This window comes from Amycolatopsis alba DSM 44262 (assembly GCF_000384215.1).
GTDB classification, from domain to species: domain Bacteria; phylum Actinomycetota; class Actinomycetes; order Mycobacteriales; family Pseudonocardiaceae; genus Amycolatopsis; species Amycolatopsis alba.
Genome location: NZ_KB913032.1, coordinates 802,697 through 860,367, shown reverse-complemented (window position 1 = coordinate 860,367; position 57,671 = coordinate 802,697). Strand labels below are relative to the sequence as shown.

Below are 57,671 nucleotides of genomic sequence, written 5' to 3'. Positions count from 1 at the left end.
CCGGTGGCGGAAGCGCGCCACCAGCGCCCGGCCGTTCACCACGGTGGCACCGTTGGCCGCGTACACCATGTCCGGCAGGCCCGGCACCGGATCGAGCAGGTCCACCCGGTGGCCCAGTTCGACGTAAAGATCACGAAGCCATTCCCACTGGGTGATCGCTAGCTTCGTGTCGGTGGGTTTTCCGGGATCCATCCACGGGTTGATCGAATACTCGACGGCGAAGTACGCCGGGCTGACCATGAGATAGTGCCGCATCTGTCTTCCCCCGAGTGATCAGGCCGTCTGCAAGGATTTTTGGTTGCCCACCAGCCGTTTCACCAGCTGGTCGCGAATGCGGGGCGGGATGTCCGGGGCGAACCGCCGGAGGTAGCTCTCGGCGTGCACCGCGTCGTCCATCAGGAACGGCAGGTCGAAGACGACCAGTTTGCGGACGGCCAGCAACGGTACCGGCGCGCGCAGCGCCTTGAACTTCTCGTTCCACAGGCCGGGCTGGTCGCAGACCGGATGGAACTGCCCGATCATCAGGCCGTCGTTGACGAACTTGTCCTTCGCCTCACGCTGCAGGTCGTCCAGCCCGGTCGAGTCGTGATGGTCAAGGTGCGGCAGCACGAGCAGGATCGTCAGCAGTTCCCGGTCCGCGGGCGGGATCCTGGCCGACAGCCGCTCGTACCACGAGCGCAGGCTCTCGATCGCGTCGCGGACGTCGGTCTCGCCGTTCGTGGCCGTCAGGGCCGCAAGATGGAACAGTCCTTTGTGGAGCGATGGCTGGGTGTAGGGGCACACCGGGCCGTTCCGGCCGAGTTCCGGATGCGGCGAGACGAGATAGCGTCCAGCCCAGGCCAGAATTTCCCTGGTATACGGTAGATGTTCCGTCGGCACGGCGCCGTTCTCGACCTCTGCCACCGTCCAGATGAGAACCTTGTCGTCGCCGATCATGATCCGATGCTTTGCGCGAAGGTGAAGACGCCGTCTGAGCCGACCCGATCCTTGATCTCCTTCAGGCGCGGGTGGCAGGCGGTGCGCCAGTCCGCGCCGGATGGGCTGGGGGACACTAGCTCACCTCGTCGAGGTAGGAGACGCCAGTGGCGGCGTGCGGGCCGTAGCGCTCCCACACCTCACGCAGCCGGAGGTGACCGTCCTCGGTCACCTCCGGGGTGTTCACCGTGTGCCCGCAGATCACCTCGCCGGTGGCGAGCACCATGGTGTACCCCAGATGCAGGGCGCCGTTCTCCCGCTGGGCGCCGGTGATCGACCCCCGTCGCACCTCGCCGCCGGCGAATTCGGCCCAGACGACGTCGCCTTCTTGCCGGTACACGGCTATCGCGTCGCCGCCCGCTTTGCGGAATTTCCGCCCGTCGAAATCAATCATGGGAGTCGGCCCGGTCGGATTCGGCGGCGACGAACTCGTCCGACATCGCACGGTCCCACCAGATCGCGTAGTAGGAGAAGTCCTCGTCCCGGTCGTTGACGAGGTGGTGTTCTATTCCCGGCTTCAGGAACACGAGATCCCCGGCCATGAACTCGTGCCGCCGCTCCCCGGCGACCACCGCGGCGGTACCGGCCATTCCGATGAAGATCTCGTGCTCGTGATGAGCGTGGGACACCGATACGTCGCCGGGGCGCAGCACACACCAAGCCCCTCGAAACGGTGCCGTCAAACCGTTCCACGGATAAAGCAGCTTCATGTCCAATCCGTAGGCCCGAGTCAGGTTCTCGTGCTCGAGCCTGCGGATGTCCACGGCGGCAAGGTCTTGGTCAGTCACATCCCACTCCGATCAGCGTGCTTTTCTCCGGTGCTGATCGAGGCTATGTTCGGCCGGTTTCCCGGCGACAGGGGAACTATTCCCGATTATCGGTCAATCAGCCGCGGCCGAGACCCGCGTCGCGCGCCAAAACTATCGCCTGTGCGCGATCGGCTACCCCGAGTTTGCCGAAGACGGCGGAAACGCGGTTGCTGATGGTCTTCTGCGCGAGGGCGAGATCGCGGGCGATGGCCGCGTTCGACTTGCCCGCGGCGATGCGGTCGAGCACTTCCCGTTCCCTGGAAGTCAACTGGGGAAAGGGATACGGTTCCGGGCCGAGTGCCGACCGCAGCAAAGCGCTGAACCGGCCGGCGATCGCTTTGCCGACGATCGCTTCACCCGCGGCCACGACCTGGACGCCGCGGACGACCTGATCCAGGTCGGCGCCTTTGATCAGATAGCCGCGCGCGCCTGCCTGGATCGCCGATCTGATGGCGGTGTCGTCATCGACCGCGCTCAGGACCAGGACCCTGGTTTCCGGTGCGACACGGGAAACCCGGCTTATCACGTCGACGGTCACGGTCTCGCCGAGCTGCGGGTCGATGATCAGCACGTCCGGCCGATGTCGGAAGGTTTCCGCGATCGTCGAGTTCGCCGTTGCCGCTTCCCCGATGACGGCGATGCCGCTGACGTTCTCGAGTGCGGAGCGGACCCGGTAACGGATCGACGGCTGGCTGTCGGCGAGCAGGACGGTGACCCAGCCGGGGTCGGCGTTTTCTTCCGCCCTGCGGTGGTCGGGCAGCAGGCTCGCGGTGCGCCGTTGATCGCGGCGTTCGGACGGCCAGATACGGGCAGTGTTGCCGATACTTGCGTGATTGTTCATCTTTCCCCCTGTGCCTGCCGCTACTGAGCCTTCCTGATCGGCTCCGTTCGGTGAAGTGCGACGAAGTGCTCTTTTCGGCCATGGCGGGGATGGGACTGGCCGGCCGCGAGAGCAGTCTATGTAGTAGTCGTCGGACGGAGCCATATGACCGCTGTGAACAATTGATTGCAATCAATTTTTCCTGCGGGAGGAAGCGTCCGATCAAGGGGGGAGACCAGGTCCGACAGTGCGGCGGAGGGTGGTGACATCACTGTACAGCACCGTATCGGTGCGGAATGCAGTGAACGCGGCATTCGGGGTAGTACTCAAGAGTGAGGTACCAAGGGGTAGCGGGACAGGCCCGTTCGGCCGCCTGGGTGGCCGGTCCCGGATCTTCCCGCGAAAGGGGAGATTCCCCGGCCATCGGGAAACTTGTCCCTATCGCCGGGGAAATGCCGGTACCTAGGGTCGGCACTCTATTCTGGACGAACGGGGTGTATCTGTGACTGAAATACAGGTGGGTTTGCTGGCGATCGGCGCCGGTCCGGCGAACCTGGCGCTCGCGGTGGCCATCGAGGAGTCCGGGAATCCGGAGCTGGCCGGGCAGACGCTGCTGCTGGAACAGAGTCCGGACATCAAGTGGCAACGGGATCTGCTGATGCCGTGGGCGCGCAGCCAGGTCTCCTTCCTCAAGGACCTGGTGACGCTGCGCAATCCGCGCAGCAAGTTCTCGTTCCTCAACTTCCTGTACGAGGAGAACCGGCTCGACGAGTTCGTCAACCTCGGCACGTTCCACCCGTTCCGCTGGGAGTTCTCCGACTACCTGCAGTGGGTCGCGCGATCACTGGACAAGGTCCGCATCCGTTACGACGCCAGGGTGCAGCGCATCGAGCCCGCCCGCGACGCCGACGGGTCGATCGCCGGCTGGACGGCCACCCTCGACGGCGGGGACACGATCCGCTGCCGCGACCTGGTCGTGGGCGGCGGCCGGGACGCGAACGTGCCGGACGTCTTCGCCGAGCTGCCTGCCGACCGGATCATCCACAGCGCCCAGTACCGGCGCAGGATCGCGCGGCTGCGGCCGGACGCCCCGCTGCGCGCGGTCGTGGTGGGCGGGGCGCAGAGCGCGGCCGAGATGTTCATGGCACTGCACGACAATCTGCCCAACAGCACGCGGACCATGATCGTGCGCTCGGTGGGCCCGCAGAACTACCAGACGAGCAAATTCGTCAACGAACTGTTCTTCCCGTCGTTCGTCGACCGCTTCTACGACAGCCCGGCCGAGGTCCGGGAACAGATGCTGGACGAGATGCGCCTGACCAACTACGCCGGGGCGGCCCCGCCGTTCCTCGATCACCTGTACACCACGCTTTACCAGCAGCGCGGCCTCGGCGGTCAGCGTTCGCAGGTGCGGACGCTGACCGAAGTGGTCGGCGCCAGGATCGAAGACGACGAGGTCGTCCTCGATCTGCGCGACCGGACCAGCGGCAAGGTCGAACCGCTGCGGTGCGATCTGGTGCTCCTCGGCACCGGTTTCGACCAGCGGATGCCCGCGATGGTGCGCGACCTCGCCGAACGCGTCGGGTTGTCGGAGATCTCGGTCAGCCGCTGCTACCGGGTCGAACTCGGTGATTCCGCCTGGGGCGCGGTGTATCTGCAGGGCGTGAACGAGGCGACGCACGGTATCGCCGACTCGTTGATCAGCGTGCTGGCTCATCGTTCCCGTGACATCGTCAGCGATCTGCTCGCCCGCCGCGGCGCCGGCGAGTCGAGGACCGCCTGATGAACCGGCTGGTGGTGATCTCGCCTGCCCCGACGGCGAACGGCGACCTGCACCTCGGCCATCTCGCCGGTCCGTTCCTCGCCGCCGACGTCTGTGCCCGGTACGCCCGCGCGACCGGCAGGGAAGCCTTTTACGGCACCGGCATGCACTTCACCCAGAACTACGTCGTCACGGCGGCCGCGCGACTCGGCGTGGCTCCGGAAGACCTGCGGGAACGCTCCTCGGCTCAGGTTCAGGAGACGCTGGCCGCGATGGGCATCGACGTCGACGGTTTCGGCTGTATCGGTGACCGGTTCACCAAACTGGTCATGGACTTCTACGACCGGCTGCACAGCATGGGCAGGCTGGAGCTGAAGACCGTGCGTTTCCCTTGGCTGCCGAGCACCGGCGAGTACCTGATGGACGCCTACGTCACCGGCGGCTGCCCGTTCTGCCTCGCCGACGGGTACGCCGGGGTCTGCGAGAGCTGCGGGCTGCCGGTCGCTCCCGGCGACCTGATCGCCCCGCGCTCGACGCTGCGCCCGGACGAGCCGCTGGAGTACCGCGACGCGGACATCCTCGTCTTCCCGGTCGAGCGATACCGCGCGGAACTGGAGGCGTATTTCGCCCGGATCCCGATGCGGCCCGGCATGGCCCGGCTCGTCGAGTCCGCGCTGGCGGGGCCGCTGCCGGACTTCCCGATCACCCAGCCGACGTCGTGGGGCATCCCGGCGCTGTTCCCCGAGGTGCCGGGGCAGGTGATCTATCCGCATATGGAGGGCATGCCGTGGAGCATGTTCACCACCGCGCTGGCCGCGGAGAAACGCGGCGCGGTCCTGACCGCCGACGACGAGCTGTGGCAGGCGGGCTCCGGTTCGACCGTGGTGTACTTCCTCGGCCTGGACGCGACGTACCCGTTCGCGATCGTGGGCACGGCGATGCTCACCGCGCTCGGCGGGCACGTGCTCCCGGCGCAGTACGTCACGAACGAGTTCTACGAGCTGGCCAACGAGAAGTTCTCCACCAGCCGCGGGCATGTCGTTTCCGGCCGCGAGCTGGCCGCCGAGGTGCCGCGCGATCTCATCCGCTTCCACCTCTGCGCCACCAGCCCCGAGTACCAGCGCACGGACTTCACCCGCGAAGCCCTGCTCCGGGTCAGCGAGACCCGGCTGACCGGACCGTGGAACCGGGTCGCGGCGGCGATCGACCGCTGGGTGGACCGCGGTCCGCTGCCGGTTTCCGAAGCCGCCAGGAGGACGGCGCTGCGGATGGCCGAACGGTTCGCCGACGGCTACGGGCTCCGGCGGTTCAGCTTGACGGCCGTGGCGTCGACGCTCGCCGAACAGCTGGCGCGGCTCGATCGGCTGGCCGCCGCGACGACCGCCGGGACCGCGGGGGATCTCTGTCACCAGGTGGACGTGTTCCTGCGCTGCGCCGCGCCGATCCTGATCGATCTCGCCGCGGCCGCGCTGCCCGACACGACGCTGCCCGGACAGGTGGACGCGGACGCGGTCATCCCGAAGAAGCTGCCGCGGCTGGCCGTCTGATGGCGGCTGTCGCCGTCGTCGGCGCCGGGGTGACCGGGTTGGTGACCGCGATCGGGTGCGCGCGGGCGGGTCACCGTGTCACCGTGTTCGATCGTGGTCCCATCCCGAATCCAGCCTCGGCTTCGTCCGACCAGCACCGGGCATTGCGGGTGCTGCGTCCGGGCGACGCCGACGGCACACGGCGGATGGCCGAGGCCCGCCGTCGTTGGCTGGAGCTGGAATCGTTGCTGCGGAAAGAGATCTTCCGGCCGGTCGGCGTGGTCACCGCGGGCACCCTCGGCGAAATCGAGCAGGCGCTCGACACCGCGGGTGAGGCCGGGCTCCCCGCTGTCGTCGTGTCGCCGGAAGCCCTGCCGCCCGTGGTGTTCCCCGCCGGTACGGGCGGTGTGCTCGATCGCGACGCCGGGGTGCTGCTGGCCGAACGGTTTCTTCGCGCGGCGGCGGACTGGCTCACCGCGCATCCTTTGACGGAACTGAAGCCGCACCGCGCCGTCGACGGCGTCGGCGATCACCGGGTGACCCTGGCCGACGGTACGACGGCGGAGGCGGACCTCGTGCTGGTCGCGGCGGGACCGGGGAGCACCGAACTGGCCGGGCAGCCTGTCACGCTGTACCGCCAGACCATGATCTACCTGCGCCCGCCGGGGAACCTGGCGGGCTGGTGGGAGTCGGCGCCCGGTGTCGGCCGGATCGGCGGCGGCCGCACCGCCTGGCTGCTGCCCCCTGGCTGCGGCACCTTGCTCAAGATCAGTTCGGACGCGGTCTGCCGGGAGGTCGAGTCCACAAGGGACCTGGACGGCGAACCGTGGGCCGATCGGCTGCTCGCCGAACCGATTCTCGCCGGCGCCGCAGATTACGCCGTCGTCGCCGTGCGGGACTGCCACTACGCGGCCGATCCCGTCGACGGGGGTCCGGTGCTCACCCGGATTCACCCGTCGGTGTGGTCTCGCCCCGCCTGTGGCGGGTCCGGATTCGGTACCGCACCGCTCGTCGCCGAGGAGATCCTCGGCGCGGTCAGGAAGGTCCGTGCGTGAACAAGGGGAGTGCATAGTGGAGTTCACGATCGTGGGTGCCGGTATGGCGGGCGCGTTCCTGGCGCTTTCGCTGGGCAGGCAAGGGCATGTGGTGACGGTGTACGACCGCAGGCCGGATCCTCGCGGGTCCGTCAACGCGGTGACATCCATGAATCTCGGGCTGTCCCGTCGTGGCCTGTCGGCGCTGGATCGCCTGGGGCTCTCCGAGGAGGTGCGGCGGCTCGTGGTGCCGATGCGCGGGCGGATGCTGCACAACCCGGACGGCGGGCTGCGGTTTTCGGCGTACGGCGAGGGCGGCATCTTGGCCATCCAGCGCCAGGACCTGAGCGCGCTGCTGGTGGACGCGGCGAGCCGGGAACCCCGCGTGCGCTTCGTGTTCGGCACGCGATGCACGGGCATGGACCGCGACCTGCCATCGGTGTCCTTTGTGGACCCGGATGGCCGGGCGTTCGTGGTGAAGCCGGATGTGGTGGTGGGCGCGGACGGCGCGTTCTCGGCCGTTCGCCGGGCCATGCACCACGAACAGCGCGCGGAGTTCTCGCAGAGTTATCTCGAGTGGGGCTGGCGTGAACTCCACATCCCGGCGGCCGCCGACGGTGCGCATCGCATGGCCGACGACGTCTTCCACCTCTGGCCTCGCGGCGACATCATGATGTTCGCCCACCCCAACCGCGACGGCTCCTTCACCTGCTCCTGCGTCCTTCCGTTCCATGGCGAGCACGGATTCGACTCGCTGAGGACGGCGGCGGACGTCGAGTCCTTGTTCCGCACCCATTTCCCCGACGTCCTCGCGCTGGTGCCCGATCTCGGTGAGGAGTTCCTGCGGCGGCCGACCTTCAACCTCGTCACCGTCAGCACCGCGCCGTGGACCCACGAGGGCAAGGTGGCGCTGATCGGCGACGCCTGCCACGCCGTCTATCCGTTCCTGGCCCAGGGCATGAACTCGGCCTTCGAGGACGCGCTGGAACTGACGGACAGCCTCGCCCGCCACCCCGGCGACACGGCGGCGGCGCTGGCGAGGTACTACACCCGCCGGAAACCGAACACCGACGCGCTCGCCACCATGTCCCACCGCAACTTCGCCGAACTCCGCGACACCGTGCGTTCCCCGGCCGTCCGGCTGGAACGGGCCTGCGACTCCGTCCTGGAGAAGCTTCTCTGGCACCGTTGGATGCCACTGCACGCGATGGTCACCAACACCACCGTCCCGTACGCCAAGGCCCTTCAGCGGGCGACGCGCCAGCACCGGATCCTGAAGTATTCGGGCGCCGCGGTCGTCGCGGCCGCGGTGGCCGGCCTGCTTCGTCGCCAGGGGTAAGTCCGTGAAGGCCTCCTTCCCTACTCTGAAGGTAGGGAAGGAGGCCTTCACGGACATTGGCGAAGCGTGGGTCAAGGCTCCGGGAGGACCTCGATCCGGACCAGGCTCGCGCCCTTCTCGGCGCGCTGCAGGGCCTCGGCGGGGCTGTCCGCGACGGCCATCACCAGGCCCGTCCGGTCCCACGAGCTGCGCAGCCCGGTGAACCGGTGGCCGGGTTTGACCAGGATGTCCACCAGGACCACGCCTTCCGCCTGCCGGGCCTGTTCGAGCCCCAGGACGGCGTCGATCACCCCCGGCTCCATCGGGACGAACCGGACGGCCGCCCCGCCGGTGGCGCGGCGAGGCAGCTCCGGCAGCGGTTCACCGCGCATCATCGTGACGTAGGAGCGCAACAGCTTCATCGAGTAGGCGTGGTCGATGATCTCCATGATCCCGTCACCGGCGACCCGGCCGGCGCATTCCACCAGATACGGGACACCGTCGGAGACGATCCATTCGCAGTGCAGGATGCCGTCGGCGAAACCGACGGCCGCGACGACCTGACGGGTCACGCCTGTCAGCTTCTCCGTGAGGTCGGCGGGGATGTCGGCGGGCACGACGTGGGCCAGCTCCACCGGTCTGGGGCCGGGGTAGAGCTGTTTGCCGGTGACGTTGGCGAACAGCTGCCGCCCACCGCGGACGAGCATCTCCACGCTGTACTCGGGTCCGGGCACGTACCGCTCGGCCAGCATGGACAGCGCCATCGGCCGGTCGGGGACGAAGATGCCCTCGTCCTGCTCGACGCAGCTCTCCCAAGCCCGGTCGACCTCGGCCGGGTCACGGATGATCTGCGTGCCGACGGCGGCCTGCCGGTTCGCCGGTTTGAGCACCACCGGTCCGGGATGGGCGCCCATGAACGCCAGTACGTCCGCCGGGCAGGTCACCGTGGCGCTCTCCGGGTTGGCCAGCCCGGCGGCCGCGCTGACCCTGCGCAGCAAGGCCTTGTCCCGCAGGATCTGCGCGGCGCCCAGACTCGCTCCCGGCAGGCCGTAGCGTTCGGCGAGCCGGGCGGCGAACGGGGTGGCGTACTCGGTCAGCGGGATCACCGCGACCGGGTCCAGATCGGGGTGCGCGGCGAAGAACTCGTCGGCCGAGCCGGGCCGGGCGTGCTCCCACCCGATCATCTCGCGGACCAGGGACGACCCGGCCAGCTTCGTGAGCAGCTCCCGCTTGCGGATCACGTCCGGCTCTTCGACGAGGACGACCGAACCGTCGGGTTCGGCGCCGGTCAGTGCCATCAGCACCGGCGTCACGAACCCGACGATCAAGATGGGCCGCTCACTCATCGGAGTCGGTCTTGGGCTTGTCCACGATGCCGAGCATGAACCGCATGGAGGGCTTGGCACCGACCAGATGCGCGCCGACCGTCTGGGTGACGCGATCCCGCGCGGTCGGGTGCATCGCCATGGTCATCGCGTCCCGGAGCCACCGGTTCATCGGGTCGCCCGACCGGATGGCCGCGGTGCCGAGCAGATCGCAGAGCCGCTGCACGACCCGTTTGGCCATGTTGAACGCCTGCCAGCCGGTCAGCGCGGAGGCGACCCGCTCGTCCGGCGTGAGATCGTCCAGCGTGCCGATCCCGTCGGCGGTGACCTCCCACTGCCGCTCCAGCGCCCGGTACACACCGGCGCGGGTCGTGCTGTAGTCGGCCTCGCATTCGGCGAGGGTGATCTGGATGTGCTCGTTGTCCTTCCAGGCGACACCGCTCATCCGCCACGGCGAACCCTTCAGCATGTCGACCCGTTCCAGGGTGAGCTCGCGGACGTAGTCCAGCGCGGCCCTCGTCAAACCGAGCGGGACACCGCACATGCTGCGCTGGATCACGTCCGGCTGCACCAGTGGACCGTTGGGGACTTTCGGGTTGTCGAAGGTCAGCGAGTGGTTCTCCGGCACGAACACGTCGGTGATCGTGTAATCGCTGCTGCCGGAGCCGCACAGGCCGAGGGTGTACCAGTTGTCGACGGATTCGATCTGGTCGCCGGGCACCATGAACAGGCGCGACTCGTGCGGGTTGCTGCCGTCCGGGCTGGCGTAGGGCTCACCGTTCTCGAACACCATGGCGCCGGAGGCCACCCAGTCCGCGTGGGTGGAGCCGCTGCCGAACCCCCATCGGCCGTTGAGCAGGTAACCGCCGGGGACGCGGTCCGCGCGCCCCGTCACCGGGAGCACCCCCGCGGAATGCATGTCGAGGCTGGTGAACATCCGGCGGGCTTCGTCCTGGTCGAGGAAGTTGGCGTGCAAGCCGATGTCCGAGCCGAGTTTCGCGCACCAGCCGGTGGACGCGTCGCCGTAGGAAAGGGCCTCGATCACTTCGGTCTGCTCCATCGAGGTCATATGGGGGCCGCCCCAGTCCCGGCTGAAGCCGATCCGGAAGACACCGGCGTCGCGCAGCATCTGCACCACGTCCGGGGGCAGGCTCCGGTTCTCCTCGATCTCCGCCGCCCGCTCGCGCAGGATCGGCGCGAGCGCCTTCGCGTTCGCGAGGATCTGCGCGCCGGTCAGCGGCACATCGGTGCGGACGGATTCGGTCATGGTCATGCGGAAACTCCCTCGTGTTCGTCGACGTCGAGCAGCCCGGCAGGCATCTCGAACGCGGTACCGGGTTCTGGCGGGTCCACCGGATCGGCGTCGATCCGCACCAGGGCGGCGGCGGCGTCCAGCCGCAGGCCACAGGTCTCACGGTCACCGGCCTCGCACACCACGAACGAGTGGCGGGCCAGGTAGCCGCCGGGTGGCAGGCGCAGGGTGGTCCCCGGATCGATCATCGGCGACGCGAGGACCAGGCCCGGCGCGTCTTCGGGGACCTCGACCGCGTGGACCAGGCAGTCGTGGTCCGGATAGCCGAACCGGATCCCGGCGACCGCGTGCCGGGACGGCGTGACGACCGGCCGGTGGCCGGTCGCGACGGAGAACAGGATCTCGCCGGGGTCGAGACCGGTGGCCGTCCTGCCGAGGAACGGGATCAGGTCGCCGCCGAGGCGGCCGTTGATCTCGATGATCAGCGGGCCGCGGTCGGTCAGCCGGACCTCGGAATGGGTGATGCCGTCCGCCACGCCGAGCGCGCGGTGCGCCCGCGCCAGGACGTCCATCAGCGCGGGGTCGTGCAGCAGCGGATCGCCGGCGTCGACGACGTGCCCGACCTCCTCGAAGTACGGCTGGTCGCCGGTCTCCTTGCGGGCCACGAACATCGGCAGGTACTCGCCCTTGTGCACGGCGGCGTCGATGCTGATCTCGGGCCCGGAAACGTAACCCTCCACGATCGCGCCGCCGCCGTAACGGCTCTGGTCGACGGTGGCCGCGCCCATGGCGACCCCGAACGCGGCGTCCACTTCGGACTCGTCGGCGGCGAACACCACCCCGATGCTCGCCCCCATGGCCCTCGGCTTGAGCACCACCGGATAGCCGATCCGGGCGGCCGCGGCGCGTGCCTCGCCGAGACCGGTGGTCAAGGCGTAGCCCGGCTGCAGCAGCCCTTCGGCGGTCAGGACGGTGCGGGTGCGGTTCTTGTCGCGGCAACCGCGGACGCCGTCCACGCTCAGACCGGGGACCCCGAGTTCGGCGGCGAGTTCACCCGCGGCGAGCACGACCGGTTCGTCCCAGCACATCAGGCCGGCGATCCGGCGACGTCCGGCGACTTCCCTTGCGGAGGCGAGCATTTCGTCCGCGTCGAACACGTCGGTGTGGATGATCTCGTCGAAATAGGCTTGCTGCCAGGTGGGTTTGAGATTGTTCAGCAGCACCAGGCCGATTCCGGCCGCGCGGGCACAGCGGTGGATCGACGAGACCAGGTATTCGCGGTACAGCTTCAGCCCGCTGCCGATGATCAGCAGGACAGGTTCGGATTCGCTCATGGTCGCTCTCCCACGACTTCCGGCTCGGGCACTGGTTTCGCCACGGGGGGCTGTTTGAGGCCGTAGATGTGCATCGATCCGGCGATGGCGGACAGCACCGCGCAGAACCCCCAGAACCCCGGACCGCCGAACGTGGTCCAGAGGTACAGGCCGAGCATCGGGCCGATCGTCGCGGCCACGCCAGCCACCGTTTCCTTCGTCGCGATGTACCGGCTTCTCAGCTGGGCGGGGAAAGTGGCCGGATGGGAAGCGGTGCTCGGCCCGTGGATCATCAGCCCGGACACGGCCAGCAAGGCGCCGGCGATCACGAAGAACGGATGCTGCGCCATCAGCCCGTAGAACGCGAATCCCAGCGCGCAGACCAGATTGCCGAACAGACCGGCGAGATATTTCGGGATCCGCACGATGTACGTGGTGATCTTCAGTTCGCACGTGATCAGCACGACCGAAGAGAGCACCAGCACCGCGCTGTACAGGCTCACCGGATACCCGGCGTCGACGATGTTCAGCGGCAGCACCGCGACCCATCCGGCGTAGATCACCATGCCGAACAGGCCCGCCAGCAGATAGCAGAGGAAACGGGTGTCCCGGATCAGCGTCCCGTACACCTCGCGCGCGCTCAGGGCGGGCACGGGCTCGCCGTCGGGCTCGCCTTCGTGTGCGGTCGCGTTCCGCTTCGGCAGCAACACGAACGCCAGCAACGCCCACAGCGCCGCGGTCGCCCCGTCCAGCCAGAACAGCAGATCCCAGTTCACCTGGATGACCAAGGCAGCGATCAGCGGCGCCACCGCGGCCCCGATGTTCAGCGCGATGCGCATCATCGAGAAGCCCATGACCTTGTGCTCGTCCGGCATGAACCCGGCCAGCAGCACCGCCGCCGCCGGCCGGTACGCCTGGATCGCCATCCCGGACAGCGCGACCACCGCGAGCAGCGCCGACGGTGTCGCCCGGACCAGCGGGATCGACGCGACGAGCGGCGCCGCGCACGTCATCACCGCCACGATCGTCGCCCGGCCACCGAATCGGTGGGTCAGTTCGCCGCCGAGCATGGCGCCGAAGAGCGCCCCCACGCTGTACGCGGCGAGGCAGACCCCGGCGAAACCGACCGACGTGCCCCGAAATGTCAGGTACAGGATCAGGAACGTCTGGACGAAAGCGCCCAGCTGGTTGATCAGCACGCCACCGAGCAGATACCTGACGGGGGCAGGGGTCGACCGCAGTACCGCGAAAACCCCGGTCCTCGTGGCGCCGGTCATGCCGCCACGCCCGTCGTCGCCAGGGTTTCCGGTCCTGTGCTGTCGCTCTCTCGCTCGGTCACACGTCCTCCATGGTCGGATACCCGCGGTGGTCACGAGAAGTACCGGCGCGAGCCCAGTCCCTGGGGAGGCAACGAGTGTCGCCGACATGGCCGACCGGTGCCGCCAAGGCTAGGTCCGGATCTTTCCCGGCGAGTAGGGGAAGCGTTCCCGTCGGCCGGGGAATTCGGGTCCGCCGAACTCGCGTGATCAGAGCCGGATCTCGCGTGCTTGGAGACGTGACTCAGGGGACAAGGGAGAGAAGATCCTGGGAACACCGGTCCCGCCCATGCTGTTGGACCGATCATGACGACCCGCACCGTGGACCCGACCCAGGAGCTGGCCGCGTTCCTGCGGACCCGGCGTGAACGCCTGGACCCGGACGATTTCGGCCTGCCGTCCCGCCGCCGGTCCCGGCGGACGCCGGGGCTGCGCCGTGAGGAGGTCGCCGAACTGGCGGGGGTCAGCATCGATTACATCGTCCGGCTGGAACAGGCCCGAGGGCTGCGGCCGTCGGCGGACGTGGTGGAGGCGCTGGCGAGGGCGTTGCGCCTGGCTCCCGACGAACGCGCCTACCTTTTCGACCTGGCCCGGCAGCGTCCCCGCGACGACGGCAAACTCGCGACGACCGCGGCGCCGCCACTGGCCCGGCTGGTGGCCGATCTGTCGCCGCTGCCCGTGATGCTGATGAACCACCGCTACGACATTCTGGCCTGGAACGACGAAATGGCGGCGCTGCTGGTGGATTTCGGCACTTTGCCGCCGTCGCAGCGCAATTCGATGTGGTTATGCCTCAAGCATCCGGAAATCCGTGATTTCGCCGTGGACCGTGAACGCGTCGTGCGGGAAGGGATCGCTCATCTGCGTGCCGCGTGGGCGGCGCACCCCGACGACCGGGCCTTGGCCGAGCTCATCGCCGAATTCACCACCGACGAGGAATTCGCGCGTATGTGGGCCGAACGTGACGTCAAGGTCAAGGGCCGCGGGAGCAAGACGATCCGGCATCCCGCGGCCGGCCTGCTCGAACTGCATTTCGAGGTGCTCACCCCGCTTCAGGATCAGGATCAGCGGCTGGTGATCTACCGTGCCATGGACGAGGAAAGCCAGGCGGCGCTCGACCGGTTGTCCGGCTCGGCCGGACGAGCCGGACGCTGACGTCGAGGGCGGCCGACCGGTAAGGCATTTTCGTTGCCTTTCCCCGATCGTCGGGAAATCGCGTACCGCCCCGGCTTCGGGTGGTGCCGCGACGGCCGATCCGGCGACCTGGTGCGTACACGGAAAGTGTTTGAGCCGATCGCGTGATACCGCTGCCGTGTCCCGGATACGCATAGGTGATGACTAACGTCGGTGGTACGTTCCATCGCGGTTGATAAAACCATCGAGTGATCATTTGTCCCGTACCGGCTTCACTGAATCGAGTTCACGCGGAGTGGTCCTGAGATGTGACTGTCGTGCCGTTTCGAAGATTGTTTCGGACCGAGCCGTCAGAGTGCTGTTCATCGTGGAATCTCCTGATGAGGCCTCTGAAACAGGAAGTAAGAGTAGTGGATTTCGATGCACTGATCGCCGAACTGCGGACCCTGCGGGACAACGTCGCCGGAGTGACCGACACGGTGATAGCCGCGGTCGACGGAATACCGATCGTCGCCGACGCGGCGAAGAGTATCGACCCCGCGGAGGTTTCCGCTCTCGCCGCCGCGAATCTCGGGATCGCGCGTCAGGCGGCCGAGGTGACTGGCAAGGGCACCCTCCGGCAGACCGTGGTGTTCAGCAGTGACGGTTACATGGCCGTGTACGCCATCGACCGGATGGCACTCATGGTCATCATGGGAGACCGGCAACTGAACGTCGGCCGCCTTCTTTTCGAATGCCGCCCTGTCATCGATCGGATCAGCTCGATCCTGGCTGCTTAGCCGTCAATCGGAACGAAGAAGTGGAGTTCGATGAACATCGAAAACGCCCTGAAGGAATCCATGTCGATCGCCGGGGCCATGGGCGTCGCGCTGGTCGACTACGAGAGCGGGATGTCGCTCGGCACCAGCGGAGGCGGTGATTGGCTCAACCTGGAGGTCGCGGCGGCGGGTAACACCGATGTCGTCAGATCGAAACTCCGCGTCATGTCCGCGCTCGCGCTCAACGACAGCATCGAGGACATTCTCATCACGCTGCATCGCCAGTACCACCTGATCCGCCTGCTGGATTCCGTGAGCGCCAGGAGTTCCTTGTTCCTGTATCTGGTGCTGGACCGGGATCAGTCGAATCTCGCGCTGGCGCGGCACTATCTCAAGCGCATCGAGTCGGAGTTGCAGGTCTGAAGACAGGCGTGGGTGCGGCGGCGACCACCCGGACAGGAGGGAGCCGGCGATGACCGGAGGCGCGTCCAGCCACAACGCACTCGTCGTCGGCTCGGCGCTCATGGGTGGTCTCGGGTCGCTGTTCCCGGCCGGACTGAAGCTCACCGGCGATCGTCTCGAGTTCGTGTTCGTCCTGCCGGACGGCCGGAACGGTCGGCACGCGGGCGATCCTGAACCGTCGGACCACCCGTTCGTCGCGGTCAAGGAGCGGATCCGGCTCGGCGCCGAGACCTCGGTGCCGCTGCCGCGGTTCTTTCTCGACACGGACAGCCGATGGACGCGGCTGCACGTGGAACTCACCGGCACCGCGGTCCGGGCGGTGATCGTACTGCCGGACGAACTCACCGCCCAGTCGGTGAACGCGCCGTTCCTCGGCTGGTGGCAGGACCAGGTCCCCGGTTCCGTGCGGCTGGCGGTGGACGAGATCGCGCGGATCCTCGCGCGGTGCCGTCACCGGGCAGGCGGACCGGAGCCGCTGATCGATCTGGAACTGAACTACGTGCCGGACCGGAACTTCGAAACCGTGTTCGCCCGCGCACACGAACCGGTCAGGCCGTTCATCGCGCCGGTGCGCCCGGCGTTCAAGATGCGCTGGCACGCGGTGACACCGGCGCAGCGCAAGGCGTTCACCGACGACCTGATCGACGTCACGACGGCGGGCTGGTGGCCCCGCCGCAGGCCGACCGCGACGATCATGGGGCTCGAGGTGGAGCTGCCGCCAGGGCTCTTGCTGCGGCCCCGCGCACTCCCCGGCGCGGCGAGATGAGCGGGGAGCGGGCAGGCGGCTAGGGCCGAACAGCCTCGATCGAGGAGCCACGGTCCAGGTTGTCCATGATCAGGCCGAGGGTGAAGTCGAATCGGTCGTGCCCGGTGCCCGAGGTCAGCTCGGCGGCATGGCGCCGGGTCCGCGGAAACTCGTCGGCGGGCAGCGCGGCGAACCGGTGCAGCAGGTCCTCGCGGCTGACGACCCATTCCTGGTCCTGGTTCTTCCGCCGCTGCTGGACCAGCGACTGCTCCAGGGCGTAGGCGCTGACGTATAGGGACAGGGCGTCGAGCGCCCAGGCGGCGGTCTGCGGTTCGATGCCGCCGTCGAGCAGGATCGCCAGAAGCCCTTCGCGCACCTTCAGGGTGTGGAGGTTCGTGGGGACCGTCCCGAGCGCGGCGCGGGAGATCCCCGGATATTTCAGGTACTGGTCGCGGATCTGGGTGTAGACGTCCCGGATCTGCCTCCGCCACCCGGCCGGATCCGGTGCGGGGAGGACGATCTCGGAGTAGAGCCTGCCGACGAGCAGGTCGTCGATGTCGTCCTTGTTGACGATGTGCGCGTACAGCGACGACGGCCCCGCGCCCAGCACCGCGGCGACCCGGCGGATGGTCAGGGCGTCGTATCCCTCGGTGGCCACCACCTGCAGGGCGGCGTCGGTGATGCGGTCGACCGTGATGGGCTTCTTCCGTGGTGGTGACGCTGCCGGGGCCTCGGCGGGCTGGGCGTGCCGGGCTGCCCGGCGCTGGCGGGGATCGGAGGGCATGCCGATCACTCTAGCTTGACACGAACTTAGTTCGCCAAGTAGAACTAAGTTCGTTAGCGACGAACTTAGTTCGTTGAACAGTGTTCGGGAGGTATGTGATGCGAGTTTCGATCGCCGGAGCCGGTCTGGGAGGCCTCGCCTTGGCGCAGGGGCTGCGCGGGGCCGGGATCGAGGCCGACGTGTACGAGCGGGATCCCGCGATCACCGCCCGGTTCCAGGGCTACCGGCTCGTGCTGAACCAGGCGGGTTTCGAAGCCGTGCGCGGCTGCCTGCCGCCACGCTGGCACCCGCTGCTGGACGCGATCGTCGGCGACGCCTACGGCGAACGGCTGATCCTGGACCCGCGGCTGAACACGATCGGCGAACTCGGCCCCGGCCGGACCGGGACCGTGGTCGACCGGCACGTGCTCCGGCATCTGCTGCTCACCGGACTCACCGTGCGCACCGGCGCCGCGCTGACCGGTTACGAGGTCCTCGCCGACGGCAAGGTCGACGCCCGGTTCTCGCACGGCGAGCCGGTCACCGCCGACTTGCTCGTCGGGGCGGACGGGGTCGCTTCCGCCGTTCGCGCGACGCTGTCGCCGCGGACGGTCCCGACCGACACGGGTGTCCGGTTCGTCATCGGCCGGACGACGCTGACCGAGCGTTTCGCCGGACTGTCCAAGGCTTTCGGGTCCAAGATCGCCGGGGACGGGGTGAGCCTGCTGCTCGGGGCGATGCGTTTCCGCACCCCGCCGAAGGAGGCGGCCGAGGAACTGGCGCCCGAGGTGAGCCTGCCCGACGTCCGTGACTACGTGCGCTGGGCGATGATCCTGCCGTCGGACGGTTCGCTCGGCGCTTCGAGCCCGCAGGAGGCCGCACTGTCCAGAATGGATGGCTGGCACCCGGACCTTCGCGCGCTCATCGAGCAGTCCGATCCGGACAACAGCACGCTCCTGTCCATCCGGGTGGTCGAGCCCCGCGAACGCTGGGCGCCCGGCCCGGTCACGCTGCTCGGCGACGCGGTCCACGCCACCTCACCGACCGGCGGCAACGGCGCGAACACCGCGCTTCGCGACGCGGATCTTTTGCGGCGCAGCCTGATCGAGGCCGCCGAGGGCCGCAGGAACCTCCTTGACGCTGTCGGTGATTACGAGCGGCAGATGTTCGCATACGGTGCCGAAGCCGTACGTCACAGCCTCGACGCACTACCCGCTTATGTGCCGAAAAGCTGAATCCGTTCCGTGAAGGCCTCCTTCCCTGCCCTGAGAGCAGGGAAGGAGGCCTTCACGGACCCTTGGTGAACAACTGTCCATTGTGGATCAGTAACGGGGGTTCTGGAGCCCGGAGCCGACGTACGTGTCGTTGGGCCCGCCGATTCCCGTTTCCGCGCGCAATTGCGCTCCCGGACCGGCGACAGTGAGCAGACCCCCGCCTGCCAGTCCCGCCAAAACCACCGCGAACGCCCCTGCCCAGCGCCCGCGTCGCCGTTCACCATTCCTGTGCGACAACTAGATCCCGCCCTTCTTGTGCGTTGGTGACTCCCCTTGCTGCTTTTGATCATGCAGGAGTCCGATGGGCGGTGCCACAACCCTTGCACGAGCAGGCAAGGTTCCTTGTCTGAACAGTCGCGACGAAAGCGACGGCAATTCCGTTCGCGCGGGAAGTTCCGTCAGTTCTCGCCGAGCAGCGCCAGAACGTCGTCCGCGTCGGGCAGGCCGAGGCGGACGAAAAGCGCGTGGGCCCGCCGCAGCCGGGCCGACGCTTCGCCGGAGAACCCGCGCGCCTCCAAGGTGCGGCCCAGCACGGTCAACGCGTGAGCGAGGTCGCGTTCGATGCCGAGTTCCTCGCAGCGGGCGACGGCTTCGGCCGCGTAGGTCTCGGCCTCGTCGTACCGTCCCATCGCCCGCAGAGTCTCGGCCAGCCGGTACAGGGATTGCGACGCCCTGTCGGACATACCGGAGGCCTGACTGATCTCCGAGCACGCCGTGAAATGCGTGACGGCCTCGTCGAAGCGCTCGAGCTCGTGCAGCGCGAGACCGAGAACGTAGTGCGCGGAAGCCTTGCCGGGGCGGTCGCCGAGGCTGACGGCGAGCGCCAGCGTCGATTCGCATGCCGCGACCGCCTCGGCGGCGCGTCCGCTGCGGATCCTCGCCAGGCCGGCGTTCAGCGTGGTAGCCGCCTCGGCGGAACGGTGCCCCAGCTCGCGAGCCAGGCCGATGGACTCCTCGTAACAGGCCAGCGCCTCGTCGAAATGGCGAAGGTACTGCTGGGCCACGCCGAGGTCGTTGAGCGCCTGCCGGAGGATGTTCCGCTCGCCCGTCTCGCGGGAGATCGCGACGGCGGATCCGGCGTGCTGCGCGGCCTCGGCGGGCCGGGAGGTGCGCAGGGCGGCGATGGCGAGGATCAGCAGCGCGCGTGCCCTGCTCGGGGCGTCGCCGGACCGTTCCGCGGCGTCGCGCACCAAACCCGCGGTCGCCGCGAGCCGCGGGTATCGCGAGTCGTGGCTGAGCGGGCTCGTGCACAGCAGCAGATCCGCGGCCAGGCGTAGCCACGTCGTGTCCCCTTGGCCCGAATGGGTTACCGCGCGGCGCGCGGCCACCGTGACGGTCTCGAACTCGTCTTTCGCCCAGCGCCTGGCTTCCTGGGTGTCGGCGAACTTCCCCATCGGGACGGGCAGGGGACCCGCGATATCCGCGACCGGGTCACCGGGGACGACGTGGGCGAGCGCCGCGCACGAGGTCGCCAGCAGGTATTCGAGCAGGCCGCGCAAGGCCTCGTCGGATTCCCCGTGATGTTCCGCGGCGCGCTGCGCGGCGTAGACCCGCACCAGGTCGTGGTAGCGGTAGCGGCCCGGTTCCAGTGCTTCGAGCAGCGCCGCGTCGACGAGGGACTCCAGCAGGGCCTCGGCCGTGGTTTCCGGCACCGCGAGCAGCGCGGCCGCGGACGCCAGGGAGACGGTGGTGGAGCCAGGGACGGCGAGAAGGCGGAACGTGCGCGCTTGCGCGGGCGTCAGCTGCTGGTGCCTCGTCTCGAAGACGGCCTCGATGGCGAGGTCGCCCACGCGCAGTTCGGCGAGACGGCGGCGCTCGTCGTCCACCCGGTCGGCGAGCGCCCCCAGGGTCCAGCCGGAGCGGGCAGCCAGCCGGTTCGCCACGATGCGGATGGCCAGCGGCAGCAGGCCGCACGCGTGCACCAGCCGCAGTGCCGCGTCCTGTTCGGCCGCGACGCGTCCGGCGCCGACCACGGCCCTCAGCAGGCCAAGGCCTTCTTCGGGGGTGAAGGTGTCCACCGCGAGGTGCGCGGTGAGCGGCAGCCCGGCGGGAACCGCGCGGGTCGTGAGGATGACCGCGCATTCCGCCGAACTGGGGATCAGATCCCTGACCTGGGCCGCGTCGCGGACGTTGTCGAGGACGAGGAGCACCCGGCAGCCGTCCAGCACGGACCGCAGGAGCGCGCGCCGGTCTTCGAGCCTGTCCGGTACCGCTTCGGCGGCGATGCCCAGTGAGGTCAGGAATCCGGCCAGCACGGTGCCCGGCTGCGCCGGATCCTCGCCCTCCCCGCCCAGATCGGCGTGCAGCTGCCCGTCGGGATAAGTGTCCCGGACCCGGTGCGCCGCGCACATCGCCAAGGAGGTCTTGCCGACTCCGCCCATCCCGACGATCGCCGCGACGGCCGGGGTGTCGCGGCCGGCTTCCCGCAGATGCGCTGTCAGCGAGTCGAGGAACGCGGTGCGGCCGACGAAGTCCGGGAGCGTCGGCGGCAGCTGATGCGGTACCGGCGGCCGGGACCGCGGCGGCTGCCCGGCGGTCACGGCGGGGCGGGGCACCTGCTCGGCGTTCCCCGGTTCCGGTGCGTCCGCCCCGGCCAGGAGACCGGCGTGCAGAGCGGCCAGCTCGGGACCGGGCTCCACGCCGAGTTCGTCGATGAAGCGGCGGCGCAACCGGGCGTAGACCTCGAACGCCTCCGCCTGACGGCCCGCCAGGTGCAACGCGCGCATCAGCAGGCCGTGCGGGCGTTCGCGCAGCGGATGCGCGGCGGCGAGTTCGGTCAAGGCGGGGAGCGGCGGCCGCTCGCCGTCGAGCCGCAGCTGGAGGTCGATCAGATCCTCCAGGGTGGCCACGCGCAGTTCGCTGAGCCGATCGCGCTGGATCTCGGCGAACGGCCCCGGCACCCCGGCCAACGGGCAGCCGCGCCACAGGTCCAGTGCCCCGGCGAGCAGGGCGCATGCCTGCCGCACCGAACCGGTGGCTCGCGCTTGCGCGGCCTGGCGGATCGCGGCTTCCGCACGCTGCAGGTCCAGGGCGTCCGGCGGCAGGACGATCCGGTAGCCGTCACCGGAGGAGACCAGCAGACGTGGCCGGGCGGGGTCGGGTTCCAGCAGACGGCGCAGTCGCCAGGCGTAGGTGCGCAGGGTGCGGATCCCGCCGCCCGCCGGCGGGAACTCCCAGACGGCGTCCACCAGCGCGCGCGCCGACGCCGTGCGACCGGCGCGAAGGAGGAGATACGCGAGCATCGCCTGCTGCTGCGGCGGGCCCAAGACGATCTCTTCGCCACCGCGGTGGGCGTGCATCGCCCCCAGCACGCCGAACCGCGGCGTTTCCCCGTCCGGCTGGTCGGGCACTCCCACTGGCTCCCTTTCCCGCTCGGGGCCCGGTAAACGAAGGCGTGGACCCCGAATAGATCCTACGTGGAACACGGCTCGGCAAGCTGGGACAGCTGATCCAACCACACCGGGGCGGCGCGCAGCGGAACCGAGAGAGGGAGATCCCCACATGGTTCTTTTCGCGGAACTTCTGAAGGACTATCGGGGCAGGTCCGGATTGACCCAGCAGCAACTGGCGGATTTCGCCACGTTGAGCGTCCGGGCGATCCGGGATCTGGAGAGCGGCCGGGTGCGAAGGCCCCGGCGGGAAAGCGTCGGGCTGCTGGCCGACGCGTTGCGGCTGGGCGATCCGGAACGCCTGCGGCTGCTCGCCGCCGCGGGAAGACCGGCGGACCGGCGGTTTTCGCTGTTCGTGCCGCCCGCTCCACCCGCGCCGCACGGGGCGTTGATCGGCCGGGACACGGAGCTGCGGGTCTTGCTCGATCAGGTGACCGTGCATGGTCACCGCCGGGTGAGCGTGGTGGGGATCAGCGGCATCGGCAAGACCCGTCTGGTGCTCGAGGCGGCGCAGGTGCTGCGGGCCGAGGGCTGGCGGATCGGGTGGTACGGGACCGAACACCCGGCCCATGACTGCTGCGGCGCGATCCCCGCTGCCAGAACGGGTTCGGACGAACCGGCCACGAGGCTGACCGACGATCTCGCCGGGGCGTTCGGCGAGCGGGACGCGCTGCTGGTCATCGACGGCGACGACGATCCGGCCCTCGGCCGGGTGGACGTGGGCGAACTGCTCCGCCGCTGTCCCGGTCTGCGGGTCGTGGTGACCGGGCTGGCTCCGCGATACCTGCCGGGGGAATGTGTCCTGCCACTCACCGCGATGGCGGTACCGGACGACACGGCGGATCATGATCCCACTCGATTGGGTGAAATCGCTTCCGTGGCCTTGTTCCTGTCCCATATCCGTCGCTCACGGCCGGGATTCCAGCTCCGGGAGGACAACGCGCGTGCCGTCGCGCGGTTGTGCCGCTGGCTCGACGGGGTACCGAGGGCACTCGAATACGCGGCCGGCTGGTGCCTGGTGCATCCTCCCGAATCGCTGCTGGCCCACGCGGGTCACGACTCCTATCTCCTGTCCCCGCCGGTCGGCTGCGGCTGCCAGGACCTGCTCCGGTCCCTGGCACGGAGCGTCGACGTCGTGGCCGAACGCCATCGCCGCGCGCTGGCCGAAGTGGCGGACCTGCCGCACTGGACCGTCGCCGACATCGACCACGTCGTCCCGGATCCAGCCGCCGCGCTGCACGCGCTCCTGGTCCACGGGCTCGTCCGGCCCGCGGGCGCGCATCTGCCGGAACGGTTCACGGCACTGCAACTGGTGCGGCTCCTGTACGTGAAGGACCGAAGCCCGCAGACGGCCGGACAGGCCCGGTGAGACTGCCGCTGGTTCTGCCTACCGGAACCCGGATCGGCCCTTACGTTCATTTCGTCTCTGTGGCGATCGAGGAAAGGACCTGGGAATGGTCACCTGCCCGGAATGCGAAAGCTCGGTGGTTCCGGCCGGAACGCCGGTGATCGGTGAAATCGTCGAATGCGGTGATTGCGCCACTGAACTGGAAATCATCACGCTGGATCCGATCAGGGCCGCGCTCGCGCCGGAGATCGAAGAGGACTGGGGAGAGTGACTTTCGCGGTACTCGCTTCCCGTGTGCGGTCCAGCGAGAAAAGAATCTTCGAAGCCTTCGACCGCAGAGGGCTTTCCTATCGGCACGTCGACAGCCGTGAGTGGTGGCATCAGCTCGGCGACCGCGTCCCGCATCCGGTGGTGCTGAACCGGGAGATCGGGCTCGCACGGGCGACTTACGGCGCTCACGCGCTGGAGGCCGCGGGCGCGACGGTGGTCAACTCGGCCCGTGCGACCGAACTGTGCGGCGACAAGTGGCGGACGTCCGCGGCGCTCACCGAGGCCGGGATCCCGACGCCGCGCACCGCGCTCGGGCTGACCCCCGAAGCCGCGCTGACGGCTTTGGAAACCCTCGGCTACCCGGCCGTGGTGAAGCCGTTGAACGGTTCGTGGGGACGGCTGGTGTCCGCGTTGCCGGATCGGCGGACCGCGGAAACCGTGTTGGAGTACGTCGCCGCCCTGCCCTCACCGCAGGCGCGGATCGTCTACGTCCAGGAATGGATCGCCAAACCGGGGCGGGACATCCGCGCCATCGTCGTGGGCGGCGAAGCGGTGGCCGCGAGCTACCGGCGCAGCGAGCAGTGGCGGACCAATGTGGCGAGAGGCGCCGTCAGCGAACTGTGCCCGCTGACCCCGGAGCTCGCCAAGCTCGCGGTCATGGCGGCGCAGGCCGTGGAGGCCGAAATCGCCGGGGTCGACCTCATCGAGGACGAGACGGGAGCGGTCCACGTCCTGGAGGTCAACCACGGTGTCGAGTTCTCCGGACTGCAGGAAGCCCTCGGTGACAAGGTTTCCGTCGCCGACCGGATCGTCGGCCACCTGCTGGAGAAGTCGCGGTCATGCTCCGGGTAGCGGTCGCCGGGGCGTCCGGCTACATCGGCGGCGAGCTGCTTCGCCTGCTGCACGGCCATCCGCGGGCCACGGTCGTGGCGGCCACGTCCGACCGCTTCACCGGACGCCGGGTCGACGGTCCCCATCCCAATCTTCGCGGTCACACGGATCTGTGCTTCGTCGGGCACGGCGACCTGACCGGTCTCGATCTCGACGTGCTCTTCCTGGCCACCCCGCATCGGGAGACGATGGCGCGGATGGCCGGGTTCCTGAAACTGGCCGGGACCGTCATCGATCTGTCCGGTGACTTCCGCTTGAGAGACCCGGAAACCTACGCCTCCTACTACGAAACCCCGCACACCGCGCCGGAGCTGATCCCTTCCTTCACACCGGGTCTGCCCGAATGGCATCGGGCCGAGCTCGCCACCGCCGACCGGATCTCGGTGCCGGGGTGCATGGCCACCGCGGGCATCCTCGCGGTCCGGCCCCTCGCCGAGGCGGGCCTGATCGAAGGCGAGGTCCGGGTGGACGCCAGGACCGGCTCCAGCGGGTCGGGGGCGTCGAGCGGATCCGCCGGTGCTCACGCCGAACGCAGCGGCGCGCTCAGGGTGTTCGCCCCCACCCGGCACCGGCACGAGGCCGAGATCGCGCAGGCCACCGGCCGGACCGTGCGGATGACGGCCACCGGCGTCGAGGCGGTCCGCGGCGTGCAGGTGCTGTGCCACACGACGTTGGCCGCCGGAGTGTCCGAAAAGGACGTCCGGTCCGCGTTCCGGGCGGCGTACCGGGACGAGCCCTTCGTCCGGATCGTCGCCCAGCGGCGTGGCCTGTATCGCTTGCCGGAGCCGAAGATCCTGTCCGGCTCCAACTTCTGCGACGTGGGGTTCGCGGTGTCCGGCGAAACCGGGACCGCGGTGCTGATCGGCGCCTTGGACAACCTGGTCAAGGGAGGCGCGGGCGGAGCGGTGCAGTGCCTGAACGCGCGCTTCGGCTGGCCGGAGCGGACAGGGCTCGAATTCCCCGGATTGCATCCGAACTGACCGAGACTGAGTGGGCGAATGCGGGACATACTTGTGGTCAAATGCGGCGGGACCGCCGCTGTCCGGTCGGCGGCGGTCTGCGCGGACGTCGCCGCGGCACGCCGGGACGGCAGGCCGGTGATCCTCGTCCACGGCGGTTCGGCGGACATCGACAGGCTCGCCGTCCGGCTCGGGGTGCCGTCCCGCCGTCTCGTTTCCCCGGACGGGGTGTCGACGCGGTACACCGACGTGGAGACCCTGGAAGTGGTGCAGCTGGCGCTCGCGGGCGCGGTCAAACCCCGGTTGCTGGCCGAACTCCGTGCCTGCGGGGTGAAGGCGGTGGGGTTGACCGGTCTGGACGCGGGACTTCTCGTGGCCACGCGAAAAATCGCGCACCGCGCGCTCGTCGGCGGCCGCCGCGTCGTGGTCAGGGACGACCACAGTGGACGGATCACCGGCGTGAACGAGGAGCTGCTGTCCACCCTGCTTTCCGCCGGGGTGCTGCCGGTGGTTTCGCCGCCGGCCGTTGCCGAAGACGGCCGGGCGGTCAACACGGACGCGGACCGGGCCGCCGCGGCCATCGCCGGTGCCGTGCGGGCGAGCACCCTGCTGTTGCTCACCGGGGCGAACGGGGTGCTGGCCGACCGGGACGACGAACGGTCGACGCTTCCCGTCTGCCGGATTCCCCGCCAGGGACCGCCTCCGGTGGTCACCGGCGGGATGGGGATCAAGCTGATCGCGGCGCGGGAAGCGCTGCTGGCCGGTACGGGCCGCGTGCTGATCGCCGACGGCAGGCGGCCGCATCCGGTCCGGGACGCCTTGGCGGGCGCGTGCACCGAAGTGCTGCTGGAGGAGCTGTGACGACCTTTTCGGAGACGGCCGCGATCGAACTGCTCCAAGGAATGGTGAAGATCCCTTCACCGTCCTTTTCGGAATCAGAGCTGGCCGGGCATACGGTGGACGCCATGCGCGCAGCCGGTTTCACCGCGCGGGTCGACGAGGCGGGCAACGCGGTCGGGGAGATCGACCGCGGCCCCGGTCCGACGGTGATGTTGCTGGGGCATATGGACACCGTGCCGGGGGAGATCCCGGTGCGGGTGGAAGGTGATCTCCTGTACGGCAGGGGCGCCGTCGACGCCAAGGGGCCACTCGCCACGATGATCTGCGCGGCCGTCGGCAGCACCGGGTTCCGCGGCCGGATCGTGGTCGTGGGCGCGGTGGAGGAGGAGACCACGATGTCCCGCGGCGCGGTGTGGATCCGCCGCACGCACGCACCACCGGACGCGCTGGTCATCGGCGAACCCAGCGGCTGTGACGCCGTCGTCCTCGGGTACAAGGGAAAAATCGACCTTCGCTACGAGGTCCGGTGCGAGGCGACCCACCCCAGCAACGTCACGCCCAAGGCGTCGGAGCTGGCCGCGCGGGCGTGGGCGGACCTGCTGGACCTGCTCGGCCCGGAGGCGGGCCATGCCCGCTTCGACCAACCCGGCCCGACGCTGGTGTCGATCGAGGGCGGATTGACCTCCGCCACCGCCGAGTTCAGCATCCGGATCCCGCCGGGTTTCGACCGCGACAGCCTGGTGGCCGCGTTGTCCGGGCGGCAAGACCCCGGCACCCTGCGGGTCCTCAACTCCGTCCGCGCGTGCCGGGTCGGTCGTACCGATCCGGTGGCCAGTGCGCTTTCGATCGCCATCCGAGCAGAGGGCGCCAGGCCGCGGGCGAAGGTGAAGACCGGTACCTCCGACATGAACACGCTGGCGGAGGAGTGGTCGATGCCGATGGCGACCTACGGACCGGGCGACAGCAGCCTGGACCATTCCGGCCGGGAACACATCAAACTGTCCGAGTACCTGTTCGGTGTCCGGGTACTCACCCGCGCGCTGACCGAACTGGGCGAGCGTCTCACCGGAGAGGGCCGATGACCGACGACCACACGCGTAAGGCACGGGAACTGATCGTGCGGATGTGCGCCAACCCGGAAGGCGGCCATCTGGGCGGATCGATGTCCATGGTGGAGATCCTGGTGACGCTCTACCATCACGTGCTGCGGATCGACCCGCACCGGCCACAGGCGCCGGACCGGGACATCCTGTTGCTGAGCAAGGGACACGGCGCGATCGGTCTGTACGCGGTCCTGGCGGGGCGGGGGTTCTTCCCCGAGGAGTCGCTGGCGAGCTATGGCGCTCCGGACAGCGTGTTCACCGCTCATCCGAATCCGGCGGTGCCCGGCGTCGAGATGCCGACGGGGTCGCTCGGGCACGGACTGCCGCTCGGTGTCGGCTTCGCGCTCGCCGCCCGGCTGGACGGCAGCGATCGCCGGTGCTTCGTCGTGCTGGGCGACGGCGAACTGCAGGAGGGCTCGGTATGGGAGGCCGCGATGGCCGCCGGTGCCCAGCGTCTCGACCGGCTGGTCGCGATCGTGGACCGCAACGGGCTGCAGATCACCGGGGACACGGAGGAAACCGTGGCCCTGGAACCGCTCGCAGACCGTTGGCGGGGTTTCGGGTGGACGGTGATCGAGGTCGACGGGCACGACACCGGGCAGCTCCGGGCGGCGCTGGACCGGGTTCCGCACACCCCCGGCCGTCCGACCGTCCTGCTGGCCCGCACGGTGAAAGGCAAGGGATTGCCCTACGTCGAAGACCAGGCGCGCAGCCACTACGTCCGGCTCACCGGGCGCGGGTACCAGCGCGCCCGCGCGGCGGTCCTGCGAGGTGAACGACCGTGACCGGGAACGACACGCTGACCAGGAACGAGGCCCGTGCGGCACGCGAGGTCTACCGGGACGTGCTGGTCGAACTGCTCGGCAAGGACGAACGGCAGGTGTGCCTGGACAGCGACACCGGGCTGTTCTCCTCCACCGACTGGGGCGCGGCTTCGGAGCGGTATCTCAACCTCGGTATCGCGGAGCAGAACCTGATGGGCGTGGCCGCCGGTCTCGCCCGGTCCGGCCGGATCCCGTTCGTCAACACCATGTCGACGTTCGCCGCCACCCGTGCGCTGGAAGCGGTGAAACTCGACATCGCGTGGAACAACCTGCCGGTGCGGATCGCCGCCACCCACGGCGGGCTGTCCGCCGGCCACCTCGGCTCCACGCACCATTCGCTGGAAGATCTCGCGATCATGCGGCTGCTGCCGAACATGACGGTGCTGGTACCGGCGGACGGCCCCTCGACCGAGAGCCTGCTGCGAGCGGGCGCCGATCTGCCTGGACCGGTGTACCTACGGCTCGGCCGTGGTGCGACGCCGGATCTTCCGCCGTCCGCGGAACCGGTGCGGATCGGTGTCGCGCAGCGGTTGCGGCAGGGTGCCGACGTGACGGTGATCGCCACCGGACCACACCCCGTGCTCGCCGCCGTCGAGACCGCCGAAGACCTGGCAGGCGACGGAATCGACGTGGCCGTGCTCAACATGCACACGGTCAAGCCGCTCGACCACGAGGCGATCGTCGAGGCCGCGACGCGGACGCGCGGGATCGTCACCGTCGAGGAACACTGGGCGGCCGGTGGTCTCGGGTCCGCCGTCGCCGAGGTCGTGGCGGAACTCGGGGTGGCCTGCCCGGTCCGGCGGGTGGCGGTGGCGGACCGGTTCGCGGTGGGTACCGGCGGGCACCGGCATCTGCTGGCCCGTAACGGGATTTCCAGCGCTGCTGTCACGGAGCAGGTGTGGCGGCTGCTTGGGTGAGCAGGTGGGTGACGGCGGCGCTCCGAGAGGACCCCCACGTCGCGAAAGCCACTTTCAGGACATCAGACGTCCTGAAAGTGGCTTTCGCGACACCCGAATCCCGCCAGACATGCGAGCGACCGAGTACGACACCCTTGCCTGTCGGCCCAATAGAACGACACTGACCACTCACGACCAACCCGACCGCCACCCTCGCCCGCTTGAAGTACATGAAGGCCCCCTTCACTGCGCTAGACGCAAGTAAGGGGGCCATCACGTACTTCAGACGGCTAGGTTGCGTTGTGAACGTCGCTTTCGCGACATCCGGGGTTGGCACGCCCGGCCGGGAGGTCACCGCTGGGGGAAGGCCGCCGCCCATTCCTCGTCCGCGATCTCCGAGGCACGTTCCCAATGCGGCTTGTACGCCGCCGTCGTCGCGTAAGCCGCCAGACCGTCGCGCTGCCGCCAGACCTTCTCGAAAGCGTCGGCGTACCGGGCGAGCAGCTGCCCCGATTCCGGATGCAGGTGCGCCTTCTGCAGGGCGAAGGAATCGTCGAGAACCCGCAGGGTCGCCGGGAAATCCTCGGCGCGGAAAGCCTTGATGCCGTCGAAGACCCGTTGCGCGGGCAGCGGCTGTAGCTGGTAAGGGGCGGCGGGCACGCCCTCGGCGCGCAAAGCCCGTTGCACGACGGCGCGCAGCGGACCCGCGAACTCGTCGGCGAGCCCGAATTCGGCGGGGTTCACCCGGAAACGCAGGATGTGCCAGGCATGGGTGCGGTCCGGCGGCACCTCGGGCAGCAGGAAGCCGGGATACTCGGCCAGCCGTTCCAGCAGTCTGCCGACGTTGTCCTCGCGGATTCCCGCTTCGGCGGGGAAACGCTTGAGACGGCTGCGGGTGAAGGCCGCCTGGATCGCGTTCGGTTTGCAGTTCCAGCCCAGCAGATGCGCGACGTAGCTGCGTTCACCGTGTGCCGGGATGAGCTCGCCGAACTGCCGCAGCATGGTCGCCTTGGTGGCCAGGTCCGCGTCGTCGGTGGTGATCAGGCCACCCTCGCCGCAGGTGGCGAGGTTCTTGCTCACGTTGAGGCTGAAGGTGTTCAGCGCCCCGAACGACCCGACCGCGCGGCCTCGGTACCGCGCGCCGTGCGCCTGCGCGGCGTCCTCGATCACGGCGATCCCGTGCCGGTCGGCGATCGCGGTGATCCGGTCCAGTTCGGCGGGCAGGCCGTGCAGGTGGACGACGACGATCGCCTTGGTGCGGCCGGTGATCGCGGCGTCGAGGGCAGCGGGGTCCAGGTTGAACGTCACGGGATCGATGTCCACGAAGACCGGGACGGCCATGAGATGCAGGGGAGCGATGGCGCTGCCGATGAAACTCAGCGCGGGCACGATGACCTCGTCGCCGGGGCCGACGCCCGCCGCGCTCAGCGCGATCGACAGGGCCGTGGTGCCGTTGCTCACCGCCACGCAATGTTCGGTGCCGACGTACTCGGCCCATTCCCGCTCCAGCCCCGCGATCTCCTGCTCCCCGGAGGACGCCGAGGTGAACCGCCCGGACCGCAGTACCCGCTGGACCGCTTGTTCGTCCTGTTCGGTCACCACCGGCCAGGCCTTGATCCGGAGTTCCCTGGGTACCGCCCGGCCGCCGCCGAACATCGCGAGGTCGGCCGCCTGCCGGACCGGTCGCTGGGTTGTCACCGCTGTGCCTCTTCTCACCGTGGTTCGTGGGGACGTCGCGCCTGTCAGTTTCGGCGGAAGCCGTCGCGGACGGCGGCAATCGCACCGGCAGTTCACCGCGCCTTCCCGCGGGAGTTTCCCCTGGACTGCCGCCTCGACTACCGCTGCCGCCTGCCGCCCCTCGATAGCTTTTCCCCGTGCGGGACCGGAATCGGAATGAGGGAAGACGTGACCAGTCGTTTCGCTGAACCGAATCCGGGTGAGCTCACCCGGAGCCAGAGTGTCCTTTGTGCACTCGTCGCCGACGTGCTCAGGGTGAGCGACGTCGGGATCGGCGACGGTTTCGTCGCGCTCGGCGGGGACAGCATCATCGCCATGCAGCTCGTCAGCCGCGCCAGGAAGGCCGGTCTGCGGATCACCGTCGGCGATGTGCTGCGGCATCGGGACATCGGAGCGTTGGCGGCGACGGCCACCACCGTGGACACGGCGCCCGCCGAGGACAACGGGGTGGGACCGATCGTCGCCACGCCCGTCATGCACTGGCTGGCCGAACGCGGCGGACCGGTGGACACCTACAACCAGTTCGCGGTCCTCCGCACGCCTTCGACGTTGACCGAGGCGCGGTTGACCTTGATGGTGCAGGCGTTGCTGGACCGTCACGACATCCTGCGCCTGCGCCTGACGGGGACACCGTGGGCACTCGAAACCCTTCCCGTGGGCGCGGTCACCGCGGCCGTCCGCCGGATCGACGTGGCAGGGCGCCCCGAGGAGGACCTGGCCACCCTGGTCCGGCAAGAATCGGACGAGGCGCGAGATCGCCTTCGTCCCCGCGAGGGCAACGTCGTCCAGGCCGTGTGGTTCGATGCCGGACCGGCGCGGCAGGGCATGCTCGCCTTGGTCGTCCATCATCTGGCCATCGACGCGATGTCCTGGCGCGTCCTGATTTCCGATCTGGAGACGGCGGGCCGGGAGCTCGATCCGGTCCCGACCTCGTTCCGCCGCTGGTCCGAAACGCTTAACGCGCAGGCGAGCGCGAAGGCCACGCTGGCGGAACTGCCCGGCTGGCTGGAGCGGCTGCGGCCCGGCGCCGCCCGGATCGGTGCCGTGGACAGCGTTCCCGGCCGTGACCGGGAGAGCCGGGACCGGTGCTTCACCTTGTCCCTGCCCGGCGAGTTCACCGAACCGCTGCTGACCACCGTCCCCGCGCTGTTCAACGCCGAGATCAACGACGTCCTCCTGGCCGGTCTCGCGCTGGCGATGGCCGACTGGCATCGACGGCGTGGCACGGCGGGCGACGGCACCGTGTTGCTGAACCTGGAAGGCCACGGCCGGGAAAGCGCGCTCGCGGACGTGGATCTCTCCCGGACCGTTGGCTGGTTCACCAGCCTGTTCCCGGTCCGGCTCGACCCTGGCGAGCCGGACTGGGCCGAGATCCGGTCCGCCGGGCCGACGGTGGGCGACGTCGTCAAGCGCGTCAAGGAACAACTGCGCGCGATTCCCGACAAGGGCGTCCGCTACGGCCTTCTTCGCTACCTGAACCCGGAAACCGCGCCGCTGCTGGAGAAAGCGGCTCGACCGGAGTTCTGCTTCAACTACCTCGGCAGGCACCGGGCCGCCGACTACGCCGACTGGGCGGTCATGCCGGAGTACGGGACCGGCATGGACGACACGGGTTCGGGGATGCCCATGGCACACGGCATCGAGGTCAACGCGGCCACCGTGGACCGGGAAGACGGCCCGGTGCTGCGTGCCACCTGGACCTGGGCCGGAAGCATGGTGTCCGAAGTGGACACACGCGAGCTCGCGGAATCGTGGTTCACGATGCTCCGGACCCTGGTCGCGCACGCCCGTCAACCCTGGGCGGGCGGTCTCACCCCGTCCGACCTGACCCTGAGTTCGCTCGGGCAGAACGAACTCGAAGAGATCGAATCCGAACTGCGGGCATTCTGAGGAAGGTGACACTGAAGATGAGCCAGTCGGTAGTCGAGGACATCCTTCCCCTGTCACCGCTGCAGGAAGGGCTGCTGTTCCACGCGTTGTACGACCGCGAAGCGCACAGCCCCTACCTGGCCCAGTTCGTGGTCGACCTCACCGGTCTGCTGGATCCGGCACTCCTGCGCGCGGCCGCGGGAACCGTGATCCGGCGCCACGCCACCCTGCGGTCCGGATTCCGGTACCGCAAAACAGGTCAACCGATCCAAGTGGTCCGCCGTGACGCGCCGTTGGAGTGGCGGGAAGTCGAAGTCGGCCGCGAGGACGCCGCGGACCTGATCAAGCGGGACTGGGCGCGGGGGATCGACATCGGCGGCGCGTCGTTGATCCGGTTCACCCTCCTGCGGGATTCCGCCGTCCGCCACCGGCTGGTCGTGACCGCCCATCACCTCCTGCTGGACGGCTGGTCCTTCGCCCTGCTCTTCCAGGAGCTGTTCGCGGTGTACTCCCGCGACGGCGACGCCACCGGCCTGCCGCCGGTCCGTCCGTACCGGGACCACCTGGCGTGGCTGACGGCGCAGGACCGGCCCGCCGCGGAGCGGAGCTGGGCGGCGGCACTGGAAGGGATCACCGAGCCCACCTTCGTCGCGTCCGCCGATTCCCAGAGCGGGCCGCCGCCGGAGGAGGTGGCTGTCCGGTTGACGGTGGAGACGACGGCGCTGCTGACCGCGCACGCCCGGCGTGACCACGTCCTGCTCAACACCGTGTGCCAAGGGGTCTGGGCCATTCTGATCGGCTCGCTCACCGGACGCGACGACGTGGTGTTCGGCTCGACGGTCAGCGGCCGCCCGGCGGAGCTGACCGGCGCGGACTCGATGATCGGCATGCTCATCAACACGGTCCCGGTGCGGGCGAGGCTGGACCGGACGGCGCCGGTGAGCGCGCTGTTCGAGCAGATCCAGGCCGAGCGCGCCGGGCTGCTCGCCCACGACCACCTCGGCTTGCCGGAAATCCAGCGCCTGGCAGGGTTTTCCACCGCGCTCTTCGACACCAACGTGGTCTTCGACAACTTCCCGATGGCCGACTACCAGGTGGACTCGCCCGGCGGTGAGCTCGAAGTCGGCATCACTTTCCGCGACAGCGCGCATTTCCCGCTGACCCTCGCCGTCGAACCGGGTGAGCGGCTCGAACTGCGCCTGCACTACCGCCCGGACCTGTTCACCGCCGCCGCTGCCGCCGATCTCGCCGAACGGCTGGTGCTGCTTCTGGAGCAGGTGGCCGCCGACCCCGGACAGCAGGTCGGCGCGCTGACCATGCTGTCGGCGGGGCAACGCGACCGGATTCTGCGGGAGTGGAACGACACCGCCGCCGAACTGCCCGACGTGACTCTGCCGCAACTGTGGTCCGAACAGGCCGGGCGTACACCCGACGCGGTCGCCCTGGTGTCGCCGGAGGAACGGGTGAGCTACGCCGAGCTGGACGAGCGGGTGGACAGGCTGGCGTCGGCGCTGGCCGGGCGGGGCGCCGGTCCGGAGCGGATCGTGGCCGTGGCGCTGCCGCGTTCGGTGGAGCTGGTGGTCGCGCTCCTCGCCGTGGTCAAGGCGGGCGCCGCCTACCTGCCGATCGATCTGGAGTACCCCGCCGGGCGGATCGCCGCCATGGTCGAGGACGGCGGCCCGATGCTCGTCCTGACCGACTCGAAGAGTGCCGACGCCGTCCCCGAGTCCGTCCCGAGGTTGTTGCTCGACGAACCGGTCTCGCCCGCTTCTGCCCGGCCGGAAGCGCCGTGCCCGGCGAATCCCGCCTACGTCATCTTCACTTCCGGTTCCACGGGGCGGCCGAAGGGTGTCGTGGTGTCCCACGCCGCCATCGCGAACCGTCTGCGGTGGATGCAAGGGCGGTATCCGCTCACCGGCGCGGACAACGTGCTTCAGAAGACCTCGGCCGGTTTCGACGTGTCGGTCTGGGAGTTCTTCGGGCCCTTGCTCTTCGGGGCGACCTTGGTGCTGGCGAAGCCCGACGGCCACCGTGACCCCGCGTATCTCGCCGAGCTGATGCGGCGTGAAGAGGTGAGCGTCGTCCATTTCGTGCCGTCGATGTTGCAGGCGTTCCTCCGGGAGCCGAGCGCGGCGGACTGCACGAAGCTGCGCTGGGTCTCCTGCAGCGGCGAGGCGCTGCCCGCGGAGACACAGCGCGATCTGTTCGCCACTTTCGACGCCGTCGAACTGCGCAACCTCTACGGTCCGACCGAAACGGCGGTCGAAGTGACCTACTGGGACTGCCACCGCGACGACCGGCGGAGCACGGTGCCGATCGGCAAGCCGGTGTCGAACGTGTCGGTGTTCGTCCTGGACGGCGGGCTGCGGCCGGTGCCGCCAGGGGTGGCGGGGGAGCTGTACCTGAGCGGGGTCCAGCTCGCCAGGGGGTACGCCGGCCGCCCTGGATTGACCGCCGAGAGGTTCGTGGCCTGCCCGTTCCTGCCCGGCGAGCGGATGTACCGATCCGGTGACCTGGTCCGCTGGAACGACGACGGGACACTGGACTTCGCAGGCCGGGTGGACGATCAGGTGAAGATCCGGGGCTTCCGCGTGGAACTCGGGGAGATCGAAGCGGTGCTGGCTGGCCACCCCGGCGTGGCCCAAGCCGCTGTCGTGCTCCGGGAGGACCAAGGGCTGGTCGCGTACGCCGTCGCTCGCTCTCCCGAAGTCACGGACCGGGAGCTGCGCCGGTTCGTGGCGGACAGCGTGCCCGACTACATGGTCCCCGCCGCGGTGGTCCTGGTCGAGGCCATGCCGATGACGACGAACGGGAAGCTGGACCGGGCCGCGCTGCCGGAGCCGGACCGGGCCGCGCGAACCGCGCGCCTGCCGCGGAACCCGCGCGAAGAGATCCTTTGTGGACTCTTCGCGGAAGTGCTCGGGGTCGCGCAGGTGGGGATCGACGACCACTTCTTCGACCTGGGCGGCCACTCCCTGATGGCGATCCGGCTGATCTCGCGGATCCGGTCGGTGCTGGGGGAGGGTTTCGAGATCCGGGACCTGTTCGCCGAACCCACGGTGGCCGGGCTGGCCCGGCGGACCGGTACGGCCGGAGTGGCGCGTCCCGTGCTGCGCGCCCGCGGGCGGACCGACGAGGTGCCGCTGTCGTTCGCCCAGCGACGGCTGTGGTTCCTGAACCGGATGGAACGCGGCGAGGGAACGTACAACGTGCCGGTCGCGGTCCGGCTCACCGGGACGGTGGACAGGGCCGCGCTCGATCGGGCGCTCGCCGACGTCGCGGAACGGCACGAAAGCCTGCGCACGATCTTCCCCGAGTCCGGTGGCGCGCCGCGTCCGGTGATCCTCGGGTCGGTACCGGGTATCGAGGTCGTCGAAGTGACGCCGTCGGACCTCTCCGAGGCGATGGCTGAGCGGGTCCGTCACCGGTTCGACCTCACCGAGGACGCGCCCGTCCGGGCCACTCTGTTCCAGCTCGAGCAGGATCGGCAGGTGCTGCTGCTGGTCATCCAGCACATCGCCGCCGACGGATGGTCGCTGAAGCCCCTGCTGGACGACCTCGGCCAGGCCTACTCCGCCCGCTGTTCCGGCTCGGCGCCCGAGTGGCCGCCGCAGCCGGTGCGCTATGCCGACTACACACTGTGGCAGCGGGAACTGCTCGGCGACGCCGGGGACCCGGACAGCCTGCTCACGCGTCAGCTGGGGTACTGGCGGACGCGGCTGGCCGGTCTGCCGTCGGAGCTGACGCTGCCGACGGACCGGCCGCGCCCGGCCGTGGCGGGGCATGCCGGGGAGATCGTGGAGATCCGCTGGGAGCCGGAGCTGCACGGCAGGCTTCTCGACCTCGCCAGGTCCACCGGCTGCACGTTGTTCATGGTGGTGCAGGCCGGTTTCGCGGCCTTGCTGACCCGGATGGGCGCGGGGACCGACATCCCGTTCGGGACCCCAGTCGCGGGAAGGCAGGACAGCGCGCTCGACGATCTGGTCGGCTTCTTCGTCAACACCCTGGTGCTGCGCACCGACACCTCGGACGATCCTGGATTCGCCGAACTGCTGCGACGGGTCCGCGACACGGATCTGGAGGCTTTCGCGCAGCAGGACCTGCCGTTCGAGCGCCTCGTCGAAGAAGTACAGCCCGAACGCTCGCTGTCCCGGCACCCCCTGTTCCAGGTCATGATCCAGGTGCAGCACGCCGGCTCCGGCACTCCGGACTTCGGCGGCCTGCGGGTCGAACGGTGCCCGGTGAGCTGGGATGTCGCCAAGTTCGATCTCAGCCTGGAACTGGAGGACGCACGTGACGCCGGTGGCGCGCCCGCCGGGCTGACCGGCTATCTCGAGTTCGCCACCGACCTGTTCGACCGGGTCACCGCCGAACAGCTCGCAGACCGGTTGCGGCGGCTGCTGGAGCAGGTGCTCGCCGCGCCGGACCGGCCGATCGGGGCGGTCGAGGTGCTCTCGGCGGAGGAACGGGAGCGTCTCGTCGGCGAGAGTGCCGAGCCCGCGCCGCCGACCCTGTTCCTGCCCGGTGTGTTCCGCGAGCAGGTCGCCCGTACGCCGGAGGAGACGGCGCTGGTGTTCGAGGACACGGCGTTGACCTACGCGGAACTCGACGCCCGCGCCAACCGGCTCGCGCACCACCTCGCGAGCCGGGGAGCCGGACCGGACCAGGTGGTGGCGGTCGCCCTTCCCCGGTCCGCGGACCTCGTGGTCGCGCTGCTCGGGGTGCTGAAAGCGGGGGCCGCGTACCTGTTCGTCGACACGGCGTACCCGGCCGAACGCATCGCTTATCTCCTGGAGGATTCCGGCGCGGTCCTGGCCGTCACCGACAGCGCCTCCGCGCTGCCCGGATTCGAGACGGTCCTCCTGGACGACGTCGCGGCGGACGAGGCGGAAGAACCCGTCGTCGCGCTCGCCGCGGACCACCCGGCGTACGTCGTGTACACGTCTGGATCGACAGGACGGCCCAAGGGGGTGATGGTGACCCACGGCGGGCTGGCGAATCTGCTCGCTTTCTACCGCACCGAGGTCATCGCCACCTCGGAGCGGATCCGCGGATCGCGACGCTGCCGGATGGCGTTGAGCGCGTCCCTCTCGTTCGACACCTCGGTCGTCGGGTTGCTGTGGCAGGCCGTCGGCCACGAGCTCCACCTGATCGGTGACGAGACCCGCCGCGATCCCGCCGCGATGGCGCGGTACATCGAGACCGTCGGCATCGACGCCCTCGACGTGATGCCCAGCTACGCCGAAGAACTGGTCGAGCAAGGGATGCTCGATAACCCGCCTGCGGTGTTGATGACCGGCGCCGAGACGGTCGGAGAGAAGCTGTGGGCCCGGATCCGCGAGACCGACGGGATCACCGCGTACAACATCTACGGGCAGACCGAGACCACTGTGGACAGTCTGTTTTGGACTTCCGACGAGAGCGACCGCCCGCTCATCGGCCGCCCGATCGCCGACGTGGAGGTGTTCGTGCTGGACGAAGGACTGCGGCTCGTCCCGCCGAGAGTCGTCGGGGAGCTTTACGTCGGGGTAGCCCAGCTGGGCCGCGGCTACGTGAACCGTCCCGCGCTGACCGCGGAACGGTTCGTGGCGAACCCGTTCCGGCCCGGACGGCGCCTGTACCGGACCGGTGACCTCGTCCGGTGGACCGCGGACGGCGCGCTGGAATTCCTCGGCCGCGCCGACGATCAGGTGAAGATCCGCGGCTTCCGGGTGGAGCTCGGCGAGGTCGAAGCGGCCTTGGCCCGCCACGAAGACGTCGTGCACGCGGTGGCTGTGCTGCGCGAGGACCAGCCCGGCGACAAGCGGCTCGTCGGATACGTGCTGGCGCGTGACGCGGACCTGGACGTGAAGCGGCTGCGCGATTTCGCGCGGGAAAGCCTGCCGGACTACATGGTGCCGTCGGCGATCGTCGTGATCGACGAACTGCCGTTGACCCCGAACGGGAAACTCGACCGCGCGGTGCTGCCGAAACCGGCGTACGCCACCGGAACCCGTCGTGCGGCACGCAATCTCCGCGAGGAACTCCTGTGCGGGCTGTTCGCGGAGGTCCTCGGCCGTGACTCGGTGGGGATCGACGACGGGTTCTTCGACCTCGGCGGCCACTCGCTGCTGGCGATGCGGCTGAGCGGCCGGGCGCGTTCGGTCCTCGGCGTGGAGCTGCCCGCCCGGCTGCTGTTCGCCACCCCGACCGTGGCCGGGCTGGCGGACAGCCTGGACGAGGCCCTGCCGGGCAGGCCGCCGCTGCGCGTGGGAAGCCGCCCGGAGGTGCTGCCGCTGTCGTTCGCCCAGCAGCGGTTGTGGTTCCTGAGCCGGTGGGAGGAGACCGGGACCAGCTACAACCTTCCCGTCGCCCTGCGGCTGTCCGGTCCGCTGGACCGGGACGCGCTCGAACGGGCGCTGGCCGACGTCGTCGACAGGCACGAGGCCCTGCGGACGATTTTCACCGAACAGGACGGCAAACCGGTGCAGTCGGTGCTCGCGCCGGGATCGGTGCGGCCGGAACTGGCGTATCGCGAAGTGCCGGAGATCGAGACGGCGATCCGCGCGGCGGCGGAGCACCAGTTCGACCTGGCCGCACGGCCGCCGATGGTCGCCCACCTTTTCGCGGCCGGCCAGGAGGACCACGTCCTGCTGCTGGTGTTCCACCACATCGTCTGCGACGGCTGGTCACTCGGACCGCTTCTGCGGGACCTGTCCGGCGCCTACGCCGCCCGGCTGCGAGACGGCACTCCACAGTGGAACGCGCTGCCGGTCCAGTACGCCGATTACGCGCTCTGGCAACGGGAACTACTGGGGACGGAGATGCTGGCCGGGCAGCTGGACCACTGGCGGAACCGGCTGGCCGAGCTGCCGGTGGAACTGACCCTGCCGGTGGACCGGCCGCGCCCGGAGACCAGCGACCACGCCGGGGCGGTGGCGGACATCGAGTGGGGCCCCGGACTCCACCGAAGCCTGCTCGCGCTCGCCAAGGCGCACGACTGCACGCTGTTCATGGTGGTCCAGGCCGCGTTCGCCGCGCTGCTCAGCAGGCTGGGCGCGGGGGCGGACATCCCGATCGGCACCCCGGTGGCCGGCCGGACGGACGACGCGGTGGACGAGGTCGTCGGGTTCTTCGTCAACACGGTGGTCCTGCGCACCGACGTCTCGGCGGACCCGAGTTTCGCGGAGCTGCTCCGTCGCGTGCGGGACGTCGACCTCGCCGCATACGAACATCAGGACGTCCCGTTCGAGCGGCTGGTCGAAGCGGTGAACCCGCCGCGTTCGGCCGGTCGCCACCCGCTCTTCCAGGTCATGGTCCAGCTCCAGCACGCGACCGCCGAGCCGGAATTCGCCGGGCTGCGAGCGGTCGAATGGCCGGTGCCGTCGACAACGGCGAAATTCGACCTCCTCGTCGAGGTGGAGGAGCGCCTCGACCACGAAGGCGCGGCGGCCGGGCTGGCCGGGGCCTTGACGTACTCGACGGCGTTGTTCGATCCCTCGACCGGTGAGCGGCTGGCCGAACGCCTGCGGGGGCTGCTGGAACAGGTGGCCGAGGACCCGGACCGGCCGATCGGTGATCTTGACGTGGCACCCGTGCAGGAGCGGCCCGGTGGTGTCGTCGAAGGCCCGCCCGAGGTCGTGGCACCGGCCGCCACCGGCCCGCGTTCGCCGCACGAAGAGGTGCTCCGCGGGCTGTTCGCCGGGGTGCTCAGCCGGGACTCGGTCGGCGTCGACGACAACTTCTTCGCTCTCGGCGGGCATTCGCTGCTGGCGACCCAGCTGATCTCCCGTGTGCGTTCGGCGCTGGAACTGGAACTGCCGATCCGTGAGCTCTTCCGGTCCCCGACCGTCGCCGGGATCGCCGAATACCTCGCCACGGCCCGGCCCGCGCGGCCGGCGCTGCGACCCACCATCTCCCGCTGAGAGGAGCACCATGTCCGGACTGGAAATGATGGAAGAAGCGGTCGGCCGGGAGATGGCCGACCTGGGGCGGTCGCTGGCCGTCCAGCACGAGGAACTGATGCGACGGCAGCGGCAGGTCGCCGAAACCCGTGCCGAGGTCATCCGCCTGCTCACCGCAGGCCAGGCCGAGCCACCGCCGGGCGACTCCTTGAACGGCAAGGAACTGGCCTTGCTCAAGCTGCTCGCCGCGGGGTGCACCGACGCCGCCGCGGCGGGCAGGCTGCACATTTCGCACCGGACGGCGCGGCGCATGATGGCGGCCCTGATGGAGCGGCTCGGCGCCCGCAGCCGGTTCGAGGCCGGGGTCAAGGCCGCGCGGCTCGGCTGGCTCTGAGCCAGGCCTTCACGGACCACGCCAACCGAAGCGGAACAGTTACGGATTCCTATTGTGGAAGGAAAGTTGTGAAAAGTCCGTTCGACGATGAAGACGGCTCCTACCTCGTCCTGATCAACGCGGAGCGGCAGCATTCCCTGTGGCCCGCGAACATCGCCGTGCCCGACGGCTGGTCCACCGTGTTCGGCGCGGGAACGCGGACCGCCTGCCTCGACCACATCGAGGCGAACTGGACGGATATGCGGCCGGCCAGTCTGGCGGCAGCGATGAACGAGACCTGACCGATGAGCGGTATGAGGGACACGACGGTGGTGCCGCTGCTCCGGACGCCCGACGCCGAGCGAACGTTGGTGGGCCTGAGCTTCTTCGGCGGCGGCACGGCCGCTTATCGGCACTGGACGGCGAACATGCCCGTCGGGACGGACCTCGTCGTGCTCTGCTATCCCGGCCGGGAGGGAAGGTTCAACGAGCCCTTCCCCCGCGACTGGGACGAACTGGCGGCGGATGTGACGCGCGCGGTCCGCGCGGCGGACCTCGGCCCGTATGTCCTTTTCGGACACAGCATGAGCGGCTGGCTGGCCTTCGACGTGGCCGCGCGGCTCGAAGCCGGCGGGACACGGAAGCCCGAGGCGCTCGTGGTGTCCTCCTGCAACGCTCCCGACCGCGGCCTGACCGCCGCCGAACTCTTCCCGGCGCGGCAGGACGACGACCAGCGGCTGCTGGAGTGGATGAGCACCCACGGTGTGCTGCCCTCGTACGTGCTCGAAGACGCCGACCTGACCGAAGTGGCACTGGAGCTGATGCGGGCCGATATCGGGGTGCGGGACACCTTCGAGTACACGGGTGCGCGGGTGAGCGTGCCGCTTCAGGTCTTTTCCGGCGGCGACGATCAGCTGATCAGCGCGGACGCGGGTGCCCGGTGGGGCGGCCTGACCGACGGCCCGCACCGGCACGACGTCCTCGGCGGCGGCCACTTCTACACCCCGGAGATCTGGAGTGCCCTCCCGGCCCGGATCGCTTCGCTCGACTCTGCTTCCTGAGGAGTAGCTCGTGTCCCCAGTGTCCTATGCCCAGCGGAGGCTGTGGTTCCTGAACCGCCTCGACAGCCGGTCGACGGTCTACAACTGCCCGCTGGCGATACGGACGAGAGGTGAGCTGGACCGTGCCGCCCTGGCCTCGGCGCTCGCCGACCTGGTCGACCGGCACCCCGTCCTGCGCACGGTCTATCCCGCCGTCGACGGGGAGCCGGTACCGCGGGTACTCGCGCGAAGGCCAGAGCTCGACGAGGCCGAATGCGGGGAGGACGAACTCGCCGTCGTTCTTTCGGCCGCCGTCGACCGCGGTTTCGACCTGACCGAAGACCTTCCGATCCGCGCGACGGTGGTCACGACGGCGCCACGGGAACAGGTGCTGGCGCTGGTGATCCACCACATCGCCTGTGACGGCTGGTCCTGGCAGCCGCTGCTGACCGATCTCGCCACGGCCTACCGGGCGAGGGCGGCGGGCGACGCTCCACAGTGGACGCCGCTGCCGGTGCATTACGCGGACTACGCGGTCTGGCAGCGGGAGTTGCTGGGCGACCCGGACGATCCGGCGAGCCTGCTCGCCACGCAGGTGTCCTTCTGGCGGGAGCGGCTGGCCGGGTTGCCCGCCGAGCTGAACCTGCCGTTCGACCGGCCGCGTCCCGCCGTGGCCGATCACCGTGGCGGCTGGGTGCCGCTGGAGCTCGACGCCGGCCTGCACCGCCGCCTGGTCGCGGTCGCCGCCGAACACGGCTGCACCACGTTCATGGCGCTGCAGGCGGCACTGGCCGTCCTGCTCTCCCGTTTGGGCGCCGGAACGGACATCCCGATCGGCACCGCGGTGGCAGGACGGCTGGACGAGGCGCTGGAGGAGGTGGTGGGGTTCTTCGTGAACACGTTGGTGCTGCGTAACGACCTCTCCGGCGATCCGGGCTTCACCGAGCTGCTGCTCCGGGTACGGGACGCGAATCTGGCCGCCTACGACCATCAGGACGTCCCTTTCGAGCGGCTGGTCGAGGAGCTGAACCCGGAGCGTTCACCGGCGCGGCATCCGCTCTTCCAGGTCATGATGACCCTGTCCGAGGGCACGGAAGCCACCCTTTCGTTGCCAGGGCTCGACTGTTCCGAGGAACAGCTGGGCTGGGAGGTCGCGAAGTTCGACCTGTCCGCCGATTTCCAGGAGCACCACGAGCCGGACGGCACGCCCGCGGGGATCGGCGGCGCTCTCGAATACGCCACCGGCCTGTTCGACCGGGCCACGGCGGAACTCATCGCGGGCGCCCTGCCCCGAGTGCTGCGGCAGCTCCTGTCCGCTCCGCGACGGCCGGTCGGAGAAGCCGATCCGCTTTCTCCCGAGCAGCGCCATCAGGTCCTCGTCGAATGGAACGACACCGCCGAGCCGGCGTCGACGGCCACCGTCGCGGAGCTGTTCGAGGCGCAGGCCGCGCGGACTCCGCGGGCGAGTGCCTTGGTGTGCGAGAACACCGTGCTCACCTTCGCGGAGCTCAACAGCCGGGCCAATCTCCTCGCGCACCGGCTGATCGAGCTGGGAGCGCGGGCGGAGCGCGTGGTCGCGCTGGCCCTGCCGAGGTCGGCCGATTCCATCGTGGCGATGCTGGCGGTGCTCAAGACCGGCGCGGCCTATCTGCAAGTCGATCTCGAGTACCCGCCCGAGCGGATCGGGCACATGCTCCGGGACGCCGCGCCGGTCGCGGTCGTCACCGACAGCAGCCGGGGGTTCGGCGACCTGCCCGCGGTGTTCGCGGACCGGCTCGTGACCCCGCCGGATCCCGTGGCGGATCTGCATCTGCCCGTGCCACCCGAAAGCGCCGCGTACGTCATCTACACCTCCGGATCCACCGGCCGCCCCAAGGGCGTGGTGACACCGCATTCCGCGTTGAGCAATCTGTACGCCTTCCACCGTGCCGGGCTGATCGCCCGCACCGAGGACAGCGCGCGACGGCGGCTGCGGTCGGCCGTCACCGCCTCGCTGTCGTTCGACACCTCGTGGGAAGCGCTGTTCTGGATGCTGGCCGGACACGAACTCCACGTCATCCGCGACGACATCCGGCGGGACGCCGCCGCGCTGACCGGCTACGTCGCCATGGCCGGGATCGACGTCCTCGACGTCACGCCCACCTACGCGGAGCAACTGCTCGATGAGGGGATGCTCACCGGGCCGCGTCCGCCGCGAGTGCTGCTGCTGGGCGGGGAAGCCGCCGGGCAGGCGCTGTGGACCAGCGTCCGGGAGGCGGCCGGGACGTTCTGCTACAACCTTTACGGCCCCACGGAATGCACCCTGGACGCGCTGTGGTGGGACGCCGCGGACAGCCCGCAGCCGCTGATCGGCCGTCCGATCGGGAACACCGCGGTCTTCGTGCTCGACGAGCGCTTGCGGCCCGTCGCGCCAGGGGTGCCGGGGGAGTTGTACGTGACCGGCCCCGGCCTCGCCCGCGGTTATCTGAACCGTCCCGGTGCGACCGCCGAACGGTTCGTCGCCTGCCCGTTCGTCCCGGCCGGGGCCCGCATGTACCGGACCGGCGACCTGGTCCGCTGGGACCACCGAGGGCGGCTGGACTATCTGGGCCGCATCGACGACCAGGTGAAGGTGCGGGGCTTCCGCATCGAACTCGGCGAGGTGGAGGCCGCGCTGGCCCGCTGCCCGGAGGTGGCGCAAGCCGCGGTGGCCGTGCACGAGGACGCCGGAGGCGACAAACGGCTGGTGGCCTACGCGCAGGCGCTCCCCGGCGAGGTCATCGAGGCGCGAGACCTGCGCAGGCGGCTGTCGTCGACCCTGCCCGACTACATGATCCCGTCGTTCTTCCAGCCGGTGGACCGGCTTCCCATGACGTCCAACGGAAAACTCGACCGGGACGCGTTGCCGCCGCCGGACCTCGAACACCGCCCGGTGTCGCGTGGTCCGCGAGGGCCGTACGAAGAGGTCCTTTGCGGGCTGTTCGCGGACGTGCTCGGGCTGGCCAGGGTCGGCGCCGAGGAGAGCTTCTTCGAACTGGGTGGCCATTCCCTGCTCGCCACGAGGTTGCTGTCACGGGTGCGGGCGGTACTGGGCGGGAACCTCACCATCCTGGACCTGTTCCAGGCGCCGACCGTCGCGGATCTGGTGGACCGGCTGGCCGCCGGTGCCGGACAGGACCCGCTGTCGGCCCTGCTCCCGCTGCGGACGGGAGCGGGCCGGACGCCGTTGTTCTGCGTGCATCCGGCCGCCGGCATCAGCTGGGTCTATTCGGGTCTGCTCGGCCACATCGACGCCGGCTATCCGATTTACGGCCTGCAGTCGAGGGGGCTCACCGACCCGTCCGCGAGCGGCCGGTCCGCGCACGAAATGGTCAAGGACTACGTGGAGCAGCTCCGGTCCGTCCAACCGGAAGGGCCCTATCGACTGGTGGGATGGTCCTTCGGTGCCGTGCTCGTCCACCTGATGGCCACCGATCTTCAGGCCGCCGGTGCTGAAGTGGACCTGCTCGTCCTGCTCGACGGCTACCCGCCCGCCGTGGTGCCGGGCTACCGGCCGCTCGTCGACGGGAGCCCGGAGGTGTACACCGATCTCCTGGACTCCCTGGGGTATGACCTCTCCGAGTCCGGGTCGCTGAGCCACGAAGACTTCGAGCGCGCCGTCCGACGGCCAGGCGGCCCGCTGGAGTGGCTGAACACCGACGAGGTCACCGCCCTGGCCAGGGTCTTCGTGGACAACGATCGGGTCTACAGCGAACTCCGGCCCGAAAAGTACCGAGGAGAAGTGGTGTTCTTCTCGGCCACGGAGGGAAGATCGGCGGATTCCCCCGAGCCGGGGTCGTGGCGGGACCACGTGACCGGAAGGGTGGACGTGCACGAGATCGCCTGCGCGCACGGTGAGATCACCCAGCCGAAGCCGATCGCGCTGATCGGCGGCGTCCTCGCCGCGGAGCTCGCCAGGCTGGACGGCGAGCGGGCGAAGGCGGACGACCGATGACCGCGCGCGCGGTGACCGGACGGGATTTCCGGTTGTTCTGGTTCGGGGAGACCACGAGCCTGCTCGGCAGCGGGATCGCCGTGGTGGCACTGCCGCTGGTCGCCGTCGTGGCACTGCACGCGGACACCTTCGTCGTCGGACTGCTGACGTCGGTCGCCTGGCTGCCCTGGCTGATCCTCGGCCTGCCCGCGGGCGCCTGGGTGGATCGCCTGCCGCGCCGCCCGGTGATGCTGGTCTGTGACGCCGTCTCTTTCGTGGCTTACGTCAGCGTTCCGGTCGCCGCCTGGGCGGGCGCGCTCACCATTCCCCATCTGCTTCTGGCCGCTTTCGCCGGTGGTTGCGCCAAGGTCTTCTTCACCACCGCGTATCGGGCGTATCTGCCGACCTTGCTCACCGACAAAGAATTGCTGGCGGGAAACGCGCGCCTGCAGGGCAGTGAATCGACGGCGGAGGTCATCGGTCCGGGGCTGGCCGGAATGCTGGTGCAGGCTTTCGGCGCCGTCGCGGGATTGGTGGCCGACGCGCTCAGCTTCGTCGTCTCCTGGATCTGCCTGCGCGCGATCCGGACCGTCGAGCCACCGCCCGCGGCCCTCCGGCGGCGCCGGTTGCGCACCGAGGTCGGCGACGGGCTCAGGTTCCTGTTCCGGGACCCGATCCTGCGCACGCTGGCGGTGTTCAGCGCCGTGTCCAACCTCGCGCTGACCGGGCTGAGCTCGATCGAAGTGGTGTTCCTGGTGCGGACGGTCGGCGCAGGGGAGGCGATCGTCGGCGTGGTGCTGACGTTGTGCGGTCTGGGCGGTGTCCTCGGAGTCCTGGTGTCCCACCGGATCGCGCACCGGTTCGGCACCGCGAGGGCCGCGCTGCTCTGCCAGTTGGGCGCCGCACCTTTCACGCTGTTGTTCCCCTTGACCGGACCGGGTGCCGGCCTCGCGTACTTCGTCATCGGCGGTGTCGGCCTCGGCACGGGTGTGGTCGCGGCGAGCATCATCACCGACACCTTCAGGCAGCGGTACTGCCCGCCGGAACTGATCGGGCGGATCAGCGCGAGCGCCGCCGTGATCAGCTTCGGCGCCATCGCCGTCGGCGGTTTGCTCGGCGGGGCTCTCGGTGAAGTGTTCGGTGTCCGGGAAACATTGTGGATGATGAGCGGCCTCCAGGTGCTGTCGACGGCGATTCTGTTGTTCGGCGGCATGCGGAAAATGCGTGATTTTCCCGAATCGCCGCGGGTCGCCGCCGCGGCCGTGTCCTAAATGGTCCTGGCCGTTTCCGCGCGTTTCGGAATGCTTTTCCCGGCGTAGAATGAAAGAACGGCACCGGTCACAGGGCCACCCTCGATCAAGGCTCATTCAAGTGAGGTTTCCATGCACGAAAGCAGCTCCTTGAGTAACCTTCCAGCCGCGGTGATGCTGCGGGACGACCTGGATCTCGATCGCCTCGGCGCGGATCTCGCGGAGCTCGGCGGGTCCGAGCACTGGGCGCTGCAGCGGTCCTTTGAGGACGGTATCGTCGGTGAGGAATCCGATGTGGACTGGAAGGTCCTGTCCCTGCGCGCACCGCGCGGCGATCTCCGGCGGACCGACCCCGGCGGTCCGGGGCTCGACTGGTTCCACGACACCCCGCTGATGGCCAAGGCTCCTTACCTCGCGGAGATCCTGGCCGGACTGGGCACCGAACTGCGCAGCGTCCGGCTGATGGCGCTGGCGCCGGGAGTGTCCGTGGAGGAACATTCGGACAACCCGATCGGGCTTCCCTACGGATACCTGCGGCTGCACATCCCGCTGGTCACCAACCCCGGTGCCGTGCTGGTGGTGGACGGGGCAGAACACCGCTGGCAGCCGGGAACCCTCTGGTACGCCGACTTCGACCGCCCGCATTCGGTGCGCAACACCGGGGACCGGGTCCGGATCCACCTGGTCGCCGACTGCGCGACCAACGACAACCTGCTCGCCCTGTTCCCGGACAGCTTCCGGGCGGGGCTGCCGTCCAGCGACATCGCCTTCTACCGGCCGGTCCTGCCGCTCACCCGGTCCGAGCTCGCCGAGTTCTCCTGCCGCTTCGCGGTCCCGTTCACCTTCATGGAATGGGGGCTCGCCGTCGAAGACGACCCGGAGACCGACCTGGCCGCCGAAGTGACCGGCGAGGACGGCGCGCTCGTCCTGCGTGTCGACGGACGCGCGCCGGTGGAGCTGCTGCACCTGGGCGCCGGCGAGTTCCGCCTGCTCGGCTGGAGCGAGGAACGCCTGCTGCGCTTCGACCTCTTCGGCGAAACGCCGCAGGTCGAGCTTTCCACCCGGCGAGGACGACGGCGTCAGGTGGTCGTCCGGCAGGCACGCCCGCTCACCACGGTCTGAATTCCCGTCACCGCCATTCACCATTTCGACTACTGCTAGGGACAGTTCATGCAGACGGCAACCGAAACGCCCGCTCTCGTCGAGCACGGATTCGCCCGCTACGACCTCGCCGAGGAATTCGGGATCGCCGAATCCGACGGTGTCTTCCAGCGCCTTCTCACCGAGTTCGTCGACCTCCCGCCGGATCCTTACGCGACCGAAGCGGGACGCAACCGCCGCTATGCCCGCGGCCTTTATCTGCCGTGGTCACGGGAGTTCAGCTGGATTCCGGACACCCATTTCGGCGACCAGGGCTGGATGAACGGGTACTACCAGGCCGACCACAATCCCGAGTACGTCGGCGTGGTCCGCAAACTGCCCGCCATGAGCGAAACGGCAAGGAACAACCCGATCATCCGCGAGATCCTCGATTTCGACTTCGCGCAGACGCGGTGGTCGGAGGACGACGCGGCGTTCCCGCTGCACGTCGGCGTGCACCTGATCAAGCTGGCCGTGGACGACGACGGCGGCGAAGCCATCTCCTCGCCCAACGAACTGCACCAGGACGGCGAACCGTTCGTCTTCGCGCATCTCGTCTACCGCCAGAACGTCGTGGGCGGCCGGAACGTGATCGCGCCGCCGAAGTACCGGGGCCTGCTGCCCGCGGACGTGCCCGACGGCGAGGCGCTGGCCGAATTCGAACTGGTCAAGCCGCTGGAGTCCTACGGGGTGACCGACGCGAAGGTCAGCCACTACGTGTCCCCGATCAAACGCGGGCCCGGCCCGGAGACCGGTGAGCGCGCGGTGATCCTGACCGACTTCACGCCGATGCGGCAGCACATCTGAGGCGGAGTACCCCGTCCTCGTGAGTGGCAAGGCCGGTTCTGACGGACCCGTATTTGCCCGACAGCCGCGGAACCGCCACCTTCGCTCAGGTCAGGCGTGGGTAGGTAAATGCTGGTCCGCGCTAACCCCCGTCACCACTCACGAGTCCTTTCCGAGCCGATCCGAGGAGGGCGAAAGCCTATGGAAGACAGCCGATCGCGGGCCACGTCGGAGATCGAACTGCTCGACTGCACCCTGCGCGACGGTGCCTACGCCGTCGACTTCCAGTTCGACGAGAATTTCGTGGTCGAGCTGCTCGCCCGGCTCGAAGAGACCCCCGTTTCCAAGGTCGAGATCGGGCACGGGATCGGCCTGGAGGCCGAGCGCACCGGGATCAAAGCGGGCAACATCGACCATTTCAGCTGGTGTGAACTCGCCAGGTCGACGCTGGCCACGAAACCGTGGGGGATGTTCGCCCAGCCCGAGTTCACCCGGACCTCGACCATCCGGCAGATGTGCGACCGCGGCATGTCCTTCGTCCGCGTCGGCGTGGAGCCGGACCGGGTCCGGGAACATCTGCCGTACCTGCGGCAGGTCACCGACGTCTGCGGGCAGGTGTACCTCAACCTGATGAAGTCCAGTGCCACGCCGGTCCACCGGCTGCTCGACATGCTGGACGGGATCGGGCCGGAGATCGCGGGTGTCTACGTGGTCGACTCCTACGGCGCGATGATCCCGGAGACCGTCGAGGAGTACGTCGGCGCCGTCGCCGAACGGTATCCCGTCGTGGGCTTCCACGGTCACGACAATCTCGGCCTGGCCAACATCAACACCGTCACCGCTTTCCGGGCGGGCGCCACGATTCTCGACGGGACACTCAACGGCATCGGCCGAGGGGCGGGCAACGCCGCGACCGAATCCCTCGCCGCGATCCTCAAGATCTTGGACACGGACCGGTTCGACTACCAGGCGCTGGCCGAACTCGCCGAGGTCTGCCGGGTCAACATGGACGTGATCGGCGAGGACCGCAAGATGCAGGTCCTCGGTGGCGTGATCGGTATCCACTCCGGCTTCTTCCCGCTGGTCGAAGAGCTCGCGGTCAAGTTCCACACCGATCCGGCCCGGCTCATGGAGACCGCGGTCGTGGTCGCCGGGGAAAGCCCGCGCGCGGCCGACTTCCACGCCGCGGCGGCCCGGATCGCCGGCAACGGCACTCCCCGGTACTACCAGCTGGCGAACTGAGAGGACTGGCTCGATGAAGCTGGCCAAGGGCAGCGGACAGGACATCGTCGCGGGAATCGACGACAGGTGGTTCCCGCTGCGGGAGATCAGCGGCTACGAAGGTTTCACCCGCATCGGGGACGTGGTCGGGGACAAGGGATTCGGCGACCTGGCGGCCAGGATCAGGGCCCAGCCGGGCGACGGGGTCGACGTCGACCTGTCCGGTGCCGCCACCATCGCCGACCGCGACGCCGACATCTGGGGCGCCGGTCTCAACTACCGGCGGCACTCGGAGGATCTGGCCACCGAGCAGCCCGCCCGCGGTCCGGGGTCGTACCTGCGGCCGTCCTCCTGCCTGATCGGCAACGGCGGGACCATCCGGCTGCCGTCGCAGTCGCGGCGGGTCACCGCGGAGGCGGAGCTGGGCCTGGTCGTGGGCACCCGCTGCAAGAACGTGTCCCGCGACGACTGGCGGTCCGTCATCGCCGGGGTCACGGCCGTCCTCGACCTGACGGCGGAGGACGCGATCCGCGAGAACCCGCGCTACATCCCCTGGGCGAAGGGGTTCGACACGTTCTGCAGTATCGGCCCGGCCTTGGTGACCTTGGACGAGTTCCCCGGCGGCAGCCTGGACGAGGTCCGGATCTCCACCGTCCGCAACGGCGAGGTGATCGCGAAGGCGACGCCGCGGGACATGAAGTACGACCTGGGCTACCTCGTGGAGTACTTCACCGCGGGCCGGACCTTCGAACCCGGCACGGTGATCTGCACCGGCACCCCTGGCGCCGTCCCGATCGACGGCGGGGACGTCGTGCGGGCCGTGGTCGAGCGCGTGGGCACCCTCACCCACCCCGTCGGGCCATGAGGCGAGCGCTCGTGCTGTGCGGCACCAAGGGGATCGGGCTCGGGGTGGCCCGGTGCCTGGCGGCTTCCGGCGACGCGGTCACGGTCACCGGCCGGGACGCGATCCGGGCCGCCGAGGTGGCCGAGGACCTGCCGGGGACCGGTCACCACTCGTTCGCCTGCGACTTCGGCGACCCCCGGCGGGTCGGCGACCTGGTCGCCGAGAACGGCCCGTACGACGTCGTCCTGCTGAACACGCCCGGATTCGGCCCCGGAACGGTCGAGCAGCTGTCCGGTGAGCAGCTGGACGAGGCCGTGCGGTCGATGCTCCTTTCGGTCCGCAGCGCCGTCGAGGCGTGTCTGCCGTCGATGAAGAGCAACCGCTGGGGACGGCTCATCGGGATCACCTCCACCTCGCTGTCGGTGCCGATCGGCGGCCTCGCCGGATCGACCATCGCCCGTGCCGCCGTGCAGGCCTATCTCAAGCTGCTGGCCGAAAGCGTCGGCCGGTACGGCATCACGGTCAACCACGTACTGCCCGGCAAGATCGACACGGACCGGCTCCGCGTGGTCGAAGCGGCCACCGCCGAGCGGCTCGGGCGGTCAGCCGGATCGGTGCGGGGCGAGGTCCTCGAAACGATTCCCTTGGGCCGCTACGGCACTCCCCAGGACATCGGGGAGCTGGTGACCTTCCTGGCGAGCGACCGCGCCGCCTACATCACGGGTACCGGGATCCGCTGCGACGGCGGCTACCTCAAGCCCGCGTGATCATGCCCCGGAACTGGAGTCCCATGTCCCTTGTAGACGCCTTCGAACGCGCCCTGCGGGAGAACCCGGACGGTGACGCCGTGCAGACGGCGGACCGGACGGTCCGCTATCGCGAGTTCGACAAGCTCACCCAGGTGTTCGCGGACGAGCTGCGCGCGGAGATCCCGCCCGGCGGGTTCGTCGGAATCGAGGCGGGCAGGGGCCTCGGCGCGATCACGGCGATGGTCGGGGCCCTCCGGGCACGACGCCCGTTCGTCTTCCTCGACAGCCGGGACAGCGTGTCTTCGAACTCCGAGAAGGTCCGGCTGCTCGGCGTCCGGCGGCTGGCGCGGTCTCGGGAGGACGGCGATGTCGACCTCGCCGACGTCCCGGAAGCCTGGCGTGCCAAGGAATCCCTCGGAACCCCCAGCGTCGAGGGGGAGCTCTGCTACGCCATCCAGACGTCCGGCTCGACCGGCGAACCCAAATGCGTCCTGGTGCGCCCGGAACCGCTCGCCGTCGTCGTCCGGGAGCATGCGGAACGGCTGTCCGTGGGGCCGGGCTCGCGGACGTTGCAATTCGCCCGGCTGACCTTCGACGGGTGCATGACCGAGATCCTCTGGACCCTGACCGCGGGCGCCTGCCTGGTGGTGCTCGACGAAGCACGCCTGGCACCCGGCGCCGAGTTGCGGGACACGGTGGAGCGCTTCGGGATCACCCACCTCAAGACCACTCCGTTCGCGTTGACCGCGACGGAGCCCAGTGCCGCGATGCGGCTGCGCCACGTGATCAACGGCGGCGGGGCGTGCCGTCCCGCGGTGGTCGCCAAATGGTCCGCGGTGGCGGCGTTGCACAACGCCTACGGCGCGACGGAAACCACGGTGTGCAATCTGCTGAGCGGTCCGCTCGACCCGGAGGGCTGCCGCGACGGCGTTCCCCTCGGCGACCTGATCGGTGACTGCGGCTACCACCTGCGCGACATCGACGATTCGCCCGCGTCGGCCGGGGGCCCTGTGCACCGGGGCGAGATCGTGATCACCGGCTCCGCGGTCGCCGCCGGCTATCTGACCGAACACGGTGTGCGGCCTTTCGGCGACGGCACGGAGTATCGGACCGGTGACGTCGCCGAGCTCCGCGACGGCGGCCTGTACTTCGTCGAACGGCTGGACCACCAGGTGAAGGTCCGCGGCTACCGGCTGGACCTCGGCGAGCTCGAGAACGTCGTGTGCCAGGCGGAATCGGTCGCCGAGGCGGTTCTGACCGTCGAATCGCACGACGGTTCGGAGGTCGCCGGTGACGACGCCCTGGTCTGCTACTACCTGGGTGACGCCGACCCGAGGGAACTCCGGAGGCATCTGGAAGGGGTCCTCGACCCGTACAAGATTCCTTCCGTGCTCGAACGCGTCGACGCGCTGCCGTACACCGTCAACGGCAAGGTCGACCGCGATGCCCTGCGGGGGAACCGGATCCTCGGCGAAGACGGGGCGCCGGGCCCGGATCGGCAGGTGATCACCCTCGTCCGCCGCCTCACCGGCGTCGGGGACGCCTCGCTGGAGGACAACTTCTTCGCGCTGGGCGGCGATTCGGCGTCGACGCTGATCCTGGTCGCGAAGCTGCGCGAGCTGGGCTGGCTGGACGCGGGGGTGCGTGACGTCCTGCGCGCCGGAGATCTGCGCGTGCTCACGGATCAGCTGCGAGAGCGGAGCGTGTAGCGCCATGTGCGGCCTTTGCGGGACTTTCGCGCCGGACGGCGAGGTCGATCGGACCATCGCGGCGACCATGCATTCCCGGCTCACCCATCGCGGACCCGACGAGACCTATTCGCTGAACACCCCGGTGCTCTCGGCGAAACTCGGCCGCCTCGGCATGACCGCGCTCAAGGACGGCTGGCAGCCCGCCGAGGACGCGAGCGGCCGGTTCGCCGCCATCACGAACGGCGAGATCTACAACGCCGCCGAGTTGCGCACCCGGCTCGGCATGGAGCGGACCGCCAATCGCGTCGACGTGGCCGTCATCCCTGAACTGTTCGCGCGCTACGGGCCCGCCGGGCTCGCCCTGATCGACGGGCAGTTCGCCACCGCGATCCACGACCGGGCCGAGAACGCCCTCCACCTCGGCCGGGACCGGTTCGGCATCTGCCCGCTCTACTACACCGGGCAGGGCGGGCGGACGCATTTCTGCTCGGAGCTGGGACCGCTCGTGCGGTCGGTGCCGGGCAGCGGGCGACTGGACCTCGGCGCGGTCGATCAGTATCTCCAGCTCGGCAACATCGTCCCGCCGCGCACGCTGGTGCGGGACGTCCGCGCCGTTCCGCCGGGGACCGTGGTGCGGTTCGGCGACGGCGGGCACCGGACGGTCCGGTATTGGCGGTACGGCGAGTTCGAGACGGGCGGGGCCCCGGTGACCGCGGAGGAGATCCGCCACGGGGTCCGGCAGGCGGTGCGTGATCGTCTCCGTGCCGACGTCGAGATCGGGGCGTACCTCAGCGGAGGCTTCGACTCCTCGACCTTGGTCGTGGAAGCCGCCGCGGCCCTGGGGAAACCGCTTCGCACGTACTCGGCGGTGTTCGGCGACGCGCTGCTGGACGAGCATCGGTTCCAGCGCGAGATCGCCGAGGCCGTCGGCAGCGAGCACGTCGAGGTTTCCTGCCTCGCCAAGGACATCGCCACCGAATTCGAACGGATGGTGCGGCACTGCTGTTCCCCGCAGCGGGAGACCTACAACGTCGCGGCCCTGATGCTTTCGCGGGAAGTCCGGTTCAGCGGGATCAAAGGCGTGCTTTCGGGAGAGGGAGCCGACGAGCTGTTCTTCGGCTACGACTCGTACGCGTTCGACGGGCAGCGCAGGAAGCCGCACCAGCGCCGCGAGGAGAACGAGAGTGCCTGGGGGCGCGCCGATTTCGCCTGGGAAGTCGACTGGCGAAAGGTGGACGGGCGCCGGGCCGTCCTGACCCCGGAAAGCCGGGAAGCGCTCGGTGGCCAGGAATTCTGGAGAGACAGGCTGATTCCCTTCTCCGACGACGAGGTCTCGGCCCTCACCCCGATGCAGCTGCGGTCGGTGGCCGACGTCTCCGTGCAACTGGGCGGGCATCTGCTCGGCGACCACGGCGACGCGATGCTGATGGCCAACTCCGTCGAGGGCCGGTATCCGTTCCTCGGCAATCCCGTCGTCGAGCTGGCACTGCGGATCGGCGACGAGGAGAAGGTCGTCGACTTCGAGGGCAAGGCCTGCCTCAAGTCGGCGTATGCGGGCATCGTCCCGGAATCGGTTCTGCGGCGCGCGAAGCAGGGTTTCACCGCCCACGCCTTGAGCGCCCTCGACCAGGACGACCTGATGGACGGCTGGCGGGATCTGGTCGCCGCCGGTGGTGTCTTCCGCGCGGACGCGCTCGACCGGATCGAGGCCGGGGGCAAAGGGGACGCGCGGCTGAGCGTGATCAGCATCAGCGCGGTGATCGACGAACTGGGGCTCCGGACATGAACGGGCACCACACATTCACGGAGAGAGGTAACCGAGCCATGCTCACGGAAAGTCAGATAGCGGAATACCGGTCCGAAGGGTTCCTGCTCCTCGAAGACGTTTTCGACGACGGCGACATCGCCGCCTTGCGCCGCGAGGTGTCCGATCTCTACGCGACCGAGCATCCGGGGCGCATCTTCGAAGAGGACGGGACCACGGTGCGCGGCATCCACGGCTGCCACACCACGGGCCCGCTGTTCTCCCGGCTGGTGCGGTTGCCCGAGCTGCTGGCGGCGGCGGAGGAGCTGCTGGAGAGCAAGGTCCACGTGTTCCAGTGCAAGGTCAACGCCAAGCGGGCGCTGCGCGGGGAGGTCTGGCAGTGGCACCAGGACTACAGCGTCTGGGGGCAGAAGGACGGGATGCCGGAGCCGCGGGCGGTCAACGTCGCGCTGTTGCTGGACGACGCGACCGAGCACAATGGACCGTTGCTGGTCGTGCCCGGTTCGCATCGCGACGGTGAGATCTCCAGCTGGCGCCCTGAATCCGAAGCCACTTCGCAGTGGGAGGCCGATCTGTCGGCGAAGCTGAAGTTCGCGCTGGATTCCGAGCAGATGGCCAAGGTGACCGCCGGTTCGGAGATCCGGTCCGTCGTCGGCCGCGCCGGGAGCCTGCTGTTCTTCCACCCCTGCATCGCGCACGGCTCCGGCGCGAACATGTCGCCCAGCGACCGGACCATGGCTTTCGTCAGCTACAACAGTGTCGACAACGAACTGCGCGAAGTGCCCAGCCCGCGGCCGGAATTCGTGGCGTCTCGTGACTACCGGCCCCTGGAGCCGGTCGACGGAGGCCTGATCGCATGAGTGCCCCGCTGATCCGATCGCTGATCGAGGCCATCGCCCGGAATCCGGAAGCCGTCGCGGTCGTCGACGACGGCGTGTCCCACACCTACCGCGAACTCGCCGAGCTGTCGGCCGAGATCGCGGGCGGGCTCGCCGAACGCGGTGTCGGCCCCGGTGACGTCGTCGACGTGCACGGGACCCGTTCGTGGAACCGGTGCGCGGTGGTACTGGGCGTATGGCGCGTCGGAGCGGGCGTGCTGTCCATCGATCCGGCCATGCCGCCCGCCTGGACCGGGAAACTGGTGAGCGGCGCGGGCTGCGCGATGATCCTGCGGGACGGGGACTGCGCGCCGGTCGGGGCGGGTATCCCCGAGCACACGTTCGCCTCGATCCGGGGAGCGAAACGGGACGAGGTCGCGACCGGTCCGGTCTGCTACGTCATTCCTACCTCGGGGTCGACAGGCGAGCCCAAGGCGGTCGCGGTGCCGCCGGTCGTCCTGGCGGACCTGGGGCACTGGCACCTGCGGCGGTGGAGCCACGACCGGCCGCCGAACACCCTGCACATGTCGTCCATCGGTTTCGACATGGTGTACGAGGACATGGTGGCGACCTGGCTCGCCGGCGCGACCCTGATCGTGGTGAACGATCACGACAGGCTGGACCCGTTCACCCTGCTCGACATCATCCGCGAGCACGACGCCGCCCGGCTCTTCCAGCCGGTGGTGGGGCTGCACGGACTGGCGACGGCCGCGTGCGTCGCCGGGGAGAAGACACCGAGCCTGCGGGAGATCTCGGTGGCGGGCGAACAGCTCGTGATCAACGACGAGGTGCGGAAGTTCTGCGCCGACGGTGCGCTCACGCTGGTGAACCAGTACGGGCCCAGCGAAACGCACGTGGTCACCCAGTACCGGCTGACCGGTGACGTCACGAACTGGCCCGACCGGCCGCCCATCGGCACCGCGGTCGTCGACGCGGAGCTGCTGTGCCATGTGGACGGTCAGCTGCGCCCGTTCGCTCCCGGCGAGACCCGCGAACTCATCATCGCGGGGAACTGTGTCGGGATCGGGTATTTCGGCGACGACGAGCTCACCGCGGAGAAGTTCCGGAAGGTCGGCCACCGCGACGGCGGGACGCGCCGCTGCTACTTCAGCGGCGACCTGGTCCGCTTCGACGGCTCCCGGTTCCATTTCCTGTCCAGGCTCGACGACCAGCTCAAGGTGAACGGCTACCGGGTCGAGCCGGGTGAGGTGGAAGCGGTGCTCGCCGGGGTCGCCGGGGTCCGCCGGGCGGCGGTCGTCGGGGTCAAGGCCGGCGCCTCCACCCAGCTGGTGGCGTTCTACACCAGCGTGACCGGCTCTGTCGTCGATCAGGACGAGCTGGCCCGCGCGTGTGCCTCCGGGCTGCCCCGGTTCATGGTGCCGAAGCA

46 protein-coding genes (2 of these 46 running past the window's edge) are annotated in these 57,671 nt (G+C 69.4%); 33 read left to right on the top strand and 13 right to left on the bottom strand.

The window, feature by feature from the left end; translation table 11 throughout:
- The 5 genes from ddaH to AMYAL_RS0103780 all read right to left on the bottom strand — a co-directional run.
- Positions 1-255 carry the start of a dimethylargininase gene (gene ddaH / locus AMYAL_RS0103805; protein WP_020629981.1) on the bottom strand. Its footprint begins 546 nt before the window's first position, so only the first 255 of its 801 coding nucleotides appear in the window; the start codon lies at positions 253-255; its stop codon lies off the left edge, out of view.
- Positions 256-273: 18 nt separating this feature from the next.
- Positions 274-936, bottom strand: a complete 663-nt coding sequence (locus AMYAL_RS0103800) for a DUF6875 domain-containing protein (RefSeq protein WP_020629980.1) — start codon at positions 934-936, stop codon at positions 274-276.
- Between the two features lie 115 nt (positions 937-1,051).
- Entirely contained in the window at positions 1,052-1,369 is a 318-nt protein-coding gene (locus tag AMYAL_RS0103790; RefSeq protein ID WP_026466714.1) for an avidin-fold protein, read from the bottom strand.
- On the bottom strand, positions 1,362-1,763 hold the full coding sequence (locus AMYAL_RS0103785; protein ID WP_020629977.1) for a cupin domain-containing protein: 402 nt from the start codon (positions 1,761-1,763) through the stop codon (positions 1,362-1,364). The genes AMYAL_RS0103790 and AMYAL_RS0103785 overlap by 8 nt, the downstream gene beginning before the upstream one ends.
- Positions 1,764-1,860: 97 nt before the next feature.
- Positions 1,861-2,625, bottom strand: a complete 765-nt coding sequence (locus AMYAL_RS0103780) for a LuxR C-terminal-related transcriptional regulator (RefSeq protein ID WP_020629976.1) — start codon at positions 2,623-2,625, stop codon at positions 1,861-1,863.
- A 481-nt stretch (positions 2,626-3,106) separates the two neighbouring features.
- Between AMYAL_RS0103780 and AMYAL_RS0103775 the strand changes: the two genes are divergently transcribed.
- The 4 genes from AMYAL_RS0103775 to AMYAL_RS0103760 are packed head-to-tail and all read left to right on the top strand — an operon-like array spanning position 3,107 to position 8,265.
- Positions 3,107-4,387 carry a SidA/IucD/PvdA family monooxygenase gene (locus AMYAL_RS0103775; protein WP_026466713.1) on the top strand — a complete coding sequence of 427 codons (1,281 nt, stop codon included), beginning with the start codon at positions 3,107-3,109 and terminating at the stop codon, positions 4,385-4,387.
- Complete coding sequence (locus AMYAL_RS0103770) at positions 4,387-5,913, top strand: class I tRNA ligase family protein (RefSeq protein ID WP_020629974.1); 1,527 nt, start codon at positions 4,387-4,389, stop codon at positions 5,911-5,913. The genes AMYAL_RS0103775 and AMYAL_RS0103770 overlap by 1 nt, the downstream gene beginning before the upstream one ends.
- Positions 5,913-6,947 (top strand): NAD(P)/FAD-dependent oxidoreductase, encoded by a 1,035-nt coding sequence (locus AMYAL_RS0103765; RefSeq protein ID WP_020629973.1) that lies wholly within the window; start codon positions 5,913-5,915, stop codon positions 6,945-6,947. Before AMYAL_RS0103770 ends, AMYAL_RS0103765 begins: the two co-directional genes overlap by 1 nt.
- Positions 6,948-6,963: 16 nt before the next feature.
- Entirely contained in the window at positions 6,964-8,265 is a 1,302-nt protein-coding gene (locus AMYAL_RS0103760; protein WP_020629972.1) for an FAD-dependent oxidoreductase, read from the top strand.
- 71 nt (positions 8,266-8,336) lie between these two features.
- Here the strand turns inward: AMYAL_RS0103760 and AMYAL_RS0103755 are convergent, their stop codons facing one another.
- The 4 genes from AMYAL_RS0103755 to AMYAL_RS0103740 are packed head-to-tail and all read right to left on the bottom strand — an operon-like array spanning position 8,337 to position 13,411.
- The gene (locus tag AMYAL_RS0103755; protein ID WP_020629971.1) at positions 8,337-9,590 is read right to left on the bottom strand and encodes an ATP-grasp domain-containing protein; all 1,254 of its coding nucleotides are present in this window, start codon (positions 9,588-9,590) and stop codon (positions 8,337-8,339) included.
- Positions 9,583-10,842, bottom strand: coding sequence for an acyl-CoA dehydrogenase family protein (locus AMYAL_RS0103750; protein ID WP_020629970.1), 1,260 nt, complete (start codon positions 10,840-10,842; stop codon positions 9,583-9,585). The genes AMYAL_RS0103755 and AMYAL_RS0103750 overlap by 8 nt, the downstream gene beginning before the upstream one ends.
- Positions 10,839-12,155 (bottom strand): ATP-grasp domain-containing protein, encoded by a 1,317-nt coding sequence (locus AMYAL_RS0103745; RefSeq protein ID WP_020629969.1) that lies wholly within the window; start codon positions 12,153-12,155, stop codon positions 10,839-10,841. Before AMYAL_RS0103745 ends, AMYAL_RS0103750 begins: the two co-directional genes overlap by 4 nt.
- On the bottom strand, positions 12,152-13,411 hold the full coding sequence (locus AMYAL_RS0103740) for an MFS transporter (RefSeq protein WP_020629968.1): 1,260 nt from the start codon (positions 13,409-13,411) through the stop codon (positions 12,152-12,154). The genes AMYAL_RS0103745 and AMYAL_RS0103740 overlap by 4 nt, the downstream gene beginning before the upstream one ends.
- Positions 13,412-13,756: 345 nt before the next feature.
- On the opposite strand from AMYAL_RS0103740, the gene AMYAL_RS0103735 reads away from it, so the two are divergent.
- From AMYAL_RS0103735 to AMYAL_RS0103720, 4 genes are all read left to right on the top strand, one after another.
- Positions 13,757-14,605: a helix-turn-helix transcriptional regulator gene (locus AMYAL_RS0103735; protein WP_020629967.1), complete on the top strand. Its 849-nt coding sequence runs from the start codon at positions 13,757-13,759 to the stop codon at positions 14,603-14,605.
- A 389-nt stretch (positions 14,606-14,994) separates the two neighbouring features.
- Positions 14,995-15,363, top strand: a complete 369-nt coding sequence (locus AMYAL_RS0103730) for a roadblock/LC7 domain-containing protein (protein WP_020629966.1) — start codon at positions 14,995-14,997, stop codon at positions 15,361-15,363.
- A gap of 30 nt (positions 15,364-15,393) precedes the next feature.
- Positions 15,394-15,765 carry a hypothetical protein gene (locus AMYAL_RS0103725; RefSeq protein WP_020629965.1) on the top strand — a complete coding sequence of 124 codons (372 nt, stop codon included), beginning with the start codon at positions 15,394-15,396 and terminating at the stop codon, positions 15,763-15,765.
- 49 nt (positions 15,766-15,814) lie between these two features.
- Positions 15,815-16,570 carry a hypothetical protein gene (locus tag AMYAL_RS0103720; RefSeq protein WP_020629964.1) on the top strand — a complete coding sequence of 252 codons (756 nt, stop codon included), beginning with the start codon at positions 15,815-15,817 and terminating at the stop codon, positions 16,568-16,570.
- 19 nt (positions 16,571-16,589) lie between these two features.
- Here AMYAL_RS0103720 and AMYAL_RS0103715 read toward each other — a convergent pair whose 3' ends face one another.
- Positions 16,590-17,342: a TetR/AcrR family transcriptional regulator gene (locus AMYAL_RS0103715; RefSeq protein ID WP_020629963.1), complete on the bottom strand. Its 753-nt coding sequence runs from the start codon at positions 17,340-17,342 to the stop codon at positions 16,590-16,592.
- An 89-nt stretch (positions 17,343-17,431) separates the two neighbouring features.
- On the opposite strand from AMYAL_RS0103715, the gene AMYAL_RS0103710 reads away from it, so the two are divergent.
- Positions 17,432-18,547, top strand: a complete 1,116-nt coding sequence (locus AMYAL_RS0103710; RefSeq protein WP_020629962.1) for an FAD-dependent oxidoreductase — start codon at positions 17,432-17,434, stop codon at positions 18,545-18,547.
- Positions 18,548-18,634: 87 nt separating this feature from the next.
- On the opposite strand, the gene AMYAL_RS50780 is transcribed toward AMYAL_RS0103710, so the two are convergent.
- Both AMYAL_RS50780 and AMYAL_RS0103705 read right to left on the bottom strand, forming a co-directional pair.
- Positions 18,635-18,769 (bottom strand): hypothetical protein, encoded by a 135-nt coding sequence (locus tag AMYAL_RS50780; RefSeq protein ID WP_280632799.1) that lies wholly within the window; start codon positions 18,767-18,769, stop codon positions 18,635-18,637.
- Between the two features lie 215 nt (positions 18,770-18,984).
- Positions 18,985-21,936, bottom strand: coding sequence for an AfsR/SARP family transcriptional regulator (locus tag AMYAL_RS0103705; protein WP_020629961.1), 2,952 nt, complete (start codon positions 21,934-21,936; stop codon positions 18,985-18,987).
- Between the two features lie 151 nt (positions 21,937-22,087).
- On the opposite strand from AMYAL_RS0103705, the gene AMYAL_RS0103700 reads away from it, so the two are divergent.
- From AMYAL_RS0103700 to AMYAL_RS0103665, 8 genes are all read left to right on the top strand, one after another.
- A complete protein-coding gene (locus AMYAL_RS0103700) occupies positions 22,088-23,344 on the top strand; it encodes a helix-turn-helix domain-containing protein (RefSeq protein ID WP_020629960.1) in 1,257 nt (418 codons plus the stop codon).
- Positions 23,345-23,429: 85 nt separating this feature from the next.
- Entirely contained in the window at positions 23,430-23,594 is a 165-nt protein-coding gene (locus AMYAL_RS0103695) for a lysine biosynthesis protein LysW (RefSeq protein ID WP_020629959.1), read from the top strand.
- Positions 23,591-24,445, top strand: coding sequence for a RimK family alpha-L-glutamate ligase (locus AMYAL_RS0103690; protein ID WP_020629958.1), 855 nt, complete (start codon positions 23,591-23,593; stop codon positions 24,443-24,445). Before AMYAL_RS0103695 ends, AMYAL_RS0103690 begins: the two co-directional genes overlap by 4 nt.
- Positions 24,433-25,464, top strand: a complete 1,032-nt coding sequence (argC, locus tag AMYAL_RS0103685; protein ID WP_020629957.1) for an N-acetyl-gamma-glutamyl-phosphate reductase — start codon at positions 24,433-24,435, stop codon at positions 25,462-25,464. Before AMYAL_RS0103690 ends, argC begins: the two co-directional genes overlap by 13 nt.
- Positions 25,465-25,482: 18 nt before the next feature.
- The gene (locus AMYAL_RS0103680) at positions 25,483-26,304 is read left to right on the top strand and encodes a [LysW]-aminoadipate kinase (protein ID WP_039793782.1); all 822 of its coding nucleotides are present in this window, start codon (positions 25,483-25,485) and stop codon (positions 26,302-26,304) included.
- The gene (locus AMYAL_RS0103675) at positions 26,301-27,365 is read left to right on the top strand and encodes a M20/M25/M40 family metallo-hydrolase (protein ID WP_020629955.1); all 1,065 of its coding nucleotides are present in this window, start codon (positions 26,301-26,303) and stop codon (positions 27,363-27,365) included. Before AMYAL_RS0103680 ends, AMYAL_RS0103675 begins: the two co-directional genes overlap by 4 nt.
- The gene (locus tag AMYAL_RS0103670; protein WP_020629954.1) at positions 27,362-28,171 is read left to right on the top strand and encodes a transketolase; all 810 of its coding nucleotides are present in this window, start codon (positions 27,362-27,364) and stop codon (positions 28,169-28,171) included. Before AMYAL_RS0103675 ends, AMYAL_RS0103670 begins: the two co-directional genes overlap by 4 nt.
- Positions 28,168-29,127 carry a transketolase family protein gene (locus AMYAL_RS0103665; RefSeq protein WP_020629953.1) on the top strand — a complete coding sequence of 320 codons (960 nt, stop codon included), beginning with the start codon at positions 28,168-28,170 and terminating at the stop codon, positions 29,125-29,127. Before AMYAL_RS0103670 ends, AMYAL_RS0103665 begins: the two co-directional genes overlap by 4 nt.
- A gap of 330 nt (positions 29,128-29,457) precedes the next feature.
- Here AMYAL_RS0103665 and AMYAL_RS0103660 read toward each other — a convergent pair whose 3' ends face one another.
- Positions 29,458-30,804, bottom strand: a complete 1,347-nt coding sequence (locus AMYAL_RS0103660; protein WP_020629952.1) for a DegT/DnrJ/EryC1/StrS family aminotransferase — start codon at positions 30,802-30,804, stop codon at positions 29,458-29,460.
- Positions 30,805-31,011: 207 nt separating this feature from the next.
- Between AMYAL_RS0103660 and AMYAL_RS0103655 the strand changes: the two genes are divergently transcribed.
- The 16 genes from AMYAL_RS0103655 to AMYAL_RS0103580 form a co-directional block, all read left to right on the top strand.
- Positions 31,012-32,733, top strand: a complete 1,722-nt coding sequence (locus AMYAL_RS0103655; protein ID WP_020629951.1) for a condensation domain-containing protein — start codon at positions 31,012-31,014, stop codon at positions 32,731-32,733.
- A 17-nt stretch (positions 32,734-32,750) separates the two neighbouring features.
- Positions 32,751-40,616 carry an amino acid adenylation domain-containing protein gene (locus AMYAL_RS0103650; protein ID WP_026466711.1) on the top strand — a complete coding sequence of 2,622 codons (7,866 nt, stop codon included), beginning with the start codon at positions 32,751-32,753 and terminating at the stop codon, positions 40,614-40,616.
- A 10-nt stretch (positions 40,617-40,626) separates the two neighbouring features.
- Positions 40,627-40,989, top strand: coding sequence for a LuxR C-terminal-related transcriptional regulator (locus AMYAL_RS50125; protein ID WP_020629949.1), 363 nt, complete (start codon positions 40,627-40,629; stop codon positions 40,987-40,989).
- 68 nt (positions 40,990-41,057) lie between these two features.
- Positions 41,058-41,270 carry an MbtH family protein gene (locus AMYAL_RS0103640; protein WP_020629948.1) on the top strand — a complete coding sequence of 71 codons (213 nt, stop codon included), beginning with the start codon at positions 41,058-41,060 and terminating at the stop codon, positions 41,268-41,270.
- Between the two features lie 3 nt (positions 41,271-41,273).
- On the top strand, positions 41,274-42,029 hold the full coding sequence (locus AMYAL_RS0103635) for a thioesterase II family protein (protein ID WP_039793781.1): 756 nt from the start codon (positions 41,274-41,276) through the stop codon (positions 42,027-42,029).
- 10 nt (positions 42,030-42,039) lie between these two features.
- A complete protein-coding gene (locus AMYAL_RS0103630; protein WP_026466710.1) occupies positions 42,040-45,981 on the top strand; it encodes a non-ribosomal peptide synthetase in 3,942 nt (1,313 codons plus the stop codon).
- On the top strand, positions 45,978-47,231 hold the full coding sequence (locus tag AMYAL_RS0103625; protein WP_020629945.1) for an MFS transporter: 1,254 nt from the start codon (positions 45,978-45,980) through the stop codon (positions 47,229-47,231). Before AMYAL_RS0103630 ends, AMYAL_RS0103625 begins: the two co-directional genes overlap by 4 nt.
- A 129-nt stretch (positions 47,232-47,360) precedes the next feature.
- Positions 47,361-48,332 (top strand): aspartyl/asparaginyl beta-hydroxylase domain-containing protein, encoded by a 972-nt coding sequence (locus AMYAL_RS0103620; protein ID WP_209447223.1) that lies wholly within the window; start codon positions 47,361-47,363, stop codon positions 48,330-48,332.
- Positions 48,333-48,380: 48 nt separating this feature from the next.
- A complete protein-coding gene (locus tag AMYAL_RS0103615) occupies positions 48,381-49,157 on the top strand; it encodes a 2OG-Fe dioxygenase family protein (RefSeq protein WP_020629943.1) in 777 nt (258 codons plus the stop codon).
- A 180-nt stretch (positions 49,158-49,337) separates the two neighbouring features.
- Positions 49,338-50,378, top strand: coding sequence for a beta/alpha barrel domain-containing protein (locus AMYAL_RS0103610; protein ID WP_020629942.1), 1,041 nt, complete (start codon positions 49,338-49,340; stop codon positions 50,376-50,378).
- 13 nt (positions 50,379-50,391) lie between these two features.
- On the top strand, positions 50,392-51,222 hold the full coding sequence (locus AMYAL_RS0103605) for a fumarylacetoacetate hydrolase family protein (protein WP_020629941.1): 831 nt from the start codon (positions 50,392-50,394) through the stop codon (positions 51,220-51,222).
- On the top strand, positions 51,219-51,968 hold the full coding sequence (locus AMYAL_RS0103600; RefSeq protein WP_026466709.1) for an SDR family oxidoreductase: 750 nt from the start codon (positions 51,219-51,221) through the stop codon (positions 51,966-51,968). Before AMYAL_RS0103605 ends, AMYAL_RS0103600 begins: the two co-directional genes overlap by 4 nt.
- A gap of 23 nt (positions 51,969-51,991) precedes the next feature.
- On the top strand, positions 51,992-53,659 hold the full coding sequence (locus AMYAL_RS0103595; protein WP_020629939.1) for a non-ribosomal peptide synthetase: 1,668 nt from the start codon (positions 51,992-51,994) through the stop codon (positions 53,657-53,659).
- Between the two features lie 4 nt (positions 53,660-53,663).
- Positions 53,664-55,427 (top strand): asparagine synthase (glutamine-hydrolyzing), encoded by a 1,764-nt coding sequence (gene asnB, locus AMYAL_RS0103590; RefSeq protein ID WP_020629938.1) that lies wholly within the window; start codon positions 53,664-53,666, stop codon positions 55,425-55,427.
- A gap of 38 nt (positions 55,428-55,465) precedes the next feature.
- On the top strand, positions 55,466-56,266 hold the full coding sequence (locus AMYAL_RS0103585; RefSeq protein ID WP_020629937.1) for a phytanoyl-CoA dioxygenase family protein: 801 nt from the start codon (positions 55,466-55,468) through the stop codon (positions 56,264-56,266).
- On the top strand, positions 56,263-57,671 hold the 5' portion of the coding sequence (locus AMYAL_RS0103580; protein WP_020629936.1) for an AMP-binding protein. 76 nt of this gene lie beyond the right edge of the window; the window shows 1,409 of its 1,485 coding nt (coding positions 1-1,409); it begins with the start codon at positions 56,263-56,265; the stop codon falls past the right edge of the window. Before AMYAL_RS0103585 ends, AMYAL_RS0103580 begins: the two co-directional genes overlap by 4 nt.

Excerpts from the sequence above, each read along its gene's own strand:
- AMYAL_RS0103585 (WP_020629937.1), top strand. The coding sequence starts at position 55,466 with ATGCTCACGGAAAGTCAGATAGCGGAATACCGGTCCGAAGGGTTCCTG.
- asnB (WP_020629938.1), top strand. The coding sequence starts at position 53,664 with ATGTGCGGCCTTTGCGGGACTTTCGCGCCGGACGGCGAGGTCGATCGG.
- AMYAL_RS0103770 (WP_020629974.1), top strand. The coding sequence starts at position 4,387 with ATGAACCGGCTGGTGGTGATCTCGCCTGCCCCGACGGCGAACGGCGAC.
- AMYAL_RS0103735 (WP_020629967.1), top strand. The coding sequence starts at position 13,757 with ATGACGACCCGCACCGTGGACCCGACCCAGGAGCTGGCCGCGTTCCTG.
- AMYAL_RS0103600 (WP_026466709.1), top strand. The coding sequence starts at position 51,219 with ATGAGGCGAGCGCTCGTGCTGTGCGGCACCAAGGGGATCGGGCTCGGG.
- AMYAL_RS0103745 (WP_020629969.1), bottom strand. The coding sequence starts at position 12,155 with ATGAGCGAATCCGAACCTGTCCTGCTGATCATCGGCAGCGGGCTGAAG.
- AMYAL_RS0103710 (WP_020629962.1), top strand. The coding sequence starts at position 17,432 with ATGCGAGTTTCGATCGCCGGAGCCGGTCTGGGAGGCCTCGCCTTGGCG.
- AMYAL_RS0103780 (WP_020629976.1), bottom strand. The coding sequence starts at position 2,625 with ATGAACAATCACGCAAGTATCGGCAACACTGCCCGTATCTGGCCGTCC.
- AMYAL_RS0103750 (WP_020629970.1), bottom strand. The coding sequence starts at position 10,842 with ATGACCATGACCGAATCCGTCCGCACCGATGTGCCGCTGACCGGCGCG.
- AMYAL_RS50125 (WP_020629949.1), top strand. The coding sequence starts at position 40,627 with ATGTCCGGACTGGAAATGATGGAAGAAGCGGTCGGCCGGGAGATGGCC.
- AMYAL_RS0103700 (WP_020629960.1), top strand. The coding sequence starts at position 22,088 with ATGGTTCTTTTCGCGGAACTTCTGAAGGACTATCGGGGCAGGTCCGGA.
- AMYAL_RS0103720 (WP_020629964.1), top strand. The coding sequence starts at position 15,815 with ATGACCGGAGGCGCGTCCAGCCACAACGCACTCGTCGTCGGCTCGGCG.
- AMYAL_RS0103615 (WP_020629943.1), top strand. The coding sequence starts at position 48,381 with ATGCAGACGGCAACCGAAACGCCCGCTCTCGTCGAGCACGGATTCGCC.
- AMYAL_RS0103625 (WP_020629945.1), top strand. The coding sequence starts at position 45,978 with ATGACCGCGCGCGCGGTGACCGGACGGGATTTCCGGTTGTTCTGGTTC.
- AMYAL_RS0103595 (WP_020629939.1), top strand. The coding sequence starts at position 51,992 with ATGTCCCTTGTAGACGCCTTCGAACGCGCCCTGCGGGAGAACCCGGAC.
- AMYAL_RS0103755 (WP_020629971.1), bottom strand. The coding sequence starts at position 9,590 with ATGAGTGAGCGGCCCATCTTGATCGTCGGGTTCGTGACGCCGGTGCTG.
- AMYAL_RS0103725 (WP_020629965.1), top strand. The coding sequence starts at position 15,394 with ATGAACATCGAAAACGCCCTGAAGGAATCCATGTCGATCGCCGGGGCC.
- AMYAL_RS0103800 (WP_020629980.1), bottom strand. The coding sequence starts at position 936 with ATGATCGGCGACGACAAGGTTCTCATCTGGACGGTGGCAGAGGTCGAG.
- AMYAL_RS0103790 (WP_026466714.1), bottom strand. The coding sequence starts at position 1,369 with ATGATTGATTTCGACGGGCGGAAATTCCGCAAAGCGGGCGGCGACGCG.
- AMYAL_RS0103605 (WP_020629941.1), top strand. The coding sequence starts at position 50,392 with ATGAAGCTGGCCAAGGGCAGCGGACAGGACATCGTCGCGGGAATCGAC.
- AMYAL_RS0103680 (WP_039793782.1), top strand. The coding sequence starts at position 25,483 with ATGCGGGACATACTTGTGGTCAAATGCGGCGGGACCGCCGCTGTCCGG.
- AMYAL_RS0103765 (WP_020629973.1), top strand. The coding sequence starts at position 5,913 with ATGGCGGCTGTCGCCGTCGTCGGCGCCGGGGTGACCGGGTTGGTGACC.
- AMYAL_RS0103650 (WP_026466711.1), top strand. The coding sequence starts at position 32,751 with ATGAGCCAGTCGGTAGTCGAGGACATCCTTCCCCTGTCACCGCTGCAG.
- AMYAL_RS0103610 (WP_020629942.1), top strand. The coding sequence starts at position 49,338 with ATGGAAGACAGCCGATCGCGGGCCACGTCGGAGATCGAACTGCTCGAC.
- argC (WP_020629957.1), top strand. The coding sequence starts at position 24,433 with ATGCTCCGGGTAGCGGTCGCCGGGGCGTCCGGCTACATCGGCGGCGAG.
- AMYAL_RS0103695 (WP_020629959.1), top strand. The coding sequence starts at position 23,430 with ATGGTCACCTGCCCGGAATGCGAAAGCTCGGTGGTTCCGGCCGGAACG.
- AMYAL_RS0103670 (WP_020629954.1), top strand. The coding sequence starts at position 27,362 with ATGACCGACGACCACACGCGTAAGGCACGGGAACTGATCGTGCGGATG.
- AMYAL_RS0103740 (WP_020629968.1), bottom strand. The coding sequence starts at position 13,411 with ATGACCGGCGCCACGAGGACCGGGGTTTTCGCGGTACTGCGGTCGACC.
- AMYAL_RS0103635 (WP_039793781.1), top strand. The coding sequence starts at position 41,274 with ATGAGCGGTATGAGGGACACGACGGTGGTGCCGCTGCTCCGGACGCCC.